We start from the raw sequence: 57,671 nt of genomic DNA, 5'->3' as shown, positions 1-57,671 counted from the left end.
TCTGGTTAATAATTACCAATCTTTAAATTATTTGCTACAGTTAATTTAGATTAGATTAACATCACTAACGATTAATGAAAAAAATTGCTTCCTACGCCTCGTTAGCACTGACACGAATATTTATACTATTTATAGCGTTTAGCTTATTAATAATATTTTATCAATCGAGCAGTAATCTTAGCCAATTAACGAAAAAACAACCAAGCGATACTACCGACGTAAACTATAAATATTGGATAGATAGTTCAAATATTATTGATAACAAGAACATTCTCGATAATATCTCGCTATTCAAGCAAACAACACCTGCTGAAATTCCTTTTGCCCTTAAAGATCAAACCTACTGGGTATTAGTGGATATCAAAAACACACAATCACATCACGTTTCTCTAGTGCTTTTTGCAGATAATAAGCTGCTTGATGTTTTTAAAGTATACCCAATAAAAAACAATACAATACAAAAAAACTTAACTTTACAGCACTTACCTTTTCATCAAATTTATCCACACATAAACATTGAACTAACACCTCGTAATGAACAAAGCTATTTACTACAAATTCGTACAGATGGCCCGCCTAATGTACCTATTCTATTAATATCGCAATCCACTTTTGATTTACACATTCTAACAGCTCAATTTTTATATGGCGCTTTTATTGGCATTGCGTTGTTAATGATTTTATACAATTTAGTCTTGTTTTTTGCAGTCAAAGATAAAGTGTATTTGTTTTACATTGGTTACTTGTTGTCAGCCTTTTTAATTATGTCAAGTATCACGGGTTTCGGTTATATCTTATTTGATGACTTCTTTAATCAACAAATCGATAAATATCTTATACCGCTACACTTCCTTCTTGTACTGTTTTTACTGTTTTTTACCTTATTTTTTCTGCGATATGATAAGCAACAAAGCATCACGTATCGCATTGCTATTACTGTCTGTTTCTGTTTAGTTGTCGCTATATTCGCAACCTTGACACTTGATAAAGTAGCGCAAGCAACTGTATTTTTTTCTATTCAGCCTCTCGTATTTATATTGGCTATTTACCTACTAATAAAACGTATAAGGGGAAACCTTTCTTGGGCAAAATATTACCTTGCTTCATGGATACCACTACTCATAGGTGCGGCAATTCAACCTGCTGTACTGCTCAATATTATTGATTATTCTTTTCTCACCAGTAACGCATTTTTAATCGCTATTATTGCCGAAGTATCTTTGATGGCTTTTGCCCTTGCAGAAAGAATGCGCCGTAATGAGCAAGATAAAATAACAAATATTGCTTATCATCTATCAAGTGGTATCCCCAGAAAATCAAACCTTGAAACCTGTATCAATAACCTTGTTCAACAGAAATACAATGACTTTAGTGTTTGTATAGTTAAACCTGAGCATATTGAAAAAGTAGCGCTTTATATTAATGACGAAATGAATACACAGTTGTTTAAACAGTTATACGGTAAACTTTCTTCGCTCTTTCAATACAACGACGCGATAATTCCGATTACAGATAAGCAAGAAAAGATATGTTTAATAAACCATACTTGTTTTGCCTTGATTATTGATCATCATGTTGATGAACAGCCTGCTGAAATGCTATTTGAATCAATACAACAGGTAGTACAGGAAAATTTTCACATCACCCAAGTAAAGCTGCCGTTAACTGCAGTTATTGGCTTAGCACGCTTCCCTGTAGATGGTGATAAAAGCCACCTGTTGCTCAACCGTGCGCTCATTGCAACGGCAAATGCGGAAAATAATGTACTAAAGTGGAGTCATTATGAAAACGATGTTAAAGATACAACGCAGTATTTGTTTAAGCTCACTAGCGATTTAAAACAAGCAATTAAGAATAATACCTTGATGCTTTACCACCAGCCTCAAGTAGACTTAAGAACGTTACGTGTTTGCAGTAGTGAATGCTTGTTACGGTGGCAACATGCAAAAGAAGGCTTTATACCACCAAATGTGTTTATCCCCATTGCTGAAGATATGGGCTTAATTCATGAAGTCACTTTTTGGGTAATTCAACAAGCATTGCATCACCAAAAACAACTAATGGATGAATATGGCTTCAACCATTTAGTTTCCATTAATATTAGCGGCAAAGATATTTCATCTAAGCACTTTTTAGCCAGAGCATTAGATATAATAGAAGCATCAGGAGTTGCAAGTGATAAAATTATTTTTGAGTTAACAGAGTCCGCAAGTTTTACTAATAACGCACACACGATGCGAGTCATTGAGCAACTTACCGACCTCGGCATTACTATCAGTATTGATGACTTTGGTACGGGTTACTCGTCTATGTCTCAAATCAGCCATCTACCCTTTCAAGAACTTAAAGTTGATCGTCAATTTGTTGAAAATATTAATCAAGACAAAAAGCGCTTAGTCATTGCTGAGGCAACAGTTAAGATGGCGAAAGGTTTAGGATTAGAGGTTGTTGCAGAAGGTATTAACAGTGAAGAAGATGAGGCAACCTTAAGAAAGTTTGGCTGTGATATAGGGCAAGGATATTACTATGCTAAGCCAATGCCGCTTGAAGAGTACAAGCAATGGTTAACTTCGTTAGTACAAGGGAGAGTCAAAACACCTTTAAAAGGCGAATATATACCCGTTGAAAAATGACCGCAATCAAGACTGAATGAGCTGATTGCGGTATTATGGTTATCTATTAACCTCTACGTTTGTCCACGGCTTCGTTTAGCTGTGCGAGTAACGTTTCTGTATCTGACCAACCAATACATGCGTCAGTAATAGATTGACCGTAAACGTTAGCTTTACCGTCAACTAAATCTTGTCTGCCTTCAACCAAGTGACTTTCAACCATGACGCCAAAAATATCATTATTACCTTTAGCCAATTGTTCACTAACATCTCGACAAACAACCATCTGATTTTCAAATTTTTTGCTCGAGTTACCATGACTAAAATCAATCATAATTTTAGTATTCAAGTTTGACGAGGCTAATTGGTCAGTTACTTGTTTAACGCTTTCTGCATCATAGTTGGGTGCTTTACCGCCACGTAAAATAATATGACAATCAGGGTTACCTGTTGTTTGAACGATTGCTGAATGTCCAAATTTAGTGACTGATAAAAAGTGATGTGACGCAGCGGCAGATCCAATCGCATCTATGGCAATTTTAATGGTACCGTCAGTACCATTTTTAAAACCAACCGGACAAGACAAACCAGATGAAAGCTCTCGATGTACTTGGCTTTCAGTCGTTCGAGCACCAATCGCCCCCCAACACATAAAATCGGCCATATACTGAGGCGTGATCATATCTAAAAACTCACCTGCAGTAGGTAAACCAAGATCATTTAAATCAGCTAATAACTTTCTGCCAATACGCAAACCATCATTTAGCTTAAAACTGTTATCTAAATAAGGATCATTTATAAGCCCTTTCCAACCAACCGTAGTACGTGGCTTTTCAAAATAAACACGCATCACAATTTCAAGGTTATCTTGGTATTTTTCTCTTAACTTAACCAAGCGTTTGCCATATTCAATTGCAGCCTCTGGATCATGGATTGAACATGGCCCAATAACCACTAATAACCTATCGTCTTGATGGTTAAAAATTTTACTGATAGCTGCTCTACCACTAAACACTGTTTCAGACGCTTTTTCTGAACCAGGAAATCGCTCCAGTAACGCCACTGGAGGTAACAATTCTTTAATTTTTTCGATGCGCACATCGTCTGTTTGGTAGAACATATTATTTCTCTTTATTTACTACTATGATTTTGTTTTGTACGTCTAGACACCTAGATAAGAATCCCGTCGGCTAATTTAACAGCGTTATATCAACAATACCAACATAAAATCGGAAAAAAACGATATAATTAAGAACTAGAATAAAAATTCACGTAATTGTTTACACAACGGTAAGGATATTTACTTTATATGCTCAATAATACGCTGCCATTAATCGACCTTCATCGTCATCTAGACGGAAATATCCGCCCAAGCACCATTTGGCAACTTGCACAGCAACATAACATTTCATTACCGGTATCAACAATTGAACACTTTATGCCGTTGGTACAAATACAAGAATCCGAACCTGACTTATTGGCCTTTTTGAAGAAATTAGATTGGGGTGTAGCCGTGTTAGCTACTTTAGAAGATTGCCAACGTGTCGCCTATGAAAATATAGAAGATTTAGTCTCAGCGGGTATTGATTATGCTGAATTAAGATTTTCACCCTATTACATGGCAATGAATCACCAATTACCCATAGAAGGCGTAATAGAGGCGGTCGCTGATGGCGTAAATCAAGCTAAAAAACTCCACAACGTTGAGGCAAACCTCATTGGTATTTTAAGTAGAACCTTTGGTCAACAAAAGTGTATGGATGAATTAAGTGGTATTTTAACGCACAAAGACAAGTTCGTTGCGGTTGATTTAGCCGGTGATGAATATAACTACCCTGGCGATATGTTTACTGAACATTTTAATAAGATTAAACAAACTGATTTACAAGTGACTGTACATGCTGGCGAAGCTGCAGGTAGTGAAAGTATTTGGCAAGCTATAAAAGAACTTGGCGCAAGCCGGATCGGGCATGGTGTCGCTTGCCAGCACGATAATAAATTGCTTGAATATATGATCGCACACAATATTGCCATCGAATCATGTCTAACCTCAAATTACCAAACGGGTACTATTACCAACCTAGCTAACCACCCTTTGCCAGTATTTCTAGACAAAGGTTTGTTGGTAACACTTAATACCGATGATCCAGCAGTTGAAAATACTGAACTAATCAAGGAATATAAGCTAGCAAGTTCGTTATTTAATTTGCAAGAAAAACACATTACACAATTACAACAAAATAGTGTGGATGCTAGTTTTTTATCAACCTCGGCACGCCAAGCGTTGTTAAATAAAACGGCATTTAATCATTTACAACAGAAGGAATAACTTATGGCAGAGATTGCATTGGCTTTATTTGCAGGTGCGCTAGTCGGTTTAATTTTTTCAGTGATCAAACTTCCACTTCCAGCACCTCCGGTAATTTCAGGAATCGCAGGAATTGTTGGTATATATTTAGGCGGTACACTTTATCACTGGATCATCGAACGATTTTTTAGCTAAAATAGACTTTCACTAACAATATTCAGTAAAAAATCCTTGATAGGGGTGTGTTATATCAATTGAACCACCTGCTTGAAACTTACTGAGATAAATTTTTATTTAAAGGTATATCTCATGACAACTCCTCACATTGAAGCCAACCCTGGTGACTTTGCAAAAACCGTGTTAATGCCCGGGGACCCACTAAGAGCAAAGTTTATCGCTGAAAATTTTCTTGAAAATGCAAAATGTATTACCCGAGTGCGAAATATGCTTGGTTATACTGGCACTTATAAAGGCCAAGAAATTTCGGTAATGGGCTCAGGCATGGGGATCCCATCTATTTCAATTTACGCGACTGAGCTTTATAAAGACTTTGGCGTTGAAAATATCATACGTATTGGCTCATGTGGTGCAGTGCGTGACGACATAAAAGTGCGTGACGTTATTATCGGCATGGCTGCAAGCACAGACTCGAATGTTAATCGCCAGCGTTTTAATCACTGTGATTTTGCTGCATGTGCTGACTTTTCACTCTTACAAAACGTAGTTAATACTGCTGAAAAACTTGGTAAGCCCGTACATGTTGGTAATGTTTTCACCGCCGATTTATTTTACACACCACAACCTGAAATGTTTAAAACCATGGAAAACATGGGAGTGTTAGCGGTTGAAATGGAAGCCGCTGGTTTATATGGTGTTGCTGCTGAATACGGTAAAAAAGCCTTAGCAGTGTTTACCGTCAGTGATCATATTAAAACAGGTGAACAAACAACGGCAGATGAACGTGAAAACACTTTTAAAGACATGATGGAATTAACGTTAGAGAGTGTCTTGTAATCTTCCTCTGACAATAGTCATAAAAAATCCGGTACATACCGGATTTTTTATGATAACAAGCAGACTAAAACTGATAGCCTATTTCTACTCCCCAAAACCTTGGCTCATTGACAAAGGCGGTTAAATTGAGAAAATCTAATGCGCCATCAGCAACAATTTTATCGGTAATATTTCGGCCTACAATGGCAATATCTAAACCATCATCGTTATTAAAACCTAATCGTAAGCCGCCTATCCACCGAGCATCAGCATAAAATTCTGTGGCCTCATAAAGGAAAATATTTGATTTACTTCTATAGTTCCAATCTGTTTGTGCGTAGTAGTAACCATAATCTACCGGAAATTCATAATTAATATTAATATTCGCTAACCACTTAGGTGATCTAGGCAACGGGTTACCGTCAACAAATACGGTAACTACAGGGCCAAACGGTCCATCAACGGTATTTGCCACTTCATCAGGACTATTACAGGTAGGTGTAGATGCGCAACGTTCGGCTTTCAACGATTTATCTTGAATTTCTGTTTTGTTGTAGCTTAAATTTGTACTAATACGTAACTGATCAGTTAGCATTGCTTCAAAAGAAGTTTCAATGCCTGCGCCATAGGTATTGTCAGCATTTAACAGCGAATTAGTGTTTGCTTCGCCACCTGTGGCAGTTAATTGATGATCTTCAATATCATAGGTATAAGCCGTAATATACCATCTTGCATTACCATTGAATAAATTAGCTTTAAGCCCTGCTTCATAAGACGTTAATGTTTCAGTATCAGCTTCACTTGGAAATCCAAATCGCCCGATGGTAACAGGGCCTCTTGAAGCGTTACCGATACGCGCAAAGGCAGTCCAATCATCATCTATCGTATAACGAGCGGCAAGGTCCCAATTAATGTAATCATCCTCTTTATCAATTTCAAAAGTTACATTTGAAGTACCGCCTTCACGGATGTCTAACTCTTTTTCATCATCGGTATAACGTAAACCTAGCGTAAATGCCCATTTATTATTTGGTTTGTATTCAACTTGCCCAAACAACGCATACGAGGTGGTTAATTGATCAATTTGATAAAAGTTAGTGGTATTTCCCTCGGTATCTAAATCTTTATAATCAGCGGTATAATCTTCACGGAAATAAAATGCACCTACTTGATAATAAATATCTTCTACATCACCTGAAAGCCTCAGCTCTTGGGTAAATTGCTCATGATCTGAAAGGCCATCACCAGAAGCGACATTAAACCATAATTGCTTACCTAATTGGTTTGGTATGCCAGAAAAGTCGGTTACACCACCATCAATATCAGCATAGCTCCAGCTTTCTAATGTGTCGTAGCCGGTGATACTGGTTAAGGTTACGTTATCAAAATCATGTTCAATTTCTAAACTGCCACCTTGATGATCTAATTCAAAGCCTGATGTACTGTCATGATATATTTCAGACTCATCAAAGCTATCTCTTAAACCAGACTTACCCTGTTCAAAAGCATTGGCATAAAAGATTTGTGGCATGTCACCATCTTGATCAAAGCCATGTATTTTTAATAGCGCGCGTGTGTCACTACCATTGTCATATAAAAATTGGATGCGGTAAGCAAACTCTTCATAGCCTCCTACTTCATCCCCTGTTGTTAGGTTATCTACCCACTCGTCTCGCTCTTGATGCTTAAAAGATGCCCTAGCCGCCCAAGTATCTGACAATTCAAAGTTTTTACCTGCTTCTAAAAACATCGTTCCACGGCTACCATAACCACCCCGAACATACCCTTCATTGGTAAAATCAGGCGCAACGGTGTCAATCTTAACAATGCCAGCGGTAGTATTTCTGCCAAACACAGTACCTTGTGGACCATTGAGCACCTCAACGCGTTCGATATCAAATAAAGGAATACTTTTTAACACAGGGTTTTCTAAAACGATATTGTCTAAAATCATAGAGACTGGCTGATTTGCATTTACATCAAAATCAGTATTACCTAAACCTCGAATATAAAACCTAGGTGACTGTCTACCGTTTGAAGATTCAATTTGTAAACTCGGCACACGGCCAGCTAATGCTCGTACATTTTCACCAGAGCCTAAATAGTCATTAATACTTTCAGCTGACATGGCGGTGACCGTAGCAGGTACATCTTTAACTGTTTCAACACGTTTACGAGCGGTTACTTCAATCACTTCAAGACCGACAACTTTCTCTGTTTGATCATTATTTTCTTCTGCGGTTACCGATGTAGTTAGCAAAAATGTAGAACTACACAATGCCAATTGCACACTACGGCTAAGCGCGCTTTGTCCGAACATTTTCATATTGTTCTCTCCCAAGACTCTTATCTTTTAATATATTATTCATACTAGGGACTTTAAGCGCTGCTATTCAATATTGATTAAACTGCATGGAGCTTTGACGTATATTTACAGAAAATATGCAACCTACAGTTCAACATAGTCTAATAGAACACTCCTAGTGCCATGAATTATAGCCAATATTTTAGATTTCGCTTATTCACTTAACAGTTAATTGTGAAAAGAAACTATCGCCATAATCAAGTGCAGGCAAAGAAAACATTTCGGCAAGTGTTTGACCAAGATCAGCAAAACTATTTCTCTGGCCTAAATTCACATTACCAATATGATGATGGTAAGCGAGCATAGGCACAAATTCTCTTGTGTGATCTGAGCCTGGCCACGTAGGATCACATCCATGATCAGCAGTCATGAAAAGTACGTCATCATTAGACATGGCATTAATAATATCAGGTAATCGCTTATCAAATGCCTCGAGTGCAGCCGCATAACCTAATGGATCGCGACGGTGACCATAATCTTGATCAAAGTTGACTAGATTGGTAAATATAATACTCTTATCTTTTGCTGTGCCTAAATGTGAAATCGTTGCATCTATTAATGCGTCAATACCGGTAGCTTTGGTTTTTTCTGAAATCCCTTGATGAGCAAAAATATCAGCAATTTTACCAACACTGATCACATGACCGCCTGCTTCAACCATTTTATCTAACACTGTTGGGGAAGGAGGTAAAACAGAGTAATCTCGACGATTACCAGTGCGGACAAAATCTTCCGCGCTATTACCAACAAAAGGACGCGCTATCACACGACCAATATTATAATCATCGAGTAAAGAACGCACCATTTCACAATAAGTGTATAAGTTATCCAAACCAAAATGTTCTTCATGTGCTGCTACTTGAAATACACTATCTGCAGAGGTGTAACAAATAGGTAAGCCCGTTTTAATATGTTCTTCACCTAAACGAGCGATAATTTCTGTACCTGATGCATGGCAGTTACCAAGCATACCAGCATAGCCGGTTGCTTCGTTAATGATTTGCATTAGCTCTTTAGGGAAAGCATTTTCTTTATCCGTGAAGTAACCCCAATCAAACAAAACCGGTACACCTGCCATTTCCCAATGACCACTAGGAGTATCTTTTCCGCTGCTCAATTCTGCAGCATAGCCAAACGCGCCTTTTTTTATTGGATATTGTTCTGCGGGGAAGCGTTCACTTCCCGCTGAGAAGCTGGCTTCAATAAGCCCCATACTTGCAAGATTGGGTAAATTAATTTTATGCCTTGTCATTTCAAAATGTTTTTCGGCTAAATGAGCAAAAGTATTGGCACCAATATCACCAAATTTTTCAGCATCAGGCGCATGCCCTATACCAAAACTATCTAAAACTAATATAATTGCTCGCGCCATTTGCACACCTTTTTATCATCAAAAAATGAATTTTTCATGACCATTTAGTCAAGTTATGGTAATTTACCATTATTAAGTCTTTAGTTATAGTAAAAGAAATTAGCAATATTGAATTACTGGCTACATATTAACCTGTACCGAACGTTCAACAGCTATTCTTCCATGTTATTTACAGGCGGCCAAGATTGCTAACCAATAAAACCACTATTATTGCCATATCAGGGGCTTCTGCTTCTGGTAAGTCGCTATTTGCGCAAACTATTTATCAAGAGTTGTTCCCTGAACTGGGTAAAAACGGTATCGCTATTATTAAAGAAGATGCGTACTACAAAAATCAAGATCACATTCCATTACCGCAAAGAATTGAAACTAATTACGATCATCCTAATGCTTTCGAGCATACTTTGCTCGCTGAACAGTTACGAATGTTACAACAAGGTAAAGATATAGAGTGCCCAGTATATTGCTATAAAACGCACACGCGTTTAACAGATACGATGACAATTCCCGCATCACCGATTATTTTGGTTGAAGGTATCTTGCTTTTTGCTGATCAAAACCTTCGAGAGTGTTTTGATCTAAAAATATACATGGATACACCATTAGATATTTGTTTGTTACGAAGAATAAAGCGTGACATAGAAGAACGAGACCGTGATATAGATTCTATCACTCAACAATATGAACAAACAGTGAGACCAATGTATCATCAATTTATCGCTCCTTCCAAATCTTGGGCTGACATTATTGTCAACAAAGGCGGTAAAAATAGAATGGCCATTGAAGTCATAAAAGCAAAAATTAGACAATTAATACAACAATAATAATAGAGGATATTTCATGGGGGCGTTACACGGGGTCATAGGTATTGTTTTGCTGTTAGTAGCAGCATACGCGTTAAGTAGCCATAAGAAGTCAATTAATTTTCGAACCGTTGGTTTTGCATTTTTACTACAGTTAATACTTGGCGCTTTCGTGCTATATATTCCATTCGGTAAAGATGTACTCGAATCAATGACCAACGGCGTACAAAACGTCATTGATAGCGCTAAGGCTGGCATTAACTTTATATTTGGTGGTCTAGGCACTGATAAAATGTTTAGCAACGGTGTAGGCTTTGTGTTTGCCGTGCGAGTATTGCCGGTCATTATTTTCTTCTCATCGTTAATTGCCGTACTTTATCACCTTAATATTATGCAATGGATCATTCGCATTATTGGTGGTGGTCTGCAAAAACTACTTGGCACAAGTAAACCTGAATCTCTGTCTGCTACAGCAAACATTTTTGTTGGGCAAACAGAAGCCCCTTTAGTCGTTCGACCTTACATTGCATCAATGACTCAATCAGAATTATTTGCCATTATGGTCGGCGGATTAGCATCAGTTGCGGGTTCAATATTAGCCGGCTATGCAGGACTCGGTGTTGAACTAAAATATCTTATAGCGGCGTCGTTTATGGCTGCACCTGGTGGCTTGTTAATGGCAAAAATTATTTTACCGGAAACCGAAGCTGATAAAATTCAAGCAAATAACTTATCTATTTCAGAGCAAGAAATTAAACCGGTGAATGTGATAGATGCAGCGGCAACAGGCGCAGCATCAGGCATGAAATTAGCTGTTAATGTTGGTGCAATGCTATTGGCTTTTATCGCGCTCATCGCGCTTTTAAACATGTTAGTCGGCGGAGTTGGCAACCTATTTGGTATCGAAAACTTAACCATTGAATGGTTACTTGGCTACGTATTTGCTCCATTCGCTTTTGTTATTGGTGTTCCCGCAGAAGAAATGCTGCAAGCGGGTAGTTTTATAGGGCAAAAAGTGGTTGTTAATGAGTTTTTTGCTTATGTAAATTTTGTTGAAATCAAAGATACTTTAACACCTTCTACCCAAGCGATTATCACTTTTGCATTATGCGGTTTTGCTAATTTATCTTCGATTGCTATCTTACTTGGTGGTATAGGTTCAATGGCACCTTCGCGTCGTCCTGATATTGCTCGTCTTGGTATGAAAGCAATGATGGCAGCAACACTAGCTAATTTAATGAGTGCTGCAATTGCAGGTGTATTTCTTAGCCTTTAGGAGAATAACATGACAGAGCAACAACAAACCGCTTTACTTGCCCTTTCTCTCGTTGATCTAACCAGTTTACGAGGCGATGAATCACAGCAAGAAATTATTGAACTATGTGAACAAGCAGCGACAAAACATGGAGATACTGCCGCTATTTGTATTTATCCTCAGTATATTTCCATTGCGAAACAACATTTAGCCAAAACAAATAAACAGATAAAAATTGCAACCGTCACTAACTTTCCTCATGGCGGTAGTGATGTGAACCAAGCAGTGAAAGAAACAGCAGAAGCTGTTTCACTTGGTGCTGATGAAGTTGACGTTGTGTTCCCTTACAATGCTTTAATTGCTGGTGATGAAAATGTTGGCTATGAATTAGTAAACGCATGTAAACAAGCTTGTGGTAAGCAGGTTACCTTAAAAGTAATTATTGAGTCTGGAAAATTAAAAACAGATTCTTTAATTCAACGGGCAAGTGAAATAGCGATTGACGCTGGCGCTGATTTCATCAAAACCTCAACGGGTAAAGTTGACATAAATGCTACCCCACAAGCTGCAAAAATCATGCTATCTGTTATTGAAAACGTAAACCCAAATGTTGGCTTTAAAGCTGCTGGTGGTGTTAAAACCTTGGAAGATGCCACCGAGTACTTAACTTTAGTTATGGATACTTTAGGGGCTTCATGGCTTGATCAAACTCATTTTCGTTTCGGCGCTAGCGGGTTATTAAAAAACCTAATCGCCACTATTGAAGACGAATCACAGCAAACAAGTAATGAGCGCTATTAACCTGTTATGGCACAACTATATTTTTACTATTCAACGATGAATGCTGGAAAATCTACACATTTACTGCAATCTTCATACAACTACCGCGAGCGCGGTATGAATACCCTGCTTTATACTGCAGACATCGATAACCGTTTCTCGACGGGACAAATCTCTTCACGTCTTGGTTTACATGCTGATGCTAATTTATTTTCGGCTGAAACAGATATCGCTCAACAAGTAACACAGCAACATGAGTTAACCCCTGTTAGTTGTGTATTGGTCGATGAAGCACAGTTTTTAACGGAACAACAAGTAAAGCAACTTACTGATATTGTTGATATGTTAAAAATACCGGTCTTAGCTTATGGCATTAGAACTGATTTTCTCGGTAAAACGTTTGTAGGCAGTGCCGCACTTTTGGCATGGGCAGACAAATTGATCGAACTAAAAACCATTTGTCATTGTGGCAAAAAAGCAAATTTTGTCGTCAGAACAGATGACCAAGGCAATGCTGTAACATCAGGTGCTCAAATTGAAGTGGGTGGCAACGAACGCTATGAATCGCTTTGTCGAAAACATTTTAAAGCGCTTGTTTGGTAATTAACTAAACAGAGTACGAAATACCAATAACACTGTACAAAAGGAAACGAAATGACCGTTTATATTAGTAATCATCCACTACTAAAACATAAAGTATCATTAGCACGCGAAGCTAACCTGTCATCAAAGTCTTTTCGTGAATTAACTAACGAAATATCTACTATGCTGATGGTAGAAGCGACACAAAACTTTCAAGTACAAAGCACACCTTTAGCTTGTTGGTCTGGCAATATTTCCACCCCATTATTAGCCGAAAAGCAACCAACATTAGTACCTATTCTACGTGCTGGACTTGGTATGTTAGAAGGAGCCTTAACTATTTTACCTTGCGCGAAAGTCAGTATTATTGGCTTAAAACGCAATGATGACGATATTTCTACCGATAAAGCTGGAACCGTGCATATCGGTATTGAAAGTTATTATGAAAATATAGTCAGTGATATTGCAGAACGACACGCCATTGTGATTGATCCTATGTTAGCCACAGGCGGTTCAGCAATAACGTGTATTAATTTACTAAAATCTTCAGGTTGTGAAAAAATTACTGCATTATTTATGGTTGCGGCGCCAGAAGGTATTAGCGCATTAGAGAAAGCCCACCCTGATATTGATGTGTATATTGCTGCATGCGATGAAAAGCTCAACGAACAAGGCTATATCTTACCGGGTCTAGGTGACGCCGGTGATAAAATATTTGGTACTTATTAAGAACAAGCAGTAACTTCAACCAATAGTAAGCATTACGCTTTTTGTGGTTTTACCAACAACTTTGTTCACTAAGTTTCATGTTGCCTTAATGAAAGGTAAGTTTAGGTAAACAATACAGTAAATCTAGAATGAAATAACCATGAACCTTATTCAATTTAGCTAGAGCGTGTTGATATTTGCTGTTTGAGTTTTGTTCAAGGTAAACGCCTTCTGATCGCGCGACTTGGATTCTTGCATAGTCATTCTATGGTTAATTCAAGTAACAAAGAGCAGGAGGCGTTTAGTTGAACCCTTCGTGCTGTATCTGTTTGTCATTTCTACTGTGTTAACGCTTGACTGGAGTAGAATAACTACACGGCGCAAGTGTTGCTTTGTATAAAAACCAAACAAAATGCGGCAAAAGTAAACATGAAAGATCAACACGCTCTAATAAGGGACGACAGTACTAAATAACGATAATATTGTTGTTTATACCAATTCGCATAAAGATTAAATTTACTGTGAACAATATTCAACACAACTATCATCTTATGGTATTATTTCGCGCTAATGAATACTAACCATCAAATACATTACCCATGAAGATTATCTCTTTCAATATAAATGGTTTACGAGCCAGACTTCACCAATTACAAGCCGTAATCGATAAACATCAACCTGACATCATTGGCCTACAAGAAATCAAAGTACACGACGACGCCTTCCCTCTTGCCGATGTTGAAGCGATGGGTTATCACGTATACTTCCACGGTCAAAAAGCACATTACGGTGTTGCAATGCTATGTAAAAAACCAGCTGATGTTGTGACTAAAGGCTTCCCCACCGATACTGAAGACTCTCAAAAGCGTATGATCATGGTAACGACGACCAATGAGCGTGGTGAAAAAGTAACGGTATTAAATGGTTACTTTCCGCAAGGAGATAATATTGCACATGAAACTAAATTTCCTTATAAACGCCAGTTTTATAAAGACTTAATGGTCTATTTAAATGAACATCACACACCCGATGAAAACCTCGTAGTGATGGGTGATATTAATATTTCACCGATTGATTTAGATATTGGTATTGGTGAACCCAATAAAAAACGTTGGTTAAAAACGGGTAAATGTAGTTTTCAACCAGAAGAGCGCCAATGGCTTTCAACGCTAATAAATTGGGGGTTTAAAGACACGTTTAGAGAATTACACCCATCGACCAGTGAAAAATACTCATGGTTTGATTATCGTTCTCGTGGTTTTGATGATAATCGAGGGCTACGAATTGACGTTGTGTTAGCCACAGAAAGCTTAGCCAAACAATGTGTTGAATCTGACATTGATTATGAATTACGTGGTATTGAAAAGCCTTCTGATCATGCACCTATCTGGTCTACATTTACATGATAAATGCGCAATATCGCTGCCCTATTTGCCAATCAAGTTTAATGTTAAAAGAGCACACGTATCGTTGTGCTCAGTCTCATTGTTTTGACAAAGCAAAGGAAGGATACGTTAACTTATTGCCGGTCCAATTTAAACATTCGAAACAACCTGGCGACAATAAGGCAATGGTAAATGCTAGGCGTGCCTTTTTATTACAGGGATATTATCAACCGCTTGCCGACAAATTGATATCAATATTAGATGCACTTAGCCTTAATAATGGTGTCATTTTAGATGCCGGCTGTGGAGAAGGCTTTTATACAGGGCAGTTTAAGCAAAGCTGTCAGACGGTGTATGGTATTGATATTGCCAAAGAAGCCGTAAAGAAAGCGGCAAAAAAATATACTGATTGTCATTTTTCGGTGGCCACGTTGTCACAACTACCTTTTGATGATCAACATATCAATGCTATTGTTTCTATTTATGCTCCCATATTACCTGCAGAATTTAATCGTATTTTATCAGACAACGGTTATTTAATAACTGTGACACCTGGCGGAAACCATTTATTGTCGCTCAAACAAAAAATTTATCAACGCGCATTGCAACATGACGAAGACAAAATAACAGTTGATAATATGACGTTAGATACACAGGAACAGCTGAGCTATACCATGACGATACGTTCAGGTGATGATTTGCTAAACTTACTATCAATGACACCCTTTGCCTTTAAAGCGACTGAAGAAGTAAAACAAAAATTAAAACAAGAAAGTAACTTTGAATGTCAGGCTGATTTTCTTATTCGCATTTATAAAAAAACCGCTTGAACAGCGGTTTTAATTTTCCATTAATGCTTCGCGTGCCGATAACTAATATTCAGCAACTGTGCTAAATCAACGTACCGAGGTTTTTGCACGCAAAGTTTTATGTCTCCGCCGCTTTGATTAATTTTAGCAACTCCTTCTTTATACCAATTCGCTAATGCGGGCGGCAAAAATTTATCTGCTTTTATCCCTAGCATAACTAAAGCTTGTAACGGAACGCTTAGCATAAACACAGTATAAACCACAGATTGTGGTAAAGAAGCAACGCCACCAAAATAAAGTTGCATGACTAAAGTAAATAAAGCCACGCCAGGCAAATATTTACACACAAGACGCGCCATTTTGATAGCATGATACTCAGCAAAGTATTCTGCTAGTTCTCTACGATCAGGCCAGAGTAACATATACTTGCGACCTAACTTTACAATTTCTACAACATTCATATTCATAGGCCATACATTATAACAACTGTTACTTACAAGATAGCACAAACTCGAAGGTAGTTTAAATTTTAATCTTAATAAAAATATGCAAATTAACAATAAAAGCTTCGTTAAAACGCTTTGCTGCTAAAATAACTCTATTTCAAAATACATCATAATATTTACCTTAATTTAGCAGATATAACCACTAAAAATAACGATAATTCTACAAGATCATTATGAACTAACTTTTTTACTAGATTACAAGCTTTATTTAAGTTTATTATTTCTAGTTAAAAAACAACCAAGACATTAAAGACTTAAAATACAGTTAGTTACAAACATAACCATAGTTTGCACACAAAGATATCCACATCTTTTGTGGATATAACTAATATTGTAAATCAGTTATTCATAGAATTACTGCGTTCAAATCCCCACTTAAACAAACTATTCAATCGTTTAACAAAACAATTCCGATAAAACTTACCTTAATATTAATTAACTATCTTTAAACTAGTAATATTCTTCATTCAAAAAAGATTTGATCCTAGAGTTTAACTTAATGGCGAGTTATAGTATTACCTTTGAATTTATCAGGCTTAGCATATGGCAACACTAACGTTAAAGCGATTAAACGACACGTTCACTATCCATAGTTTTCCAGCCAATAGCGAAATACCCTCCGAAGTGTTTAAACAACACATGTATTTTATCGCAAAAACTAATGATGAGGTATCGGTGGTTGCTCCTAGTACACTTATGTTGTTAAGCGAAGATAGTGAACCTGACTGGCAAGCACTTGAAGTTGTTGGTCCATTAGATTTTTCATTAACGGGGATACTTTCAAAAATTTCAACCATATTAGCGAATAAGAAAATCAGTATTTTCGCCATTTCTACCTTTGATACCGATTATGTCTTAGTCAAAAGCAATAAAATTGACAGCGCTATAACGGCATTAACCAACAATAATTATCAAGTGATTTAATATGACAACTTTATATGGCATAAAAAACTGCGACACCGTAAAAAAAGCACGAAAATGGCTTGATGAGCATAATATTACCTATCAATTCCACGATTTTCGTACTGACGGTCTAGATAACAATCAGTTACAACAATTTGTTGCTATGTCTTCATGGGATTTATTACTCAATAAACGTAGCACAACGTTCCGAAATTTAGACGAACATATAAAAACTAATCTTTCAGATACCGTAGCCTCAGAACAAGTATTATTACAGCCAACGTTATTAAAGCGCCCTTTGTTGCTTATTGACGACCAATTACATCTAGGTTTTAAGGCAGAAAATTATCAAGAGATTTTTGCCTAATGACGACAACTAACACGCCGGTTTTAACTCTCGCCGCAGATTTGATCTCTCGTCCATCGGTTACTCCTGAAGATGCAGGTTGTCAGCAGGTGATGTCTGAACGCCTAGAAAAATTAGGTTTTCTAACCGAATCAATGGTATTTGAAGACACCACGAATATGTGGTGTCTTAAAGGCGATACTGGGCCAGTATTTTGCTTTGCTGGTCATACTGATGTGGTACCAGCTGGTCATTTAGCAAGCTGGGATACTCCGCCTTTTGAACCCACTTTCAAAGATGGTTATTTATTCGGACGCGGCGCCGCTGATATGAAAGGTAGTTTAGCGGCTATGGTAGTAGCAACAGAAAAGTTTGTTGCAGAACATCCACATCATAAAGGCTCTATCGCTTTTTTAATTACCAGTGATGAAGAAGGTCCATTTATCAATGGTACTACACGAGTAATAGACACTTTAGAAGCAAGAAATGAAAAAATCGATTATTGCATAGTTGGTGAACCTTCTAGCACAAATGAAGTGGGAGATATTGTTAAAAACGGCCGTCGTGGTTCAATTTCAGGTGAATTAAAAGTAATCGGTAAACAAGGTCACGTTGCCTACCCTCAACATGTTGAAAATCCTATTCATCTTGCAATGCCAGCTTTAGCTGCACTGAGTCAAACACATTGGGATACGGGTAATGAGTATTTTCCTGAAACAAGTTTTCAATTATCAAATATTCAATCTGGCACTGGCGCAACAAACGTTGTTCCTGGTCATTTAACCGCATGGTTTAATTTACGCTATAGCACAGAGTTAACCGATGAAAAAATCGTCAGTAAGATCGACGCGATTTTAACTGAGCATCAGTTAAACTATGAAATTAAATGGACATTTAATGGTAAGCCTTTCATCACAGAACCTGGCACCCTCGTGGATGCAGCGTCAAGCGCTATTCAAACCGTAAAAGGCTTTAACACGACGTTATCTACATCAGGCGGCACTTCTGACGGAAGATTCATTGCGCCAACCGGTGCGCAAGTTGTTGAACTTGGACCTTGTAATGCAACGATCCATCAAGTGAATGAAAGTGTAAAATGTGCTGACCTTGAAGAGTTAGTTGATATTTACTATCACACTCTCGTAAACGTACTCAGTTAAGGCAATACATAATCATGGCTGATCAAACCTTTCTAACAGGTACAAGCGATGCACATATTCATTATTTGTCAGATAATAAGGGAATACACCACGATATGCTTTTCCCTTGGTCAAATTTAGTTGATGCTGCGAAAACAGTGGGTTTTCAATTATCTATCGCAAGTGGTTTTCGAGATTTTGATCGCCAGTTGAATATTTGGAATAAAAAGATGAAGGGAGAATTGCCTGTTTTCGATTTACAACAACAGCAAGTAAACCTAACTAAGTTATCAACTGAAGAAAAAGTACATGCTGTCATGACATTTTCAGCGCTTCCTGGTGCTAGTCGTCACCATTGGGGAACAGATATTGATGTTTATGACCCATCATTGCTTAGCAACGGGCAGCAATTATCACTTGAAGCATGGGAGTATGAGGAATATGGTCCATTTGCTAAACTAACGAAATGGCTTAATGAAAATGCGCAAAATTATGGTTTCTATTTTCCATATCAATGCTATCAAGGGGGAGTTGCTCATGAGCCTTGGCACTTATCGTTTGCCCCATTAGCAACTCAGTTCCTAACAGAATTAACGCCAGAAATATTAGCTAACACTCTTCACAAACATGAAATTGAGGGAAAAGCTTTTATTCTTGATCAAATAGAGCAATTAATGGAACGCTACGTATACAACGTTCAAGGGGTATCACATGGATAACTGGTTAATCATTACAATTTTTATTGTTGTTGCGCTGATATTTATTGGTAACTTTAGCACTGTGCGTAGAAACGCAAAAACACCACTACGTAAAAAAAACTTAAATGATCTTGATGAAACACTTCCTCGGTCAAATAAAAAGCCTCATAAAATGGACTCATTCAACAAGAAGTAGTTGTATTGTATAGGGTGAATTTTTTATACGTTTAGTGTCGCAGGCAACGATTCATCATCTCTTAGCGTCAGCACTTCTACCCCATTAGCGGTGACAAGTACCGTATGTTCCCATTGTGCAGATAACTTTTTATCCCGAGTGACAACGGTCCAGCCATCTTTTTTTTCTTTCGTTTTATGAGTGCCTTGGTTAATCATAGGCTCTATTGTGAATGTCATGCCTGTTTTTAATTTAATTCCCATTCCAGGCTTACCAACATGAAGCACTTGTGGTGGTTCATGCATCTCACGTCCAATACCATGTCCACAATACTCTCGAACGACGCTAAAGCCGTGACGCTGTGCGTATGATTGAATAGCATGTCCTACATCACCTAAGGTAGCGCCAGGCTTTACCATAGAAATACCTTGCCACATCGCTTGATAAGTTACTTTAGACAATTGCTTTGCTCTTGGTTTAACATCACCAATTAAATACATTTTACTACTGTCAGCAACAAAGCCATTTTTTTCTAGGGTAATATCAATATTAACTATATCGCCAGATTTTAATCGTTTATTTTCACTTGGAATTCCATGACAAACAACCTCATTTACTGACGAGTTTAATACATATTTATAACCATACTGACCTTTGCTCGCTGGACGAGCATTAAGTGTATTAACAATAAAATCTTCAACAAAATCATTAATCGCTAACGTTGTAACATCAACAGCTATAAAGGTATCGAGTTGTTTAAAAACCTTTGCTAATAATCGGCCTGATTCTCTCATTAATTCGATTTCAGCGGTTGATTTAATAATAATATTGTTATTCACCGATAAGCCTTACTGAGATGACTTGACCTGAGCGCATCTCTCGTTCAATGATTTGTTCATAGCTTAGCGTTGGATTTTGCTCTGCGAGTCGCCCTATTTTTAGCCAAAATTCAGCCTGAGAATTAATAGAACGTTCCATAACACTACTGGTTTTTCTAACTTCATCATGTAATTGTTCTGAAATTTTAACAATACCCATTTAATATCTAACCCAAAAAAATACGTTTCATATACATATTGCTATAATACATATATACATTCAACATTATTGGTATAATTTATTGAAAAAAAATGGTGGCAAAAATTGCCACCATTTTATTCACTCAAAAGGGAAAGCTACTGCACTATCCGCAGCTAGGACGAAGGGTTGAACGTTGATAAATTGCTTGAGCTGTTGGTAAGTTTTTCGATAAATCATTTATCCGTGTTTGATTTGACGGATGCGTTGATAAAAATTCGGGGGGTGAACCTTTAGATTGCTTCGCCATATTCTGCCACAATGAAATGGCTGCTGACGGTTTAAAGCCTGATTGCGCCATTAGCTTTTGACCAACGATATCTGCTTCGCTCTCATGCATACGACTATATGGCATTAATATGCCATATTGCGCAATGCCTAAACCAACCATCAGCCAAGTTTCTTTATTTTCCACCTCTTGCTGCGATAAAACGGCACCACCAACAGCTGCCCCCGCTTGAACCAGTTGATTTGACGATAATCGCTCATTAGAGTGACGCTCAGTGACATGAGCAATTTCATGACCAATAATTGCAGCAAGTTGATCTTGACCTTGGGCAACGTTAAGAATCCCCGTATATACACCTATTTTACCGCCTGGTAAGGCAAAGGCATTTACTTGTTCAGAATCAAACACAACGACTTCCCAATCGCCAGAATGGGCTTGTTTTGATACATTTTTTGTCACTGCTTTTGCAACACATTGCACATAATTATTGGTTGCAATATCTTGGCTAATTTTCTCTTTCTCTTTTAATTCCTCAAAAGAAGTAGCCCCCATCTTGTTCAATTCACTGTCTGAAAATAACGTAATTTGATTACGGCCTGTTGAGGATTTAGCACAACCACTCACAGCCACAATCGTTGCTATTATTAATAATGTTGATTTCATATCAGCCCTTTAATTAAAATCCATAGCTTCATAATAAGCAAACATCGGCATGATCTAAACCATTTAACATAATTTAATTATAAATAAGCTAGTTTAACTGTCTATAAAGAGACAAGGATGACTATTGCTTTATCAGTGTATTTTGACCTTTGCTGACACCGTGAACATCTTTTTTATCAAAACCTAGCGTTACATGAAAATCTTTTGCAGCCAAACGCAAGGTTTGTCGCATAAAGTCACCATCGTTAGAAGAAGCAACGACAAAATAACTGGTGTTATTGCCTTGACTCACTCTACCTAAGCCTTCTAGTGTGATACGCACGGTTCGGCCAAGAGTGACTTCCTCTTTTTTCATTAATTGATATTCTTGTGGCGCAACCAATGTCACATGAAAAGCATTACCGTCTCGGTTCGCTTGATTCATACGGTATTGTTTAAACTCATCACCGAGTATTGTTTTTAATTGTGCCAAAAACTTTTCAACTTCTGTACGCTCTACTTTAGCACCAATGTAGGTTAGCCCGTTGCTGTCAGACATTTCACTGACCGTAGAAATAATCACTTTTGTGAGATCATCTTTATACTTTTCATCATCTAACGATTTTAGCGCTTTAGCATGACCAGGCCTTACTTCGACTTGTTGTTGAGGTTGTATTGAAAGCTGCTTGTATTCGGTAGAAAATGCAAAAGCAACTTGTGTTATTGAAGATGCCCAAAAGGCAATGAATATAAGTTTTTTACTGTGTAATGCCATTTCTTTCTTTATACTTAACGTTGAGTGTGATCTTTATTCTACGAGTAAGTAAGGCAATAATGAAGTATTGGTTTAGTCCTGAAGTATTTAATAGCATTGCAATTACGTTATCAACCTTCCGTTGGAAGTTGTTAGGCTGGAGTGTTTTTGCTTTTGTTTTATATTTTGTATTACAACGACAAATTACTAACTTAACACCTGAATCATTGATTTGGCTAGCGCTATTTATATTGTTTTCCGCCCTTCAAGCGCTAGTGCTGTCTGCATTTATCTTTTTCTTTCAAGTGTTACCATCATCAAAAGTACAAGATAAAAAATGGCGACAGTTTTATCAAAAAATAGAGTGGTGTGAAGCTGCCATTTTTGGTTTTATTTTACCAGCACCAAGTTTACTGTTTCTGTATGCCTTTTTTACCGTTTAGATATGACGTTGCTTTTGGGCATAAATGCCTAAAACAGCAAAAATTATGACCACTGTTGGGACAATATAAACAGTAGGTATGCTACTGAGCTGTTCAGCAAGTAACGCAGTAAGCCAAACCGTTAACAAACCATAGCCAAATGCACATACCACAATAAAGACTAATGTACGCACAACAAAGTGTTGCTTTCTTATCATATGTTTTAATGCGCCATTAATATCATTGCCAAACAACACGAGTATCGTCGCTATTATGGCTAACGCGGCTTGATATTGATAAGGACGAAACCATTGCCCTAATGATGTAAGTAATTCGATCATAACACTACCTTATGCTCTGCAAGTAATGCGAGTAGATCGTCTTCGGTTAAAACCTTTACTCCCAACGATTGGGCTTTTGTTAGCTTTGAACCTGCTTTTACTCCAGCAACTAAGTAATCTGTTTTAGCAGAAACACTGCCCGCAACTTTCGCCCCTAACGACTGTAAATATGCTTTGGCATCATTACGACCCATTTTATTTAACGTACCCGTGATCACATAGGTAAGATCAGTTAACGGTTGTTGCTCTTCTGTTTTAGCAACAATATCTGGCCATGTCATGATCTGCTCTAGCGCTTCAACAACGTCGACATTGTGTGATTGTGCAAAAAATTGAACAATATTTTTAGCCACAACCTTACCAACATCTGGAACAGCTTGTAATGCTTCTTCATCAGCAGTTTTAATCGCTTCAAACGTTAAAAAATGCTGTGCCAAATTTGCCGCCGTTGTTTCACCTACTTCACGTATTCCAAGCGCATAAACAAATTTTGCTAACGTTGTATGTTTTGCTTTTTCTATCGCTTGTACAAGATTCTGAGCAGATTTTTTCCCCATACGTTCCATGGTACTGATATCAAGCTCAGATAAACTAAACAAGTCAGCAGGCGTTTGAATTAATTTTTCATCAACAAGCTGCTCAACTAACTTATCGCCTAAACCATCTATATCTAGTGCTTTGCGCGAAGAAAAATGCTTGATTGCTTCTTTTCGTTGTGCACCGCAAATCAAGCCACCAGTACAGCGTAATACGGCCTCTCCTTCTAGTCTTAGTACATCTGACTGACACACAGGACAAATTGTTGGAAATTCAACGTCTTTGGCATTATCAGGGCGTTTATCTAATACTACACTGACAATCTGAGGGATCACATCACCTGCGCGTCTAATGATGACCGTGTCTTTTACTTTAATGCCAAGCCGGTCTATTTCATCTTGATTATGTAATGTGGCGTTGCTAACGGTTACCCCACCAACAAACACAGGCTTTAACCGAGCAACAGGGGTGATAGCGCCAGTTCTTCCCACCTGAAATTCTACTTCTTCCAGTGTGGTTAATTCTTCTTGGGCAGGAAATTTATACGCGGTGGCCCAACGAGGTGCACGCGCCACAAAACCCAGTGTTTGTTGATGACCGATATCATCCACCTTAAATACAGTGCCATCTATTTCATAATCAAGCACAGAACGCTGATTAAGAATGTGCTGATAAAAATGATCAACCTGCGATGTATCTTCAAGTAATCGAACTTCTGGACAAACAGGTAAACCAAGCTGTTTAACTTGTTGTAAGCGCTGATAGTGGCTTGTGGCAAGCCAGTCCTCGTTATTTTGACCGATGATATCTTCAGAAACGAACCCTAGTCCATACGCATAAAAAGCTAGATTTCGTTTAGCTGCAATTTTAGAGTCAAGTTGGCGTAAACTTCCGGCTGCTGCATTACGAGGATTAGCAAACGTTTTCTCACCTTTCTTCACCGCTGTTTCATTGAGCTTCTCAAAGCTCGCCTTTGGCATAAACACTTCACCACGAACCTCTAATACCTTAGGAAAAATAGCTCCATGAAGCTTCAAGGGGATCGATTTAATCGTTTTTATGTTTTCGGTGATATTCTCGCCTACGGCTCCATCTCCTCGAGTTGCCGCTTGTACTAATAATCCATTTTCATAACGTAAACTTACCGCAAGGCCATCCAATTTAGGTTCAGCACAAAATGATATTGCCTCATGCGTATTCAATCGGTCTTGAATCCGTTTAACAAACGCCTGCCACTCTTCAGCCGAAAAAACATTATCTAATGACAACATCGGTATTTGATGTGTAACTTGCGTAAAGGCTTTTAACGGCTCACCGCCAACACGTTGACTTGGCGAATCACTTTGCTTTAAACGAGGGTATTGCGCTTCAAGTTCTATTAACTCACGCATCAGCCGATCATATTCTGCATCAGGAACACTTGGCCCGTCCATCACGTAATATTCATGGTTATATTGGTTAAGTAAACGATGAAGTTCTGCTACTTTTTCTGATGCTTGTTGTTCTGTCATAATATCTTCGGTTAAAAAAATAAGCCTCAATTGAGGCTTAATATGTTGATTAGGTATGTATAAAACTATGCGGAAGCGATTCGATGTTTGCGTTCAAACTCTCGAATTTTGCTCATGTAATGCTGTTCAGTTTGCTTGGTCATGACACTGCGCTTATCGTCTAGTAATTGAGCATTAAATTCCACTGCTAAATGTTTTGCAGCATTCATTAAGTGTTCAAATACTTCAAATGGATCACCGGCATTTGGTAAGGTCATAAATAATGTGATCCCTTGGGTAGTGAAACTTTCCATATTATCAAGGTCAAACGTTCCAGGGTTCATCATATTTGCTAGGCTAAAGGTGACTTTTCCGTTGCCTGCATTATCTTCATGGCGATGGAAAATATCCATTTCGCCAAAACGTAATCCTAGCGTAAGTAACGTAGGTAACAACGCGGCACCTGATATATGATTATCTTCTGGCATAACCACTGACACAACAATCACTTCTGGATCGATGTCTGGTTTTTGTTCTCGATGTCGTGCTTTCTCGCTTTTTGCTGACGAAGCTTTTTCTTCAAATTCATCACCAAAATTGATTTCCATTTGATCACGTTTTACTTTGCCTTTAGGGGCCTTTTCGCTACTACGTTTTGGTTTACGTCTACTTACAGGCTCTTGATAAACGGGCTCTGTTGCGGTGATGATCTCTTCTTCCACTTCTGGTTGCGTTTCACTCGCATGTGCTTGTGGTGGCGGACTTGTTAATGGAGGTTGTTCAGTAATATCAGACAAGTCCCCTAAAGAAGGTTCTAATGATGGTGAGTTCGCATTCGGTTTATCAACATCTTTTGGTATTGGCTCTTCATCATAATCTGGTGCTGGCGCCGGTGCTGTAGGTACTTCATCTTCGCTTAACGTACTTTCATTTACCACACGTACTTTGCCAATACCATCTTGATCAAACCCTTGACTATCAAAACTGTGTTCAGTTGGAGTCACTGACTCAGGCTTTGCTTTAAGTTTATATGGGTTTTTATTTTTTCTAATCGTCCAAAAGCCATGTACAAATATGGCTGCTATGACAATAGCACTGATAATAATTAATACGTTTCTAAAATTATCTTCCATCTTTTAGCCTGTTTATGATACTTCGGCCATAGCAATTGCTTCTTCAACATCAACAGATACCATACGAGATACGCCCGGTTCAAACATGGTTACTCCTGTTAAGTGAGAAGCCATTTCCATGGCAATTTTATTGTGACTAATATAAATAAATTGTACGCTATTCGACATTTCACGCACTAAATTACAAAACCTTTCTACATTTGCATCATCAAGTGGTGCATCTACTTCATCCAGCATACAAAACGGTGCAGGATTAAGTCTAAAAATCGCGAACACTAATGATAAAGCGGTTAACGCTTTTTCACCACCCGATAATAAGTGAATCGTACTATTCTTTTTACCTGGAGGTCTAGCCATAATTGTTACGCCAGTCTCCAATAAATCATCGCCGGTTAATGCTAAATATGCATCGCCACCACCAAATACCTTTGGAAATAACGTTTGTAAGTCGTGGTTGACCTTATCAAAGGTTGTTTTAAATTTCAGACGACTTTCTTTATCTATTTTTTCTATTGCTGATTCTAACGTTGAAATAGCCTGATTTAAATCCTGATCTTGTTGATCTAGGTAGTTTTTTCGCGTTAATTGACTTTCATACTCGTCAATTGCTGCTAAATTAATCGCTCCAAGTCGTTGAATGTCATTTTGAACCTTTATTAACTTAGCCTGCCATAGAGATTCATTTGCACTATCTGATAAAGACTGTGCAATATCTGTGGCATTTTTACCAATTTCATCAAGCTGTTCAAGTGCATTTTCTGCTTTTATTGAAAAACTTTCAGCACTTAATTGTAATTGAGATAACGCGTGTTTGTGCTGTTCGATTTGTTCGACGGTTTTTGACGCATTTTGTTCCATTTGTTGAAAAATAACTTGTTGTGTTGCAATCACTTTATGCTGTTGTTCAATTTCGTTATCTAACGCGCTCGATGAAGATAACCATCGCTGTAAGTTTTCATTTAATTCAATTAACTTTTCTTCAGGTAAGCTTTCATCGTTATTCATTGCTTTTTGCTGCGCAGATGCATTATCAATCGTTGTTTGATACCGAGAAATATTTTGCTGTGCGAGTTGGCTCTCGTGTTTACTTCTCTCAAGCAATATTTGTTGTTGGTGAATGTTTTCTTTTAGCAATTGGTGTTGCTGATTTATATCAGTTAACGCAGCGTTGTGTTGTTCAATTTTTGTTTCAAGTAACGCCATTGTTGCAACGAGTTCATTGTTCGCGACATTATGGTCAACATGCTGCTCTTTTTCCCATGTTATAAGGTCAACTTTCTGCTTGTTAATCGTTTGTGTTATTGACTGTTGCTCGCGTTGTATATGTGCTTGTTGCTTTTCAATATGCTTATATTTTTGTTGCCAAGTTGCATTAAATTGTGTTGCTTCTAATAACTGCTGTTGATGACTAATTAATTGTTTCGATACTTCTTCTTGCGTTTTTTCTACGTTGTCAATTTGTGCATAAATTCCCTGAAGAAGCGTTTCAGAGTCTTTTAGTTGCTGTATTGATTGTTGGTAAGATTGTTCAAGTTGTTGCTTTTCATTGGTTAAAAGTAAGACGTTATCTGAACGCGTTAATTGACCTTTTCGAATAAAGCTATTTCCTAACCAAACCCCTTGAGGGCAAATAACAGATTGCTGTTGCTTCAACTTTTCTCGCTTAGCAAAACAAGCTGTTTCATCAGTAGCAATCAAGACGTTATAAAATAGGCTTCGTGGCAAAACTTCACTCGACACTTTGCTTGCCAGTGTCGCTTGAATTTGATGAGTGGAAATTTCTTCTACTTGGTTATCTTCACTTGATAAGTAAAGAAAGCAAGCGTCTAATGTGTTTAGTTTTTCCATTTCCGCTTCATGCCATGGCAAATCGAAAACATGTGCTTGTAGCATTTGTTCAAGCACCATTTCTACAGCCAATTCCCAACCAGGTTTAACTTGCAATAAGTCTTGAACTCTACACATTTCACTTTTTAGTGAAGGGGAAAACGTGGACAATTGTGCTTGTTGCCAATTTTCTTGTTGACTCAGCTTTTTGGTTATTTCGTCTACTCGTTGTTGCTGACTCCGGCAATCACCACGAAGCTTGGAAATGGTTTCAGCATGTTGTTGCTGTGTTAATAACGTGGCTTTGAGATCAGCGTTAAGCTCGCGTAGTTGTTGTTCTTTTTCAGTAATAACCTGCCGGATCTGTTGTTCATCAAACAACGACTCCTTCATTAAAGCCGATTTTTCAAGCGCTAACGTTTCATGTTGTTCATTGACTTTATTTAACTGTCGTTGTTGTTGTTCAAGTTCAGATACAAACACTGATTGTTGTTTTTCAAAATGATTTTTAACTTGCACGCTGTCACGATAAGCCAGATTACGTTGTTGTAGCTCTAATTGATATTGTTGGAGTTGTGTTGTTTTGTCGTGGTGTTGTTGCTCACATTCAACAATTTGTGCCTCAATGCTGTTAATATGTTTTGTATATTTTTCAAACTTTTGTTGCGTCTCCACGTAATACTGCTGCTCATGCAACAGCATTTTCTGTGCTTTTTCCATCTGAGCTTTCAACACATCAACGTTTTCTCTACGCTGTTTTTGTTGAGCCTTTTCATGCGTGATTTGTTGCTCAGCTCTCGCAATATCATTAGTCAACACAATTTTATCTTGTTGGCAGTGTTGAATTTGACTATTCGCTGTTTGAATTTGCTGTTTTGCGTTAGTTAACAGGAGAGCATCAGCTTGTTGTGTTTGTTTTAACTCAGCTATTCTATCGTTAACCTTTTGTATTTCTTGTTGCTTTAACTTCGAACGATGTTCAAAGCTCTGCCAACGTAACACAGCTAATTCAGCTTTTAATTGTCGCTCTTCAGCTTTAAACGTTTTAAAACGTTTTGCTCCTTCGGCTTGAATATGCAGCTTTTCAATTTGTTGCGTCAGTTCCAATCGAATGTCGGTTAAGCGATCTAAGTTTTCGCGGGTGTGTCGAATGCGGTTTTCAGTTTCTCTGCGTCTTTCTTTGTATTTCGAAATACCCGCCGCTTCTTCAATAAACACTCTTAATTCTTGCGGTTTAGATTCAATAAGACGAGAAATGGTCCCCTGTTCAATAATCGCATAACTTCTTGGTCCTAAGCCTGTTCCCAGAAAAATATCAGTGATATCTTTCCTACGACACTTAGCACCATTTAAGTAATAGGTATTTTGCGAATCACGATTGACAACACGACGAATAGACACTTGGTTGCGATCAGCCATCGAGCCTTGAAAGCGATCAGCCATGTTGTCAAACATGAGTTCAACACTGGCTTGGCCTATAGGCTTTCTACTTGCAGCACCATTAAAAATCACATCGGTCATAGCATCGCCACGTAAGTGCTTTGCGGAACTTTCGCCTAACACCCAGCGAACAGCATCAATAATATTCGACTTACCGCAGCCGTTCGGACCAACAATTGCGGTCATTTGTTGTTCAAATGGCACTTTTGTTGGATCAACAAAAGATTTAAACCCCGCCAATTTGATATATTTTAACCGCATTTACGCTTGTAGCCCGCATGATATATTGCTTTTATAAACTGACTCTACCAGAAAATATCGCCTTTAGCACCTGTGTTTCCTTCTCTGTTCCAACTTTGCTAGGTATACTATTTTTATTTCAGAAAAGTAAAGGTTAATAATGCAGCAAAACCACTCTTCTCCCTTAGCTTATAGCGGCGCCGGCTATTTATTACTTGGTTTTTCTTTAATCAGAATGAAAGGCGTTAAACGATTTGTATTTATACCGTTATCAGTCAACTTGTGTTTATTCGCCGTTGCGTTCAGTTATTTATTTACAAAACTTGATGAATGGATGCTAGCATTCGAGTCTTGGCTTCCTGAGTTTTTACAATGGCTAACCTGGATAGTACAACCACTTACTTTACTGTTTCTTTTAGTGTTCTTTTCTTTTATTTTTAGTTCTGTTGCTAATTGGCTTGCAGCGCCGTTTAATGGGCTGTTAGCGGAAAAGCTCGAAGCAAAGCTTACCAATAAAATGCCCCCACCTGGTTCAGTGTTTGATATTGTTAAAGATATACCACGTACATTTTCAAGGGAATGGTGTAAATTCCGTTATTATTTACCACGTGCTGTTGGCTTTTTTATCTTGAGCTTTATTCCTATCATTGGGCAAATCATGTGGTTTTTATTTGTTGCATGGATGATGGCGATTCAATACAAAGATTATGCTTTTGATAATCATAAAGTACCCTTTGAAGCGATGAAGCATGCATTAGCAGAGCGTAAAGGGTTAAGTTATAGCTTTGGTGTTACCACAGCGGTATGTTCGATGATACCTTTTGTTAACTTAGTTATTATGCCAGTAGCCATTTGTGGTGCAACTGCCCTATGGGTGGATCATTACCGCGATAACTTTGCTGATTAACTGTTAACACGTATTGAATGACAGCTTTATTACTAGCATAAAAAAGCCCAGCTGTTCAGGCTGGGCTAACATTGATAGGCTATACATGTTTAATTATTTGCATGTGTTATCAAATACCATCGTGTCGTTCTATTATATTTTTAGTCGATATTGTGTTTCTGATATACATTCAAAAAACTTTAAATTTTCCAGAGTTGATTGCGGATCAACTAAGAGATATATTCCAGATGTTGTTACCTTATTGTCCTCATAGTCAATTGTTACTTTTACTCCATTTTCTTGTATATCCAAAAACATAGTATTTATTTTATTATTATCCAAACCGTCGATTAACACAGTACGATTCTCAGAAACAGTTATAATGCTCGGTAATGTATTTGCTTTGATTAAACACATACTTGATAAAATGAACATTCCTAAAAAGACACATATCATTACAATAAAGAACTGAAAATATTCAGCCTTATTAGGTAAAAAATTAAAAAGAAGTACCATAAAGCCTGCTATGATAGATGCATAGTAAATTTTGTAAGGTACTTGTTCTAATAAATTTTTTCTTATTAATGTAACCAATTCTTTTTCCATATAAAACTCATATTACTTTTAACGTTTCAAGATATACCTATATATAAGGTGACCTGTGAGGCATTCCCCTAAATTTTCAAAAAGCCCTTCTGTTTCAAGGTCTTCTTCTGGGTTAATCAGTTTAAACTTACCATAAGGATAAAACTTCTGACGTTTATTATTTTCAACTCGAACGTCTGTAATATCTTCTTTTAACTTCAAAAATATATAAAAAGCTTCAGGCCTATGCTTCCCGTCAATAAATACAGATTTATCATAATTTACAACAATCGTTTTGGGTGTTTTTCTCACCTGCACTAAATAAATAAATGAGTATATAAATGTACCGATAAAGCTTAAAAAGATCATAATTATTCTACCGTAGTATTCTGGTTTACGCGGTCCAAAATTATAAAAAATTAAAAGAGTTACCGCCATTAACACACACACATAAAACATGTGGTGGGGAACTTGGTCAAATATTATTGTTCGTTTAAAGGTTATCGCCATTTTACATTCCTTTACTTAATTCCTTTATTTAATCCGATTAAGTCAATCGAATAAAGTTAATATTTTTCTTCAAACTTTGTTCTTAGAAATACATCATACGCAGTGTACTTTTGATCGCTAATAAATAAACTAAACGATGCCGCAATAAAATTTCCTTCAACCATTTTGCTTATATTTTTTGGCGTTAAGCCAAGGTGTGCATCTATAGACGCTAGACTAATCATTTCATCGTGTGTTGAAATACCATCGCCGTTGTCTTTCCATAAATACAGTTGATTATACTCTTCATCTTGATAAGAGATTTGATTATCTTTGTTAGAATCTAGCATCATCAAACCTTCTAAGTCAGAAGCCCCACTTTTAGATGTAAGCCACGAAAGTGAGATTTCCTTAATATTATCAAAAGTGCCAGAGCCATTCACGTCATATAGTAAAACTGCTTCACTTTTGTCAAACCACGCAACCCTCTCTGCTATTTGGTCGGTATCAATATCAATAAATACCTGACTGTTTTTTAGAGCTAACAGTTCAAGTCCGTTATTTTTCATATCGATAATGATCGGTGGTATAAATGCTTCACATCTAATGCTGTATTTTTCAAACCTGCAGCTATGCCACTCCCAAGTTTCATTATCTCTATAATGGCCTTCATACATGGCCGTGTTATACATTGATGCAAGCTCGTTCGCAATATAATCTGTGCCCCACTCAAGGGTAACCAATACAGGTAGAGTAATAAGCGCACCTGTAATTGAAGGGCCCGCGGTTATAGTAATACCTAAAGCAATGAGTAACCCAGTAGACTCTGAAAGAGCCAACGCCATTTCATCATTGTATATGTGATGTGCTATTTGCCCACCACCATTAAGCATAGTTGTATATACATTTAATTTTGTAATAAAAGCATTAAGCTTGTATATCTCATTACTAATCGCAGCTTTACCAGCTGTGGTAATGCCATAGTTACTTTGGAGATCACCTAAAGCTAACAATAATTGAGATTTTACTGAAATTAGTGCGAGTGTAATATCTGCTACAAGCTCACCATCAAGCATATTATGTAACAGTACTTGATCAATGACATTTTCTTCTTTTTCTAATGCCGTTAAACCGGGCGTATTAAAATACACATAAGAACTGATAATAGTATTTCTACTTTCGAGGTTTATCCTGCAAAGGGGCTCTGATGAAACATAATCAGGCCCATGAACATAGATACTTTTACATGTGACCAGTGGAGCAGCCTCAACATCATTAGAGATTGAGCACCCAAAACCCAAAACCCAAAACCCAAAACAATTACCGCTAATATTTTCACTTTCATCATTAAAATCCTTTTTTATTATTCCATGTAAATATAATTATTACAGAGTACCCCCCCACTTGATATTGTCAACATTTTTATACTTAACACCTTGTTTATCTTTAATAATAACTCTGTTACATCACTCAACCCTAACGTTGAATTAGAACTAACAGTTTTGGTTCATTATTCAAAAAACATTAGGCATAAAAAAGCCCAGCTGTTTAGGCTGGGCTCAAATGTTAACTAAAAATACACTTTATTTGTTAAAGTTAAAGCCTATTTTCAAACAACTTATAGATTCTGCGATACTCATCTAACCATGAACTCGGTTGTACAAAGCCATGGGGCTCTACCGGATAAATCGCCGTTTCAAAGTCTTGCTTTTCTAATTCAATTAAACGCTGTACTAAACGCACTGTATCTTCAAAAAACACGTTATCGTCTACCATAGGCGCATTAATTAACAGGGGCTTTTCTAACCCCTCAGCAAAATAAATGGGCGAGCTACGTTCATACGCAATTGCGTCATCTTCTGGCGTGTTTAAAATATTAGCCGTATAACCGTGATTATAATACGCCCAATCAGACACTAATCTTAATGCTGAACCAGATTCAAATAAATCAGGCTCTTTAAACATCGCCATTAAGGTAAGAAAACCACCATAAGAGCCGCCATACGTACCAATTCTTCTACGATCAACGTTGGCATTTTCAATTAACCATTCAACGCCATCACGCATATCTTCTACTTCTGGTTTACCCATATGACGATAAATTGCAGTTCGCCAATCTCGACCATAACCTTTAGATGCACGGTAATCCATATCGATCACAACGTAACCTTGTTGTACTAACATGCTATGGAACATAAATTCACGAAAATAGCCTGACCAACCTAAATGCGCATTTTGTAAATAACCTGCACCATGAGAGAACATAACCGCTTTATTTTTCTGTGCAGTTTTATCAAAATTTTTCGGTAAATATACGCGTGAATATACAGGTTCACTTTGATATGACGACGGCACAGCAACAACGCTTGGCGCTACCCACGGCATTGATAAGAACTGTTTTGATACCGTGTTAGTAATTCGCTCTGCTTTACTGCTTGAATCAATCGTTTTAACGTACAATTCAGGAGGCATGGTAACCTCAGAATGTTGGATTAATAATTTTTTACCATCTGGGCTTAATGCATAGTCGTTCATACCACCAAGATCAGTTAAGGCGGTTAATTTGCCTGAATCAACAGCGACTTGGTAAATTTCATAAATACCAGGATGTTTTTTATTGGCTTTAAAAATAAAATGGCGTTTATCGTTAGTTAAGCTTACATTGCTTACTTCAAATCGACCTTGCGTTAATTTTTTAGCTTTCCCTTTTAAACGTTTAACATAAAGATGAGAGAAGCCACTTTCTTCAGAAAGATAGTAAAGTTTATCTTCTAACCAACCAAATTCATTAAACGACCAGTTTACCCATGCCTCATCATGAAGCCGATGCTGCGACACTAATGTATTTTCTAATAAGTCTACAGTAGTTAGCCAACGATCTTTATTGTCCCAAGCTTCAAGTAGCACTGCAACTTGTTGACCGTTTTCATGCCATTTGATTGGGTTACTTGCGCGCATCACATGAATATTACGCGGAGACTTTTCACTTTGATACGTTTTGCCTAAACGCTGATGATTTTCTTGTTTTACGCTAGCAAGCACATCTTCGTTATACCCAGGAAGTGTTTCAAAACTTAGAGGGAATTGTTGCCCGGTTTTTAAATCAAGCAGAAAAACGTCTTCTTGGTATTTACGATTATTCGCTACGCGTGAACGTACTTTTTTCGCTTCTATGTCGCCATTATCCGTAATGTAATTCGGCATGATATCCGTTGAAGCACGAGAAGGTTTGCTTTCCGCTACGCTAACAATAAGCTTTTCACCTGTTGGCGATAAACTCGCATGAACGATGCGTTTGCCTTTACCTAAAAAAAACTCTGTCTTCGTTAAGGTAGCGTTTTTAGCTTTTAATTGCTCTTTTTGCTCATCTCGCAATGCTTTATTACGTTGTTGTAAGGCGACATAACCAATTAGCTTACGCTGTTCTTTGGCTAGATATGACGACGGTTGTTCTTCTTTAGATTTATCTTTTACCACTAAGCTAGCAAGTTCTCTAATAGTTTGGCTAGCAAGGTCATGTTCGAAGAATTTATTATTTACTCGGTAAGCAACATTTCCATTTGTAAGAAACATTGGAGAGCGCTCTACCGCAGATGTATAAGTAAGTTGAGTTACTTTACCCGTAGCCAATGTTTTAACAAATACATTGCCTTCAAAGATATAAGCTTCACGTTTACCCAGCTGGTCTTTTACTGCAAATCTATCTTTTACTTGATGGTATTCTGTTAAATTAACTTTTGCTCCGTTGCCCGATTGCTGTAACGATTTACGGAACAAGTCTCGAATGGGGTTACCTTCACGTTTTTGTTGATAGTAAACGGTATTGCTATCATCTCCCCAGTACCAACCTTCGGGACTTCTACCCATCCAATCAGGATCTGACATAATTTTTTCTAACGTTAATTCAATTTCACCTGACGCTAGCGTTTTTTTTGTGACGTTTTTTGTCGGTGTTAAATTTTCGATAGGTGCTGAAGTAGGCTTTTCTTTCGCAAAACTGGCTTGTTGTTCTGTCATCGATGGTTGTTCGACAACGTTTGGTTCATTCAACACAGATTCTGCCGTTTGTTCATTGGTCGTGGCTACACAACCGAACAAAACAACACTAACTGCACTTAAAAGTAAGATGTTATTTTTCATAGTAAATACTTAAGTTTTGTTAAAATAATTATTCAATGATTTTCCCTAGTGTGACGTAAAAAGCAAACGCTTGGCAACCAGAACAGGTTAACCTGTTTATTTTTAGCGCTGAATGTTTTCTTCATGTTGTAACATTACGCTCACTTAATTTAACAAAAGCATTTAAATTACCTAAGCTAAGCCTCGAAAAAACAACAGTAGCTAACTTTGGCTAACAATAATAATTAAAAATGTTATAATCGCGCGCCAAAATCCTATGTTAGATAAATTGGCTTGCGTCTTATCGAACATAGGCACTTTAGTATTAAATAGGCAACACATGATCCCATTACCTAAAACAACCTTGTTTGATTACCCAAAGTATTGGGCTGAGTGTTATGGCACATCAACATTTTTACCCACTACTCGGAAAGAAATGGATGAGCTTGGTTGGGACAGTTGCGATATTATTTTAATTACCGGTGATGCTTATGTTGATCATCCAAGTTTTGGTATGGCTGTTATTGGCAGAATGTTAGAAGCTCAAGGCTTTCGCGTTGGAATTATTGCGCAACCGGAATGGCAATCAAAAGACGCTTTTATGGCACTTGGCAAGCCAAACCTATATTTCGGTGTTACCGCCGGCAATATGGACTCAATGATCAATCGTTATACCGCAGAAAAACGCTTACGCCATGATGACGCTTACACGCCAAATAATGAGGGTGGTAAACGCCCCGATAGAGCAGTTTTAGTTTACTCACAGCGGTGTAAAGAAGCATTCAAAGATGTACCTGTGATTATTGGCGGCATAGAAGCAAGTTTGCGCCGTATCGCGCATTACGATTATTGGTCAGAAAAAGTACGTCGTTCAATATTATTTGATGCCAAAGCAGATTTACTGGTGTATGGCAATGCCGAGCGCCCGCTAGTTGAATTAAGTCACAGAATAGCTAAAGGTGAGCCTGTTGAAACGCTAACAGACATCAGGGGAACAGCATTTTTAGCTAAGCAAGCATTACCCGGATGGCATGGTATAGATTCAAGAGCAATAGATAAACCAGGTAAGATTGATCCTATCGCAAGCCCCTATCAAGAAATTAATGAAACTAGCTGTGCCACTGAACAAGAAAAAACTGTGGACGAAAAGTCAAACACGCAAGTTGTTAATATAGTTGAATTTAAAAGCGATAAACATAAAAACAAGAGCTGGAAAAACAAAACTAAACCGTGGCTTACCACTTACATCAATTTGCCCACTTTTGAGCAAGTTAAAGATAATAAAATGCTTTATGCGCATGCCTCACGTATTTTCCATCAAGAAGTCAATCCTGGTTCTGCTAAACCATTAGTACAGCGTCATGGCGATCGTATTATTTGGCTTAATCCGCCTGCATATCCGTTGAGTGAAGAAGAGATGGACGGTGTTTTCGGTTTACCCTATCAGCGTGTACCACACCCAAATTATGGTGATGCTAAAATTCCAGCCTACGACATGATCAAAACTTCCGTTAACATTATGCGTGGTTGTTTTGGTGGCTGTACGTTCTGCAGTATCACTGAACACGAGGGGCGTATTATTCAATCGCGTTCTGAGCAATCTATTCTGGATGAAATTGAAGATATAAAAGAAAAAGTACCTGGCTTTACCGGTGTCATCAGTGACCTTGGTGGACCGACGGCTAATATGTATAAGCTACGCTGTAAAAGCCCTAAAGCAGAAGCTACCTGCCGAAAACCTAGCTGTGTTTGGCCAACCATTTGTGGGCATTTAGATACCGATCATACCCCGACGATCAATCTTTACCGTAAAGCGCGTAAAATCAAAGGTATTAAAAAGGTATTGATAGCCTCTGGTGTTCGTTACGATCTAGCCGTTGAAGACCCTGACTATGTTAAAGAGCTTGCTGAGCACCACGTTGGTGGTTATCTAAAAATTGCCCCAGAACATACTGAAGATGGCCCATTAAATAAAATGATGAAGCCTGGCATGGGGAGCTATCATGCATTCAAGACATTGTTTGATAAGTATTCAAAAGCCGCTGGCAAAAAACAATATCTTATCCCCTATTTTATCTCAGCCCACCCTGGCACCACAGATATGGACATGGTGAACTTAGCACTTTGGCTCAAAGAAAATGATTTTAAATTAGATCAAGTACAAAACTTTTATCCATCTCCACTAGCAAACGCAACAACGTTGTACCATACAGAAATAGATTCGTTAAGAAACGTCAAAAAAAGCAGTGACTCTGTAGTTGTGCCTAAAGGTGGTCGTCAACGCCGTTTGCACAAAGCAATTTTACGTTACCATGATCCAAATAACTGGCCGATTATCCGTGAAGCACTTACAAAAATGGGCTTAGCTCGCAAGTTGATTGGCACAAAGTCAGGCTGCTTAGTGCCGCCAGAAGGTAGACAAGAAGGCAATTATCAGCATTATAAGAAAGCGGGTAAAGGCAAAAATAATGCTCATGGCTATAAAAAAGGTGAAGGTATTAATAAACGCACGAAAGCGGGCAAAGGTAAACAAGGCTTGACTCGTTTCAGCAATAACCAGTTTTCGAGTAATAACTCATCCAAAAACAGGTAAGCGGTTCCCTCCTCTGTAACCATAATGGTAAACAACAGCTAAAGCTTAGTTATTTTAGCTGTTGTTTTCACATCAATTCCCTGTCTAAACACAACACTAAACTCATCCGTGTTATTACTTAACATTAACTATATAACGGCTAAATTATCAGTATTTATAATTTAACCTACTAGTTAGTTGCTGTATAATCGCGCGCAATTTCTTTACTTCATTTACGCTCGTTAGGAGTCTGTTATTTTAGTCGCCAATAACATCACGCAGCAGTTCGCTGCAAAACCATTATTTGAAAACATCTCACAAAAATTTGGCAACGGTAACCGCTATGGTCTGATCGGTGCCAACGGCTGTGGTAAATCTACCTTTATGAAAATACTTGGCAGTGATTTAGAACCTACCAGCGGTAATGTTAGCCTTGATCAAAATGACCGTATTGGTAAATTACGACAAGATCAATTTGGTTTTGAAGAATACTCCGTTGTTGATACCGTTATTTTCGGACACACCGAATTATGGCAAGTAAAAGAAGAACGAGACCGTATTTACGCATTACCAGAAATGAGTGAAGAAGATGGTATGCGTGTGGGCGACCTTGAATCTTTGTATGCCGAAATGGATGGTTACAGTGCAGAAAGCCGTGCCGGTGAATTACTACTCGGTGTTGGCATACCTGTTGAACAACATTACGGCAAAATGAGTGAAGTAGCCCCTGGTTGGAAATTACGGGTACTTCTCGCACAAGCGCTGTTCTCAGACCCTGATATTTTATTGCTTGATGAACCAACCAACAACTTGGATATTCACACAATACAATGGTTAGAAGACACCCTGAACGAACGTGATTCAACCATGATTATTATTTCGCATGACCGCCACTTTTTAAACTCAGTTTGCACACATATGGCTGATCTAGATTACGGCGAACTTCGCGTTTATCCTGGCAATTATGACGAATATATGCTGGCAGCTACACAAGCTCGCGCTCGTTTACTTTCTGATAATGCAAAAAAACAAGCACAAATATCAGACTTAAAAGCCTTTGTTGCGCGTTTTTCTGCCAACGCATCTAAAGCTAAACAGGCAACGTCTCGTGCTAAACAAATTGATAAAATTCAACTTGATGAAGTAAAAGCGTCAAGTCGCGTTAATCCATTCATTCGTTTTGAACAAGAGAAAAAGTTATTCCGTAATGTGTTAGAAGTTGAGCAACTGAATGTGAGCTTCGACGATAACCATGTATTACAAAATATCAATTTAATGGCAGAAGTCGGCGAACGAATTGCTGTAATTGGTGAAAATGGCGTCGGTAAAACCACCTTTTTACGTACACTGATGAATGAAATTCAGCCTGATAGCGGTGAAGTAAAGTGGTCAGAAAATCATAATATTGGCTATTATGCGCAAGATCACGCACATGAATTTGAAGCAGACATGAATTTATTTGATTGGATGAGCCAATGGCGCAAAGAAGGTGACGACGAACAATCAATTCGTGGAGCGTTAGGCCGCATGTTATTTTCAGCTGATGATATAAAAAAATCAGTAAAAGTATTATCGGGTGGTGAGCAAGGTAGAATGCTTTTTGGCAAATTAATGATGCAAAACCCGAACATTTTGGTAATGGATGAACCTACCAACCATTTAGATATGGAATCGATCGAATCATTAAATATGGCCTTAGAACAATTTGAAGGTTCATTGATCTTTGTATCGCATGACCGAGAGTTTGTTTCTAGTCTGGCAACTCGTATCATTGAAATAAAAGACGAAGGCGTTATTGATTTTGCCGGTAGTTATGATGAATATTTAGCAAGTCAAACAAGCTAAACACAGACATTAAGTGTCCTTTAAATCTTATAAGGGCACTTAATGTCTAGTGACCCCCTTGATTCACACATTTACTTAAGATGTAAACGTGGTTACTCTTTGCAATAATACATGCACTCAACGCCCACGATTACTTGCCCGATGTAATGTTTGAGTAGTTTATGTAATTGATGAGGTTCAGCTTTTTCTTTTGATGTAGTACCTTCTTTCCACGTTCATCAATGATATAAACATATAAAATTGTGCCTGTAGATCGATGCCACAACAAAATGAAGAAGTAGTATATTTCATAGAGCTTTCTCTTTTATGTTTAATCGCCTTTAAGTTTAGCCAAACGCTAGCCTTCGGGGAAAAGTCTCAATTAGAGCGTGTTGATCTTTCAAGTTTGTTTTTGCAGTAATTTGTTTGGTATTTATACAAGGCAGAGCTTGTGTCGTGTAGTTATTCTACTCAAATCAAGCGATAACATAGTAGAAATGCCAAATAGGTGCTGACCGAAGGGTTCAACTAAACGCCTCCTGCTCTTTGTTACTTGAATTAACCATAGAATGACTATGCAAGAATCCAAGTGCCACGATCAGAAGGCGTTTACCTTGAACAAAAATCAAACAGCAAAGTTCAACACGCTCTAGTATCAAGTTAACAAAGTAAGACAAATAAAGCTTGCCTTTGCCACTGCGTGCCATATTCTAGCTGACTTTATTTAGCTGGTTAACAGCGCTTTATATTGCTAGTACTACTACAGTCGTACGACTGTCATGTGTTTGTCGTTTCTCAACGACTAAGATTAGGTTATAGTTTGGGCATAATGAAGGTGGTTTAGGATAAAGTTTATGTTTGTGAAGTCCCTAAGGCAAAAGCACAATTGGTCTCAGCAACAACTCGCTCAACTGAGTGGTTTAAATATTCGTACAATTCAACGTGTTGAAAAAGGTGAAAGTGTTGGGCTTGAAACATTGAAATCTTTGGCTGCAGTATTTGAAATTGATGTAAATGTGTTAAAAAATAACGATAGTGAGCCCAATAGCACTCAAATAAATAAAGACACCTTGATTGACTTAGAAAATAGGGAAAAAATAGCCAAAGCTGAAGTAAAGTCAAAAAAGGAATTTTATATTTTAGCCTTGTTTTTGTTCGGGATTTTTACCTTTTTCTTTTTACCAAATTATAATCAAGGCGAAAACCTTGGTGCTCTTATCAGCACCGCTATCTGCTTCGCTATGATCATCGGAGCCCATGCTATTACAGTCTTCCAACCTTTTAGTGAAAAGTGGGAAAAGAAAAAAATTAAACAAACAATGGATAGCTACGAAAAAGAAAGTAAACTTTAGCTAAATATGAGCTATTGTTTGAAAGCGTTACAAAAGAGAATAAGAAGTGACGTATTACGCTTAGCTGGCGCTCGTTATTCGCTATTATAGCTAAGCTAATCCGCCTTTTATTCAGGCTACATGAACTCCCCTTTGTCAAACAATAGCAGTCTCTGACAACAAGAAGCCCTGACAGCTGCTCTACATTCGGCGTTTATTAATGTACTTAGGCACATAGCAGCCTGTCAGATTTATTCAAACCCAATGGGAAAGGTTTCAGATGAAATTGTGACTACGCCACTTAATGTGAATAAATTTCTAGTTGTTTTATATATTTATCTGGATCATTATATTGATTAATTAGCCCCATAATTTTTTCAACATCATATTTATCAGCAAATGATGTTGAAAAAGCCAAATAAGAATTGATTAATCGTGCTTCTTCTGGATGAGGAATGACTTTTAAGGTATTTTCTAGGTTTAATTCTTCAATTAATGAACTGGCAATTAAAGCATCCATTACGACAAAATCAACACGCTGGTATTGAAGCATCTTCAAACCATCAGTGATCCTCACTACTTCTATCAGGCTGTTTTTTTGATCGGTAAATAATTGCTCAACGTTTTCACCGTGATTCATTGACCTTACTTTAACTATTTGGGCATCTTTAATGTCGTCCCAAGAGGCGATCTCACGGGTATCTTGTCGATGCTGTAATATAACACTACCAGAGAAAACCACTAATGGAGCTTTAGGAAAAGTAAGGTAATTTGCACGCTCCTCAGTGAATAATGCAGGCATTAACGCATCGACTTTTCCTGATTTTACTTGTTGTAATGCTCTACCCCATGGCATAACTGTAATATCAATATTAATCCCTGTTCTAACACTAAATTGCTCGAACATCGTAACGAATTGTCCCGCTAAACCCCCGTTCTCACCAATATACACAAGTGGTCGTATTTCAGGTGCCGCAATAGAAATATGTTTTGGAAGCGGCACTATAGGTTTTTGTTCACTAAATCCCCACACACTGGTACTAGTAGCACTTAGCAAAGTAGCGAGAACGACAGCTTTTATGAACGAAAATATAATAATCATTCCTTCCCAGTAAAATTTACTTTTTAGTACATCATAGTAAAAAATAAAAGCAAGTGTTGCGTGATCAGATCAACGCTCTGACTGCGGGTAAATAAGTATTCGAGACTGGTACTTCTACACCATTGTTTAACAGTAAAATCAATTTTCTTCCTTCTTTTCGCGTACCTATTATGGCTTTTTCAGCGACCCACCAAGAGCGATGTGTTTGTAACCCTGGGTAATCTTCGAGCATGGTTAATGCGTCTTTAAAGCGCATTAATAATAAATGCTTACCCTTTTCTGTGTATACGTTCAAGTAATGATCGTCCATTTGTAAGCAAACTAGATCGCCTTTAACACTTAATGGTAATTGATTGATAAACTTTTTTACTAAGGGGGATTGTTGTTCATTATCATTTTTTTGCTGATTTGCAAGTTCAGCTGTTTGTTGTCCAATGACTGCTTTTTGATCTTGATACAAATTATGCACCGTCAAAATAAAGGTGATCAAACCACCAATGAATAAACCGGTAATAAAATGTTGTGGTATTGACGCTAAATAAGATGATGTTGTGTCAAAAAACATTAAGATGATAAACGGTACGACAAATGCCATTACGACAGTCGCAACAAACGTAGAAATGCTAACTCTTAACCAATATTTGTTTATATTCTTATGAAGGTACCGAGGGAGAATTTCGTCACCATAGGAAATGACTGGACTATAAATAACAAAACCACAAAAACACACAACTAACCAGAATAGCCAAGAATAGGCTAGGCTTATTTCATCCATTCCAAATGGCCTCAAAAAAGCAAGAAAGCTACTAAATACCATCAAAAATACTAAATCTTTAATGGCACTTTTAAGATCATATGACTTTATTAGCTTATGATTTTTAATGTGTATTTCACGATTCGCCAAATCGTTTTCTTCCTTTTATGTTTAATTCACGTAGTAATTGTCATGCTAAACGAATGTTTACTCGTTGTTAATTAACTTTCATTTTAACGTCTTTTTAGACACAAGTAATACACAAATCTTAAATTAACATTCTGGAGAGAAAATGAAAATTAAACTAACAATTGCCACAACATTATTGACTTTATCAGCAAATGTTTTTAGCCACTCTTTGCAATTAGAAATTCGAGAAGTCAAAAGTAATCAAGGTAAAATATTGGCGCAACTGTTTAAGGGTGAATCAAATTATCAAGCTAATAAGCCAATGATGGCTCAACAATCAATGGCGAAAGAAGGCACGCTGATACTCACCTTTAGCAACTTAGAAAATGGTGAATATGCCATTCGTTATTTTCACGATGAAAATAGCGATAACCAATTAGCGACTAACTTAATTGGCATTCCAACAGAAGGCTACGGTTACTCAAATAATGCAAAAGGAAATTTCGGCCCAGCCAAGTATCAGGATATGAAAGTGAGTATTGTCGATAGTGATGTAATCACCCACTCTACAGTCATCTACTAAGGGGTTAACAATGGAACGACGCCAAGCATTAAAGTCTTTAGTTGTGGGAGCAGCCACAACCATGCTACCAACAACAGAGTCTATTGCAGCGTTTATGCTACAAGAAAAAGACTCGCTCGCTGAAAATAAAGCTTTGTTTGATAAAGCACTGCTTAACAACCCAAAACTTATCGGCTTTCAGGGTACCCATCAGGAATTCTCTAAAACACGATTAACCATAGAAGGTACAATTCCCAAAGATATTAAAGGCAACTTTTATCGCAATGGTGCTGCATTATTTGAACGGGGCCAACAACGATATCAGCATTTGTTTGAAGGCGATGGCATGATCCAAGATTTTCATTTTAACAATGGAGAAATTTATCATCGAGGAAAATTCGTAAAGACTCGTAAATATCAACAAGAGCAACAAGCGGGTAAATTTCTATATTCTGGGCCAGATAGCCGAGTAACTAATGGCTTGCCCGTTTCTACGCCTGAAACAATAAATACCGCAAACACAAATATTATTCCCGTTAATGGTGAAATATGGGCGTTATGGGAAGCAGGCTCACCTGTTGCGATTTCAAAAGAAGATCTTAGCACTTTAGAATACGTTAACTTAGGAAAAAATAGCGATTACGGCAATACTCTAAAAGGTTTGGCATTTTCAGCGCATCCAAAAATTGAAGCTAATGGTGATATCTGGAATTTCGGTATGTCACATACCGGTCACATTGTGCTTTATCAGTTAAATGCCAAAGGCATTACTCGCAATGTTAATTTAATAAAAACTAGCTATCGCGGTGGTATGTTGCATGACTTCCTGATAACCCATAAACATATTTTACTTATTTTACCCTCATTAGAAAAAAACAATACAACATCAGGCTTTTTCAATGCAATTGAATTTAACGATGCATTACCCATGCAGGTTTTAGTCGTCGATAAAGCTACCTTAACGTTAAAGAAACGTTTTGACCTACCATCAGGGTTTGCTTTTCATTATGGAAATGCTTGGGAGGAAAGCGATGGCAGCATTCACTTTGATGCCAGTTTGTATTCAAGTGTTGATGTTTTACATCACATGAATACGCTAATGAAAGGCTTAAACCCAAAATCTTTAAGTACTGCTAAAACAACATTGTTTACTTTAAAGCCCAATGGCACAGTGCAGCATGACTACATCGGGGAAAATAGCGAATTTCCACGTATTAATGAGACAAAGGTTGGTTTGAGAAACCATGAGCTTTATACCATTGGCTCAACAGAAACAATGCTTTGGAATGATACTGTTTCTAACTACCACGTTTCAAATGGAAAGATTCAGCAATATATTTACGGTAAAGATTTTCTAGTAGAAGAACATATTGCCGTTAGCCCAACAAATAAAGAAGGTGAAGGTTATTTACTAGGTACAGCCTTACATGTACCGTCTAAAAGAACCTGTTTAAATATTTTTGATGTGAAAGAGCTATCAAATGGCCCTGTTTGTCGAGCTTGGCTACCCTACCATATACCATTAGGATTTCATGGTAATTTTGTAGCCACCACCTAACCCTTACATCAGCAGTCGGTGTTAAGTTACACCGATTGTAAATTTTATACTCTAAAATGTTTAAATTGAGGTATGTTGTCTGTGATTTCAAACCATGGTGCTTTATTTGCGACATAAATATGTGCGTTAGGCTTTATCGTTTCAATATGATCAAACGCTGCGAGTGCCACTTCAATGGTATTATCTGAGCGATTAAATGCTGATTCGAAGATCAGACTTGACCCACAACATTTGCAGAATTTTCTTACACTGTTATTATCGGCAACGTAGCTTTGAAGCAACGCTTCACCACGAGTAAAAGTAATATGGTTAAGGCTAACCTCTGCAAAAGTAGAAAATGCCGCACCATGAAATTTACGACACATAGTACAATGACAATGAGCCACAGCCGACATAAACTCTTGCACAAAAAAAGTTATTTTCCCACACAAACAGCTAGCCGTATTTGCCATACTTAACCTACTTGTCGATTAAACATATCGCCGGCATTTTCGTTAGACATTTCGATGACCGTTACCGAAACCTCCATACCATCGACAGTCCACTTACTCGTTAATTCATTATACAACACGCGAGCAATCAAGGTTTTTAATGAATCGTCATCATAACTAACAATCATATTACAAATATAATTATGAACCGGCTGATAATCAGGTATCGCTACATGCACTGGCTTTATATCTTTACCTAATATTGTACGGCGTTTGTACCAGTCTTTTTCTATGATTTCGAACTTCCTTGCCATTTTCATACCTCATGACTTTAAAAAATACTTAAGTGATGAGAGGTTGTTCCTCAACCTTCATCATCACGATCAATGTCATTATAAGACTTTACACGGCTATGTTTCAATATAGGTAAATCACCAACATCTTTTTCAAAGTTAACTTTTCTTACTTTTTTGGGTGGTAATTTTTTAACTGCGGCTTTTTCTTGTTTCGGCTTATTGACTTTATTTTTTGCATTACTCGCTTTTTTCGGTTTTAGACCAGAAAATTTAACGTTAATACCTTCAACTGTTGAAAAGGTAAATGACTGTTGTAAAAAAGCTTCTATATTTTTAAAACTTAACCAATCTTTCGGTCCAACAAATGAAATGGCATCACCTTTATTACCAGCGCGGCCAGTTCGCCCTATTCGGTGAACAAATTCTTCAGTATGTTTAGGTAAATCAAAATTAATGACGTGAGAAACATTGGTTAAGTCTAAGCCTCTTGAGGCAAGATCTGTAGTGATCAATATTTTATGCTGCCCTTTAGCAAAACTTTCCATAATTTGGTTACGCTTGCTTTGCGATAACTCGCCGCTTAAGGCAACAGTATTGTGTCCTTGCTGTTCTAATTCGGTCGCTAACCTTTCCGTATCTGAACGTGTCGCAGTAAATATAATCAACTGTTGTGATATTTCTTTCGAGAGAAAGTGCGTTAACAATACTTGTTTTTGGTCAAGGTTATCCGCTAAGTAAAAGCGTTTATTAATATCTTTATGCTCAGTATGGGCAGCGCCTATTGCAACTCGTTTAGGTTTATTTAAAAGCTTTAAAGCAAATTCATTTACTTGTGCGTGATCTAATGTTGCTGAAAACATTAATGTTTGACGCTTTCGATGATCGGCGCGATCATTGATAAGATTTAATTCTTTTGAGAAACCTAAATCAAGCATACGATCAGCTTCATCAAGAATTAACATTTCTAAACCATTTAAATAAAAATGTCCTTTGGTTAAATGATCCGTTAAACGGCCTGGCGTAGCGACAACAAAATGCGGATCTTTCTCTAATACCTTTACTTGGTCATTAAAATTTTCACCACCAAGGATCAACGCTGCTTTAAACGCACTACCACTTGTAAATAAGCGAAGCTGATTGAAAACTTGCTTCGCCAACTCGCGTGTTGGCGTCAATATCACCACTCTTGGATCTTTTTTTGAAAGCGCACGCATTTTAGAAATTCTATGCATTGCAGGCAATATAAACGCTAGTGTTTTTCCTGAGCCCGTTTTGCTTGAGGCTATTAAATCATGCCCCTGCATTGCTAACGGTATTGCTTGGTGTTGAATATCTGTTGGTTGTTCAAAACCTAAATGCTCTATTGTAGACATTAAACGTTTGTCAAAACCAAAGTCATTAAAATGCAAAATTATTACCTTATATATTACAATACTTATACGATTACCTAGTCATTATAACTCGTTACAAATGCATATGCTTTCGCTATTTAACTTTTGTGATGATCGATTACTATAAAAAACAAACAATAATAAGGACAATCAATGAAATATACCTTCCTACCTCTGCTGACTTTACTTCTGACAACTCAAATTTTTGCGCAAGAAAATGGTGCGTTAAAACCAATTAACCACTTATTTGATGCAATGCGTGAACATGATGGTGATAAGTTATTGGCGCAATTTACGAAAGGCGCTCACCTGGAAAGAGTTACAATCGAAAACGTTGTAACACACTCTGCACTACCAAAGTTTGCGCAGTTTGTTGATACATCGGAGAAATATTTGGATGAAAAATTATTATCAATTTCTATCCATGTTAGCGATAACCTCGCGAGTATTTGGACCCCTTATGCTTTTTATATTGATGGTAAATTAAGTCATTGCGGTGTAAATAGTTTTCAACTAATTCACACCGATAAACAATGGAAAATACAATACCTCATTGATAATACCCATTCTGGTGATTGTAATATTTTTATCAACAAACATAAAAAAACGAGTGATTAACACTCGTTTTTTATGCGTTATTAAATTTTATTGCGCGTTTGTAATAGTAATTTCGTTAATTTTATTCGCTTCAATTTCTGACTCAGTAAATCGTAACGGCCTAAGCTGCGGCTCCATTGAATAAAGCTGAGTTTGATCAGCACTATGTTCAGTACCGTAAGCTCTAGATTGCGAGTACGTTAATAAACCTTTCGCTTTAGGTCCTTCATCCGTAAAGTTTACTACGGTCATCCAGCTACTACCGTATCCAATATGATAACCACCAGCTTCTGTACTTAAGATTGAAGTATTGTCTTGTGTTTCATAACCATGATTTGGTAATAACGTACCATTATTTGCCGTATGACGACGGTTATTAAAGACATTAAAACCACCTTCAATATTATGCGCTCCACCCCAAGGATATTTAACACCTGACGCTTGTCCGTTAGGTAAGCTACGCTCAACAAACTGCACCTGACCAAGCGTTGCATCTAAGGCGATTCCTGCTTGTTGTACTTTTTCAATCGCCGTGGCAAAGTGCGCTAAAATAGTGGTATTTGAAGCAAGTGTATTTGGTGTATTTATGGGGTCTTCTACATTAAAAGGCACAGACCACTGAGGGCTAGTCGAAAATTGAAATGCAAACTCTCTAAACAAGTGAGCTGCACTACTGTTTAAGTTCATTGTGCCATCCCATGCCGATAAAGCACCACAACCTGCGCTAATATCCGTGCCATTTACTGGTGTACTACCTTGCTCGGTACATGCAGCTAATAGATCCGTTAATACCGCTTCACCTAAATAATTACGATTACCAAGCAATGCATTTTCTACTTCCTCGATTGTAAATAATCCATCGTCTCCAGCTGCATCAGCTAAAAGCTTATGCGCCATTCTTGAACGTAAAGACTGTTGATTTCCTACTTGGCCGTATAATGGAGAAACCCCCGTGATAGGAGATTCAGCATTAGTAAGCCAAAAACTATCGTTAGAGTTTTGTACGTAGTCACTTCCTTCATATTTTGGCGCGTTATCGTACGGTACAGCCCCTTCATAAACAAATGCTGAAATATGACCAGGTAAAACTGTAAATCCTGCAAGCTGTTTAGCGCCAATCAGTAATGGGTTAGTTGTTAGCTCATGAATAGCGGTATCAGATAGGTTAGGCACGGTTGAATCATCAATATAAAAGACATTGCCTTCTTTATCAGCTGACATCGTATTATTAAAAATAACGCCATCATGTGACTTAAAGGCCTGCTTAAATTCATCCATGTTGCTAGCAACATTCATCGCTAGCCAATGATCAACAATATCAAAATTTCCTAAATTAGCGTCTTTAATTGCATAGGCACCACTTGCTGACCATTCAAAGTTACCTGGTACAACGATCATCGGGCCTTGAACCGTTGAGTAACTTTTCTTCGCTAACTTAATCGTTTGACCTGGCGCAACAGCAACATCAATCACAAGCTCTTGCTCTTCAATTGCTCGAGGAGCACCATCAATGACTTGATTGTTACCAGGTAGAGATCCATCTAAGGTCAATTGATAAACCACAAAATGCTCTGCGGTCGAAAAAGTATGAGTCCATGCAACATTATCATTAAAGCCAATATTCACTACGCCTGGCATACCAGATAAAGAGCCTCCCATAACATTCATATGCTCAGGAATAATGCTATGAAACTGCCAAAATCTTAAGTTCCCCGTATGTGGAAAATGAGGATTAGCCAATACCATACCTTTACCATTTTCTGTTTTATCTTTCCCTAAACCCCAACCATTAGAACCTAAATCTAATGGATTACGCTCTGGCATTTTCACCTTTGGTGCATACTTGATTGAACTTGCAGAAGCATTCGCTGCTTTAGGGTAAGGTAAATAGCTTTCTCCAGGAGGTGCAGCTAAAAACATTGGGCCTAAAAAGTTTGCAGCACCGGGTAATAATGCAACACCTAAAGAATAAGTTAGTACATCTATGTTGGTGATAGGTTGTAACCAAGGCTGCCCAGCACAGCTTAAATCAACGTCGTCGGTGTTATCACTTAAATATTTGTTATAACCAGCGGCATAGCCAGTTAACAGCGCGCGGCTATTTTCTGACATACCATTAAAGTGTTGCTCTGCCTGTTTTCTAATGCCAAGAGCAAGGTAACCAAAGTCATTGATAAGATGTTCTGAATCACCAGAACCAGGATTTAAATCGGGTCCGAAATACATTGAACGCTGTGAATTATATTTCACGACTTGGTCTGCAAGTATACAAATATTATCTTTAGCGTATGCATAACCTACCCCGTAAGCCAAGCTTTCTAAATTGTCGGCTTTAACGTGCGGTACACCGTAGTCTGTCCATCGTATATTTGCTGACAACATACCTTCAGGCGCAAACGTAGGTAAAGGTGCCTTAGTTGTTGGTGGTGTAGGTGTTTCTGGTTCCGCAGGTGCTAATTGGTTAACACTTTCATATTTATAATCGTTGCCACAGGCTGAAACTAAACTTGCTATACCTATAGCGATGGCAGGCTTTAATGCCTTTTTAATGGTAACTTTCACGATCTAACTCCCCAGCTAATATCCGTTTTAATTTGTTATATTTTTAATCTGATCGTACCAGTATTTAGCACAATAAATAAAAATGAACAACCTAGGAATATCTTAGAACAGCTTGATATATTTGCGAATAATGTTTTTTCCTCGTTGCAGGCGTACTAAAAACAAGCAACACACTGGTTTACCTGTTTTTACTAAATTTTTTTGCAAAAAAAGCGCCATTAAAGGCGCTTAAGTGATTATAAACAACATTAACTATTCGCTTTTCGTACTTCAATTACTGCTAATGCCATATCTATTCTTGTTAATACCTTTTCCTGAGGTAACAAAGCAAGTGTCACATCTAACGAAGGAGAATTACCAGCACCAGTTGCGGCTACACGCAATGGCATACCTACTTTACCCATGCCTAATTCAAGCTCTTCTGCTGTTGCATTAATTGCTTGTTGAATAGCTTCTGGTGTCCAATCAGACACTAACGATAACTTTTCTCTAACAAGTTGTAATGGTTGTTCCGCTACAGGTCGCAAATGCTTTTTCGCGGCAGTAGCGTCAAACTCGGTAAAATCTTGATAAAAGTAACGTGATATTTCTGCCATTTCTTTTAGCGTTTTTACGCGATCTGCTTGCACCTTAACAATTTCACTTAATGCAGGCCCACTTTCTGTTGAAATACCTTGCTCTTTCATGTGCCAAGCTAAATGTTCGGCAACATATTCTGGATCAAGTGATTTCATATAGTGCTGATTTACCCAAATCAATTTATCAGTGTTAAAGGCTGAAGGTGCCCTATTGCAACCAGTTAAATCAAACAATTCGATCATTTCTTCACGAGAAAAAATCTCTTGATCACCATGAGACCAACCTAAACGCACTAAATAATTCAGTAATGCTTCAGGTAAATACCCATCATCACGATATTGCATCACAGAAACCGCACCATGACGTTTTGACAAACGTTTGCCATCGTCTCCTAATATCATGGGAATGTGGGCATATTCTGGTAATGGGGCGCCTAACGCTTTTAATATATTAATTTGACGAGGCGTATTGTTCACATGATCGTCACCACGAACGACATGTGTAACCCCCATATCCCAATCATCAACAACAACCGTTAAATTATACGTTGGTGACCCATCTGAACGCGCAATAATTAAATCGTCAAGTTCTTCGTTTGAAATGACGATATCGCCTTTAACTAAGTCATTAATCACAACGCTACCGTCAAGAGGGTTCTTAAAGCGAATGACAAATGGCTTATCCTCTGGGTAATCGGTTCTTTCACGCCATATACCGTTATATTTTTCTTTCTCACCTTTAGCGCGAGCTTCTTCACGCATTGCTTCAACTTCTTCTGCTGTTGAGTAACAACGATATGCATTACCTGAAACAATCAGTTGTTGAATGACTTCTTTATAACGATCAAAACGCTCAGTTTGAAAGTACGGGCCCTTAGTCCAAGACAAATTCAGCCAGTTCATACCATCCATAATGGCATCTACAGATTCTTGAGTAGAGCGCTCTAAATCAGTATCTTCAATACGAAGAATAAATTCACCGCCGTTCTTCTGTGCATATAACCAACTATAAAGGGCAGTGCGGGCACCACCGACATGTAAATACCCTGTAGGGCTAGGTGCAAATCGAGTTGTTAGGCTCATATCAATCTCACTAAAACAGAAAACGGTTTTATTTAAACAAAACCAGGATAAAATAATAATGATATTTTAACAGGCTATTCCGATGGTTAACACCTTTGAACACTGCAGATAAATGAAAAAGGTGATAAAACACCCAGTCTGATGAAATATTCTTCATTTGGTTTAAATTTAACAAAAAAACTAAAAAAATTAACGTGATTGTATTGACAGTAAATACGATCTCCCTATAATACGCCACCACAGAGACGGACGGTTAGCTCAGTTGGGAGAGCACCGCCCTTACAAGGCGGGGGTCACTGGTTCAAGCCCAGTACCGTCCACCACTTCTTTTGAAGTTTGGCGTTTCTGTTAGATATAATTAGGACGATTAGCTCAGTTGGGAGAGCACCGCCCTTACAAGGCGGGGGTCACTGGTTCAAGCCCAGTATCGTCCACCACTTCTTTAATTATATCTGTTCCTATTAGGACGATTAGCTCAGTTGGGAGAGCACCGCCCTTACAAGGCGGGGGTCACTGGTTCAAGCCCAGTATCGTCCACCAATTTCTTTATGTTTTGATTTCAGTTAATTATAGCGGTGCAAGCACCTTCTACCTTTTACCACCCGAGCCGAATCACAAGTTCAAACCCAGTACTGCCCACCACTTTTTTATGTTTTGATTTCAGTTAATTATAGCGGTGCAAGCACCTTCTACCTTTTACCACCCATGCCGAATCACAAGTTCAAGCCCAGTATCGTCCACCAATTTCTTTATGTTTTGATTTCAGTTAATTATAGCGGTGCGAGCACCTTCTACCTTTTACCACCCACGCCAAATCACAAGTTCAAACCCAGTACTGCCCACCACTTTTTTATGTTTTGATTTCAGTTAATTATAGCGGTGCGAGCACCTTCTACTTTTTACCACCCGAGCCGAATCACAAGTTCAAACCCAGTACTGTCCACCAATTTATTTATGTTTTGATTTCAGTTAATTATAGCGGTGCAAGCACCTTCTACCTTTTACCACCCATGCCTAATGTCTAGTTCAAAGAAAATACTATATCTATTATTTACCTTTTATTTTGTCATTAAATGCTATGGCATCGACAGTTTAAGATTTAAAATATATTTATAGAATTGATACAATTCCAATACTTCAATGTTTGAGAGTGCTACCGTGGCAAACAACAATGCATTAAACCGTCAGCGATTAGATAAGCGAATATCACAAGCATTAAACATTTCCCGTAAAGACGTTAAACGCTTACTTGCAAAACAAGAGATAAGTGTTGATGGAGTAACAACTCAAAATGCAGACGAAATTGTTAACAAATTTTCAAAAATTATTGTAAAAACACAACTATTACCTTTTGAAGAAGCTTATTACCTAATGTTAAATAAGCCTAAAGGTGTGGTATCAGCTACAAAAGACGATAAGCACCAAACCGTTATTAACTTATTAAACTTTCCGTATAAAAACGAATTACATATAGTAGGAAGGTTAGACCTAAATAGCACAGGGCTTATATTATTAACCAATGACAGTCGATGGTCTGAACAAATAACCAACCCATCTGCTAAAGTGGAAAAACAGTACTTAGTGACTGTTGATAAACCTATAACGCAAGATTATGCAACAGCATTTGCCCAGGGCATGTATTTTGAGTATGAAAATGCAACAACATTACCTGCGCAGCTTGAAATACTGACGAGTTATAAAGCCTTGGTTATCATTCAAGAAGGAAAATATCATCAAATTAAGCGTATGTTCGGCCGTTTTCAAAACAAAGTTTTAAGCATACACCGCATTAGTGTTGGTCATATCACTCTTGATAAAAACCTTAAAGCTGGCGACTCAAGATCATTAAGCGTTGAAGAAATAAACAACAACTATAAAAATAATAATTTTGCAGGTAAATTCTAAGATTAAAGATTGACCATAAGCCATTTTATCAGTACATTACATCAAAACTATACGAAGTAAATCGTAATATTATTAGTCATTGCGGTTAGAATAAGGGTTAACCATGAGTAGAAGAAGACACGCAGAAGAAGCCAACGAAAGTGAAGTAGATATGACGCCAATGTTGGATATTGTATTTATATTATTGATTTTCTTTATCGTAACGACCTCTTTTGTTCGCGAAGAAGGTATTTTAGTAAATAGACCAAAAGCGCAAAATAACCCGCCTAATAACGCTACTCCTACCGTTGTTGTTCAAATTAGTGAAAATGGACAAATTAAATTTAACGGCAAACCAGTAGATATTGAACGATTAGGTGCACGTATAGAGAGCTTCTTAGCTGAAAACCTAACAAACAGTGCTGTTATTATTCCTGAATATGAAACAACACACGATATGGTTGTTCAAGTAATGGATCAGGTAAAACAATTTGATCAACTCGTTATTTCAATTGGTAAGTCTAAAAAATAGCGTAGCTCAACATAATTTCAAATAAAAAAAGCCCATATTTAACATGGGCTTTTTTTATATACATCTTAATAACTCATCGAAGAAATTAACTAAGAAAACACTGCTAGCCATGTAATTGCATTCCCGACTCCATGGACTACCCCCGGTACAATTATACTGTTGCTTTTATCTCTTAACCATTGAAACAAGAAACTTACTGCTACATAAATTGTAATTAAAATCAAAACAACATGGTATTCTTCTAATTTATAGAGCTCCCATAACCTTATTGAATGCAGTGGTGCAATAACAAAGATGAGCGTTGTAATTAATGATGACCCCCTTGCTGTAAAGTAGGCTGTCAATGAGGTAAATAATAACCCTCTATAAACAACTTCTTGGCCAACACCAATGATAAAACCCGTCATTAACCATAACATTATGTTACCTAGCGGCGTATTAAAGCTTTCTTTTAATTGTTCAAGCTCCAAAATAGCAAAAATTAATGCCGAGCTAAGTGATGCAACAATCATAAGAGGAATGTATGTTTTATGAATAAACAATAAACGGGCAAACGATTTATAAAGCACTAACAGTGCGACAATTACTACAGTAAGTTCAACCAATAACCTTGTTGGTTGATTAAAGTACCAATGCGTTGGATGTAATAGCCAAGGGTCAGGCTGTAAAAACAATCGAACAGGCCCTTCAAGTATCAATACTAACAATAATAGTACTATGCTAGCTTCACCTGTTTTTAATGCATTAATATTAATCATAGTCTTACCTAACGTTATATATTTTCTTAAGTACTCTATGCAACTCGCGTTCATCACTTTTTTCAGCAAGTTTGGCGTATTTTCTTGTCATTTCATCGTTTTCAATCAATCGATACAACTGAGCTAAACGAAGTGCAGCCCATTCATTTGAAGGAACACCTTTATAGCCATCTGATTCGGCAATAAAAATGAGCAATGAATTAATACCCTCTTGCACATTATAGTGACTAAAAACTGCGTTTCTTCCCAGCTGATATAATGAATTCAGATAGTATATTTGCTGTTCTTGACTGGACGCTGCCTGTTCAAAAACTTTGAATGCTTCTCTAAAGTTACTTTCCTCTTGGTATATCAAGCCGAGACGAAAAGTAAACTCGTTAACCTTAGGATACTTCGCTGACCATTTAATCAATTTAGATTTTAATTCATCTTTTTTATCTTGTTCACGCAATAACTTAATTTCAGCTAATGCACCTTGTACTGAATTCAATTGATAAATAGCTGCTACTTGTTCTGATGCAAGTTCTATATCACCACCAGCAATAGAAGGTGCTCCCAAATAAAATTTAAGTAATCCAATTCTATAAGCAATTTTATTAGGCTGAAACTCAACCGCTTTTTTTAAGCAAGACAATGATTTATTGGCATAACTCATTGCAGTAAAAATAGCATCTTCTGCTTGCCTTCCCATTATCCGGCCACAAAGAAAGTTTACTTCAGGGTTGTTGGGTTCCAACGATAGTGCTTTCTCTATGAGTGATTCCGCTTCGTCTAAATCAATAGCTAATGCGACAGATGCTTTTTTAAAGAGCGTGGCTAAGTCATCAGATGCTTGCAATGAATTTAACGACCAGCCTAAGTTCAACCATAAAAAAATGGCATATAATAACTTCAAAGTATTTCTCCTATTTAAACTTAGATAGAGGCTTTAACCTTAACGTTAAGCGTTGATTTGCCTAGTGTAAAAGGAACAATAAAATGGAACACTAGCAAGCACTAATGGCTTTACGTTAATAGCAAGAATATTTCGTGAATTAAACAACAGCTACTTGATATACATTTGACGAATCGTCAAATGACCTCAAGAATAGAGATCATAGAAACAAAAAAACGTAGCTTTAATTACGGTTCTTTTTAGTTAGTGTCTAAATCATGTTTCGCCCTGCTGGCGTGAAAGGATTCACTAATGTCGTGGTACCATGGATGGCAAAGAACGACCAAGTGAGAGTACTCCATGTATTTTGTCCATAAATAAAGGCCGTCTTACTAGACGACCTTTTTTTTGAATAGAAGCTTGATGATACCTTACTCTCACATGGGCGTTACTTATCACATGAGTCACACTTCCATCGGCGCTATTGCTTTTCACTACTGGACGTTTGTGACGAGTATGTGCGCATGGAGTCAGGTGATGCTAATGTTATTACCTTTAACTTTGATAATTGTTTCGAGCTAAACGCAAAAAACCTGTAGCTTGTCCTACGGGTTTCTCTTAATAGAAGCTTGATTCAGGCCCACGAATTCGCAGAGCTCATTCGGTTAAAATGGGCCAACATGAAACGGTTCATGTTGTCTGTTAACCTTTTTAACCCTACACTCGTGAGAGTACTCCATGTATTTTGTCCATAAAAAAAAGCCGTCTTACTAGACGGCCTTTTCTTTGGAATAGAAGCTTGATGATGTCCTACTCTCATATGGGCGTTACTTATCACATGAGGCACACTACCATCGACGCTATTGCATTTCACTACTGAGCTCAGCATGGGTATTTGCCCAT

Annotated in this window: 51 protein-coding genes and 3 tRNA genes; 29 read left to right on the top strand and 25 right to left on the bottom strand. The window is 37.6% G+C overall.

The genetic code is table 11. The features are described from left to right. Positions 1-74 precede the first annotated feature (74 nt). Positions 75-2,633 carry an EAL domain-containing protein gene (locus tag BI291_RS01705; protein ID WP_074495850.1) on the top strand — a complete coding sequence of 853 codons (2,559 nt, stop codon included), beginning with the start codon at positions 75-77 and terminating at the stop codon, positions 2,631-2,633. Between the two features lie 46 nt (positions 2,634-2,679). Here BI291_RS01705 and aroG read toward each other — a convergent pair whose 3' ends face one another. Continuing rightward, complete coding sequence (gene aroG, locus BI291_RS01700) at positions 2,680-3,732, bottom strand: 3-deoxy-7-phosphoheptulonate synthase AroG (RefSeq protein ID WP_074495848.1); 1,053 nt, start codon at positions 3,730-3,732, stop codon at positions 2,680-2,682. A 189-nt stretch (positions 3,733-3,921) separates the two neighbouring features. Between aroG and add the strand changes: the two genes are divergently transcribed. From add to deoD, 3 genes are all read left to right on the top strand, one after another. Then, positions 3,922-4,941 carry an adenosine deaminase gene (gene add / locus BI291_RS01695; protein WP_074495846.1) on the top strand — a complete coding sequence of 340 codons (1,020 nt, stop codon included), beginning with the start codon at positions 3,922-3,924 and terminating at the stop codon, positions 4,939-4,941. 3 nt (positions 4,942-4,944) lie between these two features. After that, positions 4,945-5,115, top strand: a complete 171-nt coding sequence (locus BI291_RS01690) for a XapX domain-containing protein (RefSeq protein WP_074495843.1) — start codon at positions 4,945-4,947, stop codon at positions 5,113-5,115. A 114-nt stretch (positions 5,116-5,229) separates the two neighbouring features. Further along, positions 5,230-5,934 carry a purine-nucleoside phosphorylase gene (gene deoD / locus BI291_RS01685; protein WP_074495841.1) on the top strand — a complete coding sequence of 235 codons (705 nt, stop codon included), beginning with the start codon at positions 5,230-5,232 and terminating at the stop codon, positions 5,932-5,934. Between the two features lie 64 nt (positions 5,935-5,998). Here deoD and BI291_RS01680 read toward each other — a convergent pair whose 3' ends face one another. Next, on the bottom strand, positions 5,999-8,239 hold the full coding sequence (locus BI291_RS01680) for a TonB-dependent receptor (protein WP_074495838.1): 2,241 nt from the start codon (positions 8,237-8,239) through the stop codon (positions 5,999-6,001). A 196-nt stretch (positions 8,240-8,435) separates the two neighbouring features. Beyond that, complete coding sequence (locus BI291_RS01675) at positions 8,436-9,650, bottom strand: phosphopentomutase (protein WP_074495837.1); 1,215 nt, start codon at positions 9,648-9,650, stop codon at positions 8,436-8,438. 185 nt (positions 9,651-9,835) lie between these two features. Here BI291_RS01675 and udk point away from each other — a divergent pair, with 185 nt between their 5' ends. The 7 genes from udk to rlmA all read left to right on the top strand — a co-directional run bounded on the left by udk (position 9,836) and on the right by rlmA (position 15,993). Continuing rightward, positions 9,836-10,474 (top strand): uridine kinase, encoded by a 639-nt coding sequence (udk, locus tag BI291_RS01670; protein ID WP_074495834.1) that lies wholly within the window; start codon positions 9,836-9,838, stop codon positions 10,472-10,474. Between the two features lie 16 nt (positions 10,475-10,490). Further along, positions 10,491-11,729, top strand: coding sequence for a NupC/NupG family nucleoside CNT transporter (locus tag BI291_RS01665; RefSeq protein ID WP_074495832.1), 1,239 nt, complete (start codon positions 10,491-10,493; stop codon positions 11,727-11,729). Positions 11,730-11,738: 9 nt separating this feature from the next. Beyond that, positions 11,739-12,509 carry a deoxyribose-phosphate aldolase gene (gene deoC / locus BI291_RS01660; protein WP_074495830.1) on the top strand — a complete coding sequence of 257 codons (771 nt, stop codon included), beginning with the start codon at positions 11,739-11,741 and terminating at the stop codon, positions 12,507-12,509. 6 nt (positions 12,510-12,515) lie between these two features. Further along, entirely contained in the window at positions 12,516-13,091 is a 576-nt protein-coding gene (locus tag BI291_RS01655; RefSeq protein ID WP_074495828.1) for a thymidine kinase, read from the top strand. Between the two features lie 51 nt (positions 13,092-13,142). Then, positions 13,143-13,799, top strand: coding sequence for a uracil phosphoribosyltransferase (gene upp, locus BI291_RS01650; protein WP_074495826.1), 657 nt, complete (start codon positions 13,143-13,145; stop codon positions 13,797-13,799). Positions 13,800-14,377: 578 nt separating this feature from the next. Further along, positions 14,378-15,184 (top strand): exodeoxyribonuclease III, encoded by an 807-nt coding sequence (gene xthA, locus BI291_RS01645; protein ID WP_074495824.1) that lies wholly within the window; start codon positions 14,378-14,380, stop codon positions 15,182-15,184. Then, complete coding sequence (gene rlmA / locus BI291_RS01640; RefSeq protein WP_074495822.1) at positions 15,181-15,993, top strand: 23S rRNA (guanine(745)-N(1))-methyltransferase; 813 nt, start codon at positions 15,181-15,183, stop codon at positions 15,991-15,993. The genes xthA and rlmA overlap by 4 nt, the downstream gene beginning before the upstream one ends. Positions 15,994-16,013: 20 nt before the next feature. Here rlmA and yfbV read toward each other — a convergent pair whose 3' ends face one another. Beyond that, the gene (gene yfbV, locus BI291_RS01635) at positions 16,014-16,439 is read right to left on the bottom strand and encodes a terminus macrodomain insulation protein YfbV (RefSeq protein WP_074495820.1); all 426 of its coding nucleotides are present in this window, start codon (positions 16,437-16,439) and stop codon (positions 16,014-16,016) included. Between the two features lie 582 nt (positions 16,440-17,021). On the opposite strand from yfbV, the gene BI291_RS01630 reads away from it, so the two are divergent. Genes BI291_RS01630 through BI291_RS01610 form a run of 5 tightly spaced genes read left to right on the top strand, consistent with a single transcriptional unit; the run spans position 17,022 to position 19,760 of the window. Beyond that, a complete protein-coding gene (locus tag BI291_RS01630) occupies positions 17,022-17,402 on the top strand; it encodes an ACT domain-containing protein (RefSeq protein ID WP_074495817.1) in 381 nt (126 codons plus the stop codon). A gap of 1 nt (position 17,403) precedes the next feature. After that, entirely contained in the window at positions 17,404-17,748 is a 345-nt protein-coding gene (locus BI291_RS01625; protein WP_074495815.1) for an ArsC family reductase, read from the top strand. Continuing rightward, entirely contained in the window at positions 17,748-18,887 is a 1,140-nt protein-coding gene (gene dapE / locus BI291_RS01620; protein WP_074495813.1) for a succinyl-diaminopimelate desuccinylase, read from the top strand. The genes BI291_RS01625 and dapE overlap by 1 nt, the downstream gene beginning before the upstream one ends. 14 nt (positions 18,888-18,901) lie before the next feature. Next, a complete protein-coding gene (locus BI291_RS01615) occupies positions 18,902-19,585 on the top strand; it encodes a M15 family metallopeptidase (protein ID WP_074495811.1) in 684 nt (227 codons plus the stop codon). After that, on the top strand, positions 19,578-19,760 hold the full coding sequence (locus BI291_RS01610) for a hypothetical protein (RefSeq protein ID WP_074495809.1): 183 nt from the start codon (positions 19,578-19,580) through the stop codon (positions 19,758-19,760). The genes BI291_RS01615 and BI291_RS01610 overlap by 8 nt, the downstream gene beginning before the upstream one ends. A 23-nt stretch (positions 19,761-19,783) precedes the next feature. Here BI291_RS01610 and map read toward each other — a convergent pair whose 3' ends face one another. From map to BI291_RS01590, 4 genes are all read right to left on the bottom strand, one after another. After that, a complete protein-coding gene (gene map, locus BI291_RS01605) occupies positions 19,784-20,578 on the bottom strand; it encodes a type I methionyl aminopeptidase (protein ID WP_217693803.1) in 795 nt (264 codons plus the stop codon). Further along, positions 20,571-20,777 carry a ParD-like family protein gene (locus tag BI291_RS01600; RefSeq protein WP_074495799.1) on the bottom strand — a complete coding sequence of 69 codons (207 nt, stop codon included), beginning with the start codon at positions 20,775-20,777 and terminating at the stop codon, positions 20,571-20,573. Before BI291_RS01600 ends, map begins: the two co-directional genes overlap by 8 nt. 145 nt (positions 20,778-20,922) lie before the next feature. After that, positions 20,923-21,708: a M48 family metallopeptidase gene (locus BI291_RS01595; protein WP_074495797.1), complete on the bottom strand. Its 786-nt coding sequence runs from the start codon at positions 21,706-21,708 to the stop codon at positions 20,923-20,925. A gap of 121 nt (positions 21,709-21,829) precedes the next feature. Next, positions 21,830-22,462 carry a hypothetical protein gene (locus BI291_RS01590; RefSeq protein WP_074495796.1) on the bottom strand — a complete coding sequence of 211 codons (633 nt, stop codon included), beginning with the start codon at positions 22,460-22,462 and terminating at the stop codon, positions 21,830-21,832. Between the two features lie 59 nt (positions 22,463-22,521). Here BI291_RS01590 and BI291_RS01585 point away from each other — a divergent pair, with 59 nt between their 5' ends. After that, positions 22,522-22,884, top strand: coding sequence for a hypothetical protein (locus BI291_RS01585; RefSeq protein ID WP_074495794.1), 363 nt, complete (start codon positions 22,522-22,524; stop codon positions 22,882-22,884). Here the strand turns inward: BI291_RS01585 and BI291_RS01580 are convergent. The 4 genes from BI291_RS01580 to smc all read right to left on the bottom strand — a co-directional run bounded on the left by BI291_RS01580 (position 22,881) and on the right by smc (position 29,892). After that, positions 22,881-23,204, bottom strand: a complete 324-nt coding sequence (locus BI291_RS01580; protein ID WP_074495793.1) for a DUF3392 domain-containing protein — start codon at positions 23,202-23,204, stop codon at positions 22,881-22,883. The genes BI291_RS01585 and BI291_RS01580 overlap by 4 nt on opposite strands. Further along, on the bottom strand, positions 23,201-25,252 hold the full coding sequence (ligA, locus tag BI291_RS01575; RefSeq protein ID WP_074495792.1) for an NAD-dependent DNA ligase LigA: 2,052 nt from the start codon (positions 25,250-25,252) through the stop codon (positions 23,201-23,203). The genes BI291_RS01580 and ligA overlap by 4 nt, the downstream gene beginning before the upstream one ends. 65 nt (positions 25,253-25,317) lie before the next feature. Beyond that, positions 25,318-26,364, bottom strand: coding sequence for a cell division protein ZipA (gene zipA / locus BI291_RS01570; protein ID WP_074495791.1), 1,047 nt, complete (start codon positions 26,362-26,364; stop codon positions 25,318-25,320). Positions 26,365-26,376: 12 nt separating this feature from the next. After that, positions 26,377-29,892 (bottom strand): chromosome segregation protein SMC, encoded by a 3,516-nt coding sequence (gene smc / locus BI291_RS01565; protein WP_074495790.1) that lies wholly within the window; start codon positions 29,890-29,892, stop codon positions 26,377-26,379. Between the two features lie 139 nt (positions 29,893-30,031). Between smc and cysZ the strand changes: the two genes are divergently transcribed. Then, positions 30,032-30,778: a sulfate transporter CysZ gene (gene cysZ / locus BI291_RS01560; protein WP_074495786.1), complete on the top strand. Its 747-nt coding sequence runs from the start codon at positions 30,032-30,034 to the stop codon at positions 30,776-30,778. 132 nt (positions 30,779-30,910) lie between these two features. On the opposite strand, the gene BI291_RS01555 is transcribed toward cysZ, so the two are convergent. The 4 genes from BI291_RS01555 to BI291_RS01540 form a co-directional block, all read right to left on the bottom strand. Beyond that, on the bottom strand, positions 30,911-31,363 hold the full coding sequence (locus BI291_RS01555; protein ID WP_074495784.1) for a hypothetical protein: 453 nt from the start codon (positions 31,361-31,363) through the stop codon (positions 30,911-30,913). 18 nt (positions 31,364-31,381) lie between these two features. Beyond that, complete coding sequence (locus BI291_RS01550; protein ID WP_074495782.1) at positions 31,382-31,852, bottom strand: hypothetical protein; 471 nt, start codon at positions 31,850-31,852, stop codon at positions 31,382-31,384. Between the two features lie 56 nt (positions 31,853-31,908). Beyond that, positions 31,909-32,982 carry a hypothetical protein gene (locus BI291_RS01545; protein ID WP_074495778.1) on the bottom strand — a complete coding sequence of 358 codons (1,074 nt, stop codon included), beginning with the start codon at positions 32,980-32,982 and terminating at the stop codon, positions 31,909-31,911. A 445-nt stretch (positions 32,983-33,427) separates the two neighbouring features. Beyond that, entirely contained in the window at positions 33,428-35,971 is a 2,544-nt protein-coding gene (locus tag BI291_RS01540; RefSeq protein ID WP_074495776.1) for a prolyl oligopeptidase family serine peptidase, read from the bottom strand. 319 nt (positions 35,972-36,290) lie between these two features. Between BI291_RS01540 and BI291_RS01535 the strand changes: the two genes are divergently transcribed. The 3 genes from BI291_RS01535 to BI291_RS01525 all read left to right on the top strand — a co-directional run bounded on the left by BI291_RS01535 (position 36,291) and on the right by BI291_RS01525 (position 41,698). After that, complete coding sequence (locus tag BI291_RS01535; protein ID WP_074495775.1) at positions 36,291-38,543, top strand: YgiQ family radical SAM protein; 2,253 nt, start codon at positions 36,291-36,293, stop codon at positions 38,541-38,543. 234 nt (positions 38,544-38,777) lie between these two features. Beyond that, entirely contained in the window at positions 38,778-40,367 is a 1,590-nt protein-coding gene (locus BI291_RS01530; RefSeq protein WP_074495774.1) for an ABC-F family ATPase, read from the top strand. An 833-nt stretch (positions 40,368-41,200) separates the two neighbouring features. Next, the gene (locus tag BI291_RS01525) at positions 41,201-41,698 is read left to right on the top strand and encodes a helix-turn-helix domain-containing protein (RefSeq protein WP_074495773.1); all 498 of its coding nucleotides are present in this window, start codon (positions 41,201-41,203) and stop codon (positions 41,696-41,698) included. A 280-nt stretch (positions 41,699-41,978) separates the two neighbouring features. On the opposite strand, the gene BI291_RS01520 is transcribed toward BI291_RS01525, so the two are convergent. After that, complete coding sequence (locus BI291_RS01520; protein WP_074495772.1) at positions 41,979-42,779, bottom strand: ABC transporter substrate-binding protein; 801 nt, start codon at positions 42,777-42,779, stop codon at positions 41,979-41,981. 64 nt (positions 42,780-42,843) lie between these two features. Further along, positions 42,844-43,554: a LytTR family DNA-binding domain-containing protein gene (locus tag BI291_RS01515; RefSeq protein ID WP_175573060.1), complete on the bottom strand. Its 711-nt coding sequence runs from the start codon at positions 43,552-43,554 to the stop codon at positions 42,844-42,846. 271 nt (positions 43,555-43,825) lie between these two features. On the opposite strand from BI291_RS01515, the gene BI291_RS01510 reads away from it, so the two are divergent. Continuing rightward, on the top strand, positions 43,826-44,245 hold the full coding sequence (locus tag BI291_RS01510; protein WP_074495769.1) for a DUF2141 domain-containing protein: 420 nt from the start codon (positions 43,826-43,828) through the stop codon (positions 44,243-44,245). 10 nt (positions 44,246-44,255) lie between these two features. Then, entirely contained in the window at positions 44,256-45,782 is a 1,527-nt protein-coding gene (locus BI291_RS01505) for a carotenoid oxygenase family protein (RefSeq protein WP_074495767.1), read from the top strand. A 44-nt stretch (positions 45,783-45,826) separates the two neighbouring features. Here the strand turns inward: BI291_RS01505 and BI291_RS01500 are convergent, their stop codons facing one another. The 3 genes from BI291_RS01500 to BI291_RS01490 are packed head-to-tail and all read right to left on the bottom strand — an operon-like array spanning position 45,827 to position 47,918. Further along, on the bottom strand, positions 45,827-46,234 hold the full coding sequence (locus BI291_RS01500) for a GFA family protein (RefSeq protein ID WP_074495764.1): 408 nt from the start codon (positions 46,232-46,234) through the stop codon (positions 45,827-45,829). Positions 46,235-46,236: 2 nt separating this feature from the next. Beyond that, on the bottom strand, positions 46,237-46,527 hold the full coding sequence (locus BI291_RS01495) for a hypothetical protein (RefSeq protein ID WP_074495762.1): 291 nt from the start codon (positions 46,525-46,527) through the stop codon (positions 46,237-46,239). A 50-nt stretch (positions 46,528-46,577) separates the two neighbouring features. After that, entirely contained in the window at positions 46,578-47,918 is a 1,341-nt protein-coding gene (locus BI291_RS01490) for a DEAD/DEAH box helicase (protein WP_074495759.1), read from the bottom strand. A gap of 135 nt (positions 47,919-48,053) precedes the next feature. On the opposite strand from BI291_RS01490, the gene BI291_RS01485 reads away from it, so the two are divergent. After that, on the top strand, positions 48,054-48,518 hold the full coding sequence (locus BI291_RS01485; RefSeq protein WP_074495757.1) for a hypothetical protein: 465 nt from the start codon (positions 48,054-48,056) through the stop codon (positions 48,516-48,518). A gap of 27 nt (positions 48,519-48,545) precedes the next feature. Here BI291_RS01485 and BI291_RS01480 read toward each other — a convergent pair whose 3' ends face one another. After that, positions 48,546-51,059 carry an acylase gene (locus BI291_RS01480; protein ID WP_074495754.1) on the bottom strand — a complete coding sequence of 838 codons (2,514 nt, stop codon included), beginning with the start codon at positions 51,057-51,059 and terminating at the stop codon, positions 48,546-48,548. A 248-nt stretch (positions 51,060-51,307) separates the two neighbouring features. Then, positions 51,308-52,720, bottom strand: coding sequence for a glutamate--tRNA ligase (gltX, locus tag BI291_RS01475; protein WP_074495753.1), 1,413 nt, complete (start codon positions 52,718-52,720; stop codon positions 51,308-51,310). Between the two features lie 247 nt (positions 52,721-52,967). On the opposite strand from gltX, the gene BI291_RS01470 reads away from it, so the two are divergent. The 5 genes from BI291_RS01470 (at position 52,968) to BI291_RS01450 (ending at position 55,136) form a co-directional block, all read left to right on the top strand. Further along, positions 52,968-53,043: transfer RNA gene (locus tag BI291_RS01470), tRNA-Val, on the top strand. 38 nt (positions 53,044-53,081) lie between these two features. After that, a tRNA-Val gene (locus BI291_RS01465) sits at positions 53,082-53,157 on the top strand. A 27-nt stretch (positions 53,158-53,184) separates the two neighbouring features. Next, positions 53,185-53,260: transfer RNA gene (locus BI291_RS01460), tRNA-Val, on the top strand. Positions 53,261-53,878: 618 nt separating this feature from the next. Then, positions 53,879-54,625: a pseudouridine synthase gene (locus BI291_RS01455; protein WP_254849501.1), complete on the top strand. Its 747-nt coding sequence runs from the start codon at positions 53,879-53,881 to the stop codon at positions 54,623-54,625. 103 nt (positions 54,626-54,728) lie between these two features. Continuing rightward, a complete protein-coding gene (locus BI291_RS01450; protein WP_074495748.1) occupies positions 54,729-55,136 on the top strand; it encodes a biopolymer transporter ExbD in 408 nt (135 codons plus the stop codon). Between the two features lie 89 nt (positions 55,137-55,225). On the opposite strand, the gene BI291_RS01445 is transcribed toward BI291_RS01450, so the two are convergent. Together BI291_RS01445 and BI291_RS01440 are read right to left on the bottom strand one after the other, a co-directional pair. Continuing rightward, positions 55,226-55,894 (bottom strand): CPBP family intramembrane glutamic endopeptidase, encoded by a 669-nt coding sequence (locus tag BI291_RS01445; protein WP_074495744.1) that lies wholly within the window; start codon positions 55,892-55,894, stop codon positions 55,226-55,228. A gap of 4 nt (positions 55,895-55,898) precedes the next feature. After that, the gene (locus BI291_RS01440) at positions 55,899-56,789 is read right to left on the bottom strand and encodes a hypothetical protein (RefSeq protein WP_074495741.1); all 891 of its coding nucleotides are present in this window, start codon (positions 56,787-56,789) and stop codon (positions 55,899-55,901) included. Positions 56,790-57,671: the final 882 nt, after the last annotated feature.

Source organism: Thalassotalea sp. PP2-459 (assembly GCF_001913705.1).
Classification (GTDB): Bacteria; Pseudomonadota; Gammaproteobacteria; order Enterobacterales; family Alteromonadaceae; genus Thalassotalea_C; species Thalassotalea_C hakodatensis.
Note: the sequence above shows the minus strand (reverse complement) of the source record. Positions and strands in the feature narration are given on the sequence as shown.

Bases quoted from the DNA above. Each gene is read 5' to 3' on its own strand.
- BI291_RS01705 (WP_074495850.1), top strand. From the start codon at position 75: ATGAAAAAAATTGCTTCCTACGCCTCGTTAGCACTGACACGAATATTT.
- aroG (WP_074495848.1), bottom strand. From the start codon at position 3,732: ATGTTCTACCAAACAGACGATGTGCGCATCGAAAAAATTAAAGAATTG.
- add (WP_074495846.1), top strand. From the start codon at position 3,922: ATGCTCAATAATACGCTGCCATTAATCGACCTTCATCGTCATCTAGAC.
- BI291_RS01690 (WP_074495843.1), top strand. From the start codon at position 4,945: ATGGCAGAGATTGCATTGGCTTTATTTGCAGGTGCGCTAGTCGGTTTA.
- deoD (WP_074495841.1), top strand. From the start codon at position 5,230: ATGACAACTCCTCACATTGAAGCCAACCCTGGTGACTTTGCAAAAACC.
- BI291_RS01680 (WP_074495838.1), bottom strand. From the start codon at position 8,239: ATGAAAATGTTCGGACAAAGCGCGCTTAGCCGTAGTGTGCAATTGGCA.
- BI291_RS01675 (WP_074495837.1), bottom strand. From the start codon at position 9,650: ATGGCGCGAGCAATTATATTAGTTTTAGATAGTTTTGGTATAGGGCAT.
- BI291_RS01665 (WP_074495832.1), top strand. From the start codon at position 10,491: ATGGGGGCGTTACACGGGGTCATAGGTATTGTTTTGCTGTTAGTAGCA.
- deoC (WP_074495830.1), top strand. From the start codon at position 11,739: ATGACAGAGCAACAACAAACCGCTTTACTTGCCCTTTCTCTCGTTGAT.
- BI291_RS01655 (WP_074495828.1), top strand. From the start codon at position 12,516: ATGGCACAACTATATTTTTACTATTCAACGATGAATGCTGGAAAATCT.
- upp (WP_074495826.1), top strand. From the start codon at position 13,143: ATGACCGTTTATATTAGTAATCATCCACTACTAAAACATAAAGTATCA.
- xthA (WP_074495824.1), top strand. From the start codon at position 14,378: ATGAAGATTATCTCTTTCAATATAAATGGTTTACGAGCCAGACTTCAC.
- rlmA (WP_074495822.1), top strand. From the start codon at position 15,181: ATGATAAATGCGCAATATCGCTGCCCTATTTGCCAATCAAGTTTAATG.
- yfbV (WP_074495820.1), bottom strand. From the start codon at position 16,439: ATGAATATGAATGTTGTAGAAATTGTAAAGTTAGGTCGCAAGTATATG.
- BI291_RS01630 (WP_074495817.1), top strand. From the start codon at position 17,022: ATGGCAACACTAACGTTAAAGCGATTAAACGACACGTTCACTATCCAT.
- BI291_RS01625 (WP_074495815.1), top strand. From the start codon at position 17,404: ATGACAACTTTATATGGCATAAAAAACTGCGACACCGTAAAAAAAGCA.
- dapE (WP_074495813.1), top strand. From the start codon at position 17,748: ATGACGACAACTAACACGCCGGTTTTAACTCTCGCCGCAGATTTGATC.
- BI291_RS01615 (WP_074495811.1), top strand. From the start codon at position 18,902: ATGGCTGATCAAACCTTTCTAACAGGTACAAGCGATGCACATATTCAT.
- BI291_RS01610 (WP_074495809.1), top strand. From the start codon at position 19,578: ATGGATAACTGGTTAATCATTACAATTTTTATTGTTGTTGCGCTGATA.
- BI291_RS01600 (WP_074495799.1), bottom strand. From the start codon at position 20,777: ATGGGTATTGTTAAAATTTCAGAACAATTACATGATGAAGTTAGAAAA.
- BI291_RS01595 (WP_074495797.1), bottom strand. From the start codon at position 21,708: ATGAAATCAACATTATTAATAATAGCAACGATTGTGGCTGTGAGTGGT.
- BI291_RS01590 (WP_074495796.1), bottom strand. From the start codon at position 22,462: ATGGCATTACACAGTAAAAAACTTATATTCATTGCCTTTTGGGCATCT.
- BI291_RS01585 (WP_074495794.1), top strand. From the start codon at position 22,522: ATGAAGTATTGGTTTAGTCCTGAAGTATTTAATAGCATTGCAATTACG.
- BI291_RS01580 (WP_074495793.1), bottom strand. From the start codon at position 23,204: ATGATCGAATTACTTACATCATTAGGGCAATGGTTTCGTCCTTATCAA.
- ligA (WP_074495792.1), bottom strand. From the start codon at position 25,252: ATGACAGAACAACAAGCATCAGAAAAAGTAGCAGAACTTCATCGTTTA.
- zipA (WP_074495791.1), bottom strand. From the start codon at position 26,364: ATGGAAGATAATTTTAGAAACGTATTAATTATTATCAGTGCTATTGTC.
- smc (WP_074495790.1), bottom strand. From the start codon at position 29,892: ATGCGGTTAAAATATATCAAATTGGCGGGGTTTAAATCTTTTGTTGAT.
- cysZ (WP_074495786.1), top strand. From the start codon at position 30,032: ATGCAGCAAAACCACTCTTCTCCCTTAGCTTATAGCGGCGCCGGCTAT.
- BI291_RS01555 (WP_074495784.1), bottom strand. From the start codon at position 31,363: ATGGAAAAAGAATTGGTTACATTAATAAGAAAAAATTTATTAGAACAA.
- BI291_RS01550 (WP_074495782.1), bottom strand. From the start codon at position 31,852: ATGGCGATAACCTTTAAACGAACAATAATATTTGACCAAGTTCCCCAC.
- BI291_RS01540 (WP_074495776.1), bottom strand. From the start codon at position 35,971: ATGAAAAATAACATCTTACTTTTAAGTGCAGTTAGTGTTGTTTTGTTC.
- BI291_RS01535 (WP_074495775.1), top strand. From the start codon at position 36,291: ATGATCCCATTACCTAAAACAACCTTGTTTGATTACCCAAAGTATTGG.
- BI291_RS01525 (WP_074495773.1), top strand. From the start codon at position 41,201: ATGTTTGTGAAGTCCCTAAGGCAAAAGCACAATTGGTCTCAGCAACAA.
- BI291_RS01520 (WP_074495772.1), bottom strand. From the start codon at position 42,779: ATGATTATTATATTTTCGTTCATAAAAGCTGTCGTTCTCGCTACTTTG.
- BI291_RS01515 (WP_175573060.1), bottom strand. From the start codon at position 43,554: ATGGATGAAATAAGCCTAGCCTATTCTTGGCTATTCTGGTTAGTTGTG.
- BI291_RS01510 (WP_074495769.1), top strand. From the start codon at position 43,826: ATGAAAATTAAACTAACAATTGCCACAACATTATTGACTTTATCAGCA.
- BI291_RS01505 (WP_074495767.1), top strand. From the start codon at position 44,256: ATGGAACGACGCCAAGCATTAAAGTCTTTAGTTGTGGGAGCAGCCACA.
- BI291_RS01500 (WP_074495764.1), bottom strand. From the start codon at position 46,234: ATGGCAAATACGGCTAGCTGTTTGTGTGGGAAAATAACTTTTTTTGTG.
- BI291_RS01495 (WP_074495762.1), bottom strand. From the start codon at position 46,527: ATGGCAAGGAAGTTCGAAATCATAGAAAAAGACTGGTACAAACGCCGT.
- BI291_RS01485 (WP_074495757.1), top strand. From the start codon at position 48,054: ATGAAATATACCTTCCTACCTCTGCTGACTTTACTTCTGACAACTCAA.
- gltX (WP_074495753.1), bottom strand. From the start codon at position 52,720: ATGAGCCTAACAACTCGATTTGCACCTAGCCCTACAGGGTATTTACAT.
- BI291_RS01450 (WP_074495748.1), top strand. From the start codon at position 54,729: ATGAGTAGAAGAAGACACGCAGAAGAAGCCAACGAAAGTGAAGTAGAT.
- BI291_RS01445 (WP_074495744.1), bottom strand. From the start codon at position 55,894: ATGATTAATATTAATGCATTAAAAACAGGTGAAGCTAGCATAGTACTA.